The organism is Streptococcus constellatus subsp. constellatus (assembly GCF_023167545.1).
GTDB lineage: Bacteria > Bacillota > Bacilli > Lactobacillales > Streptococcaceae > Streptococcus > Streptococcus constellatus.
Map to the genome: position 1 here is coordinate 1,440,691 of NZ_AP014647.1, position 57,671 is coordinate 1,498,361.

Sequence of the window (57,671 nt, forward strand, 5' to 3'; positions counted from 1 at the left end):
TCATTCAAACATAAAATATCGGTATTCAAATATAGAATTTTGTCTAAATCCTTAGGGAGATATTCATGAGCCAACAAACGATAGTAAATTGTCTCTGGATACCGATCAGCGCTTGGGGCATCTTCAAAAGCTCTCAATCTCTGCATGCTTTTTTAACAATTGTTTCTGCAAGACAAACACATGCAGCAAAGCTGACGGTGTATTCTGATACACTGAATATAAGGTCGTTTTAAACGGCTCTATATAGTGATCATCAATTGAGAATAAAAGATTTATTTCCATCATTTATTCCCCATCTATCTATTCTTCTCGAAAAACGGGTTGTGGACCAAATGTTTGTGAAACAGGCATGAGCTCAATTCGGTTAATATTGACATGAGGAGGTTGCCCAACAATCCAAGCAACAGTATTGGCAATATCTACCGGCTGAATAGCATGAGCTCCTTCATACAATTTTTCAGATCGTTGCTTATCTCCCTTAAACCGAACAGTTGAAAATTCTGTGCCTTCACAAAGACCGGGTTCAATATTGGTTACACGAATATGATGTCCAGCCAAATCAGCACGTAAATTCAAAGAAAACTGTTTTACGAATGCTTTACTAGCTCCATACACATTAGCTCCCGGATAAGGGACTGTCCCAGCAGTTGAACCAAGGTTGATAATAAGCCCACTATCCCGCTCTACCATTTGTGGTATAATCTGGCGTGTTAGATAAACCAAACCAACAACATTAGTCTGAATCATTGTCAGCCAATCTTGCATATCTGCTTCATAAGCCTTATCTAAACCCAATGCCAAACCTGCATTGTTGACCAAAATATCAATCTTTTGCCAAGCCTCTGGCAAATTTTCTAAAGCCTGATCTATATTTTTCACATCCGATACATCCATTTGAAGCGGGTAAAAGTTTGCAAAGCCCAATTCCTGCTGAAGTTGCGCTAATTTTTCTGATCTTCTTGCTGCGCCAATCACTTGATGGCCTTCTGCCACCAAACGGCGACAAATAGCTTGTCCAAAACCAGCCGAAGCTCCTGTTACCAATGCAATCATCTTCTTCCTCCTATATGTATTTTCATTCTCATTTATAACCAAGGATTGTAAAATCGACCGTGATTCACGACAAAGAGTAATAGACTGAATAATAAAAATAAACCAGCCAGTACAATTACTTCAATATCCAACCTCTGAAAAGCCTGATAAGTGTACCATGTCCGCTTCTTATTTTTGCCAAAACGCCGCAATTCCATAGCTGTCGCAATCGTATCAATCCGTTCCAGCGAACTAAAAATCAAGGGAACAATAATTTGCAAATTGCCTTTGATTCGCTGACTGAACTTTGCTTTTTTTGACAATTCTAATCCACGCGCTTCTTGGGACATTCTAATCAAGTAAAACTCCTCTTGCAAATCCGGAATATATCGCAGCGTTAAGCTAACTGAATAAGCTATTTTATAGGGTATTCCGATTTGATTCATGCTAGAGGCAAACTGACTTGGGTGAGTTGTCATCAGAAAAATAACCGCCAAAGGAATAGTGCAGAGATATTTCAAAAATAAATTAAATAGATAAAATATTTCCTGAGCAGTTACAGTGTAACTACCTAGTCCACTTAGCCAAACTGTCTGTTCTCCATAAATCTCTACTCCATACTGAGGTGCAAACAGGTAGACCATGATGAGATTCAAAGCAGCAAAAAGACCAGCAAAGATCAAAATAAATGATACATCCTTAAAATGGATATGAGACACTTTGAATAAAAAGAGCGATCCAACCGCAATGACCAATAATAAACGTGTATCATAGCTAATCATTGCTGTAGTTGATACTAAAATGAAAAACAACAATTTACTAGCACCCGATAAGCGATGAAGAAAGGTCGTACCCGCATGGTAACCGATTAGTTTTTGTTGATTAAGCATGACTTTTTTCCCTTTCTCGCATGTAAAATTCAGTCAAAGCTAGCGGGTCTACTTCTAGTTTTTCAGCCAAAGAAAAAATTGATGTTTCTTTCAGATTTGCCGCCTGAATCAACTTCTTATCTGTCAGAACTTCTGCAGGGGCTTTATCTGCTAAGATATGTCCATCCAGCATGACAATCGCACGTTCAGAATAATCCAGCATTAATTGCATATCGTGTGTAATCATCACAATAGTGTGGCCTTTTTGATTCAACTCGTCCAAAAAATTCATGATTTCTGTATAATTATGTTGGTCTTGCCCAGCTGTTGGCTCATCTAAAAGAATAATCTCTGGATTTAACACTAAAATGGAAGCAATGGTCACACGCTTTTTTTGCCCAAAGGACAAAGCAGAAATAGGCCAATGTCGAAATTCATATAGACCACAAGTTTTTAGTACAGTTAAGACTCGCTTTTTTATTTCTTCTTCTGCAACGCCACGTAGCTTCAATCCCAAGGCAACTTCATCAAAAATCATGGTTGTTGAAATCATCTGATTTGGATTTTGTAACACATAACCAATCCGCTCTGCCCGCTCCTTGATAGAGTCATTTTTGATGTCTTTTCCCTGCCAAGTATAGCTTCCTTCCGTTTCAATGAATTGACAAAGCGCTTTTGCTAACGTGGATTTTCCTGCACCATTTTTTCCAACGATCGCAATCTTTTCCCCTCTAGAGATTGCTAGATGAATATCCTTTAAAACTTTTTTCTCCCCATAAGCAAATTGAACGTTTTTCAATTCTAGCAAGTAATCTTGCACCTGTGGTTGTTGAATAGGAACCAACTCTCCCAAAAACTGAATAGAAGATACGTCTATCTGATCTAAAGTTGCCAACTGTGTAGCATCTTTCACATGAAAGCCAAGCTGGCGCAGCGTTGTAAGATAAAGAGGTTCACGAATACCATTGGCAGCTAGTAAATCCGTATGCAACAAATCATCTGGACTACCATTAAACAAAATTCGGCCATCATTGATGAGCACAATTCGATCAATCGCTCGATAAAGCACATCTTCCAAACGATGTTCAATGATAATCGTCGTCGTTCCTGCTTCCGCATGAATTTGGTCAATCAGCTCAATTGTATCCTGCCCTGATTTAGGATCTAGGTTTGCCAAAGGCTCATCGAACAATAAAATCGGACTTTCATCAATCAACACCCCAGCTAAACTGACCCGCTGTTTCTGCCCACCAGACAAATCTTGAGGACGCTGATGTAAGAGCGACAGTAGCTCCAATTTCTCAGCCCACAAATGTACCCTATCTCTCATCGTTGGCAAATCCACCATGTCGTTTTCCAAAGCAAATGCTAAATCTTCTGCAACGCTCAACCCGATAAACTGACCGTCTGTATCCTGCAAAACTGTACTCACGAGATTTGACAGTTCATAGACGCTCCTATCAAAGACAGACTTTCCTTGAATCAATAAACTTCCTGTCATTTCTCCATGATAAATATTGGGGATAATTCCATTCAAGCACTGGCCAAGCGTCGATTTACCACAACCAGAAGGCCCCACAATCAGGACTTTTTCTCCCTCATAAATTGTCAAATCAACATTTTTTAATGTTGGTTCTGTCTGTACTTGATACTGAAAATTAAAATTTTCAAATTGAATAATTGGTTTTTCCATCACATTCTTCTTTATAAAGCAAGGGCAATTTGTATTGCCAAGTTAGCTACTTTGTCTTTTTCATCTAAATCTGCATGATTTGCAAGATTACGCATATCCCAAGCCTCTTCTGATAAATGATCCGCTGCATAAAAGAAATGGCAAATCGAGATTTTACGAAAATTTGCTAGAGCTGCAACTGCTGAACATTCCATATCTACACAAATGGCTCCTGCTTTTTTACGCTTATACAATTTTTCTGCAGTCTCTCGATAAATGCCATCTGTCGTCCAAACTTTTCCAACTGTATGAGAAATTCCCTTGTCAGTCAAAAATGATGTTAAAAAATCGTGCAGGCCAACATTCACCTCTATCTCATCAGAAGCTGGCAGATAATGGTAACTAGTTCCTTCATCACGAATAGCCATCTGAGGTACAATGATGGACGTTTCCCTAATAGCTTCATCTAAAACACCACATGTTCCAAATAAGACCAATTTTTTCATCCCGAAGGCAATCAAATCTTCCAGAATAGCGACACAAGCTGACGCACCAACCGGTGCATTAAATAGAGCAATCGGTGTACCTTTTACAACAATCCTGTAAATTGGAATCTCAATATTTGCCATAGAGGTAGAGGTCAACAGATCATGCTGAAAATCAGCCAACATGCGTTCAAAAGTTGCATGAGCAAAACAAGATACTACTGTCTCAGGAAAACCTGGCAATGCCTCAATCAAATCTTCTGGATTGATAATCGCTCTGCGATTGTTATCAAATTCCTCTAAAATCATCCACTGCTCCTCCCATATATACTCATTCTATTGTAGCACAAAAGAAATAAGATGAAAATCAATTGTGACCCCCTTGGAATTTCTACAAACCCTTTAAAATGAAAATGAACCTCCCCAGCAAAATGAGACTCATTTCCCAACATCGTTGATACAAAAGAATAACTATATCGACCCAGATGACCGAGTGAACTAATAGTTATTGACACTAGCAATTCAGTCGACAAGGTGAACTAAAATTCGTTCGCGCTGGCCGAGGGGCAGATGACGTAAATCGAATTTAAGTCATTGTATCTGAGGGGCAGACGGATTCCTCAAAACGCATTTCACATTTATTAAATAGAAAAAGAGGTTGGATAAAACCCAACCTCTCCTAACATATAGGGGCACTTTACTTCTATCTCATTCAGAATCTTCAATTTCCTTATCAATCTTATGTTGACGAGATTGATTGTATGTATTTACAAACCCATTAAATATTCCTAGCGCAACCAAATATGTGATAAAACTGCCAAATAGAAACAGAATGAAATCATTTGTCGGACGAGTTTTATAGTGCAATACACCAAAATGATAGTGATAATAACCACTCAAAACTGTCAAACAGAATGCTTGGAATAAAGTCATGAGTATTCCTAGCTTCTTCTTTTCAACAATTTTTTCTTTCCTCATCACAAAGAAGTAAATTCCACCGCTAATCAGAATAGCTAGCAATTCATCCACATAAGATTCTATTGAAAAGTTAAACAGGAAAAACTTGATAGCAATTCCAATGCCTAAAATGACAAGTAAAACTCGAAACGCATAGGCTTCAGCCTTGTATGTCCCTTGCCGAATACGCTCGTCTTTTTCGCCACTAAAATAATCCTTTATTTTGCTCATGACAATCCTCCTTTCAAGATTCATCTTCTAATCTTCTAGCTCCGATAAATATTTCTCAAATCGCGCCTTCTGCCATTTACCAATAATCTCTAGTAGCAGATTAATCACCAACATGATAGGGAGATACAGCAAAAATGTAATTGGGATAGTTAATAAAAGCTTGGCATGAAACGGATTGTTCTGATAAATAGCCTGATTGACTTGGAAATTTTGAACTAGGATCATGACAGTCACAAAAGCTGTCATGGCAATCACACCCCAAATAGTAAAGGTAAAACTATTAAAATAATTAGCACCTAACCGCCGACAACGCTCCAAAAAGTAAAGAAATGCAATAATACTCGAAAATAAGAATAACTGCGCATAGATTTCCCCTGAATGGACAAAGACACTTCCAATATAAAAGATAAAATTACTAATCATCAGCAAACTAAATGCTTCCGTCCCAGCCTTATTGATTAATTGCACTTCTCGCTCATCCAAAATCTGATGTTTAATGAATTTCATTTGCTCTCCTTTGCTATTCTTCTAATTCTTTTTCCAATTGTCTCTGGCGTTTGATATTCAACCAATCAACTCCTCTATCCAAAAGACAAGAAACCAAAGCAATCGTCACTAGAATAACTAAAAATTTTAAAATTGAGTGCTGATTCAAATATAGCTGTATTTTAGAGAACTTGCCAACAAAAGAAGCAGATAAAATAATGAATGTCACCGTAAATCCGTTTACTAAACGACTCTTCAATCCATTTTCTGAATCATACTGACGAATTGCCAAACCAAGCTTCCAAGAACGAATAAGCGCATAAAGCTCCATTCCTACTATTATCACAATTTCCGGTAGATACGCTGCAATTGATAGATGTAAAAATGTCATTTTAATAAAGATAGATGTCAACAACAAGATAACCGCTAAAAAAGCAATCTCATTACCTAATTTTTGTTCCATCTGTATCGTTCGCTCATCTTGAAAGACTCGTTTCTTTTCAATTTTCATTTTTATTTTTATTTTCCTCCCAAAATAATTGATCTAATGTTTTACCCAATCGTTTACAAATTGCAATGCATAAACCGAGGCTAGGATTATACTTACCTGCTTCAATCAGACCAATCGTTTGTCTTGTTACACCAATTGCATCGGCCAAATCTCCTTGGGTCAAATCATGCTCAACCCGAGCTATTTTTAATTTAAGGTTTTTCGTCATTCTCTTTATCCTCTTGACTAAAATCACTTTTTTTCTTTGCCGCATACAAGGTGAAACCCAAAATTATATTACTAAAACCTATAACTATGAACGTCCGATTTTTCTGAGTTAGTCCCACTAATAACAATGTTATTCCTAGCAACAGCCATATCATGTAAACCGCTCCGACTGTTTTTTTATCATTTTTCATAAATTTTAACTCTTTCTTTACTACTATTATACATTATATTTTATAAAATGCAATATATAAATAACATTTTGTACATTTTTTATGGCCTTAAAATAAAAAAGCTCAGATTATTCTTTCTGAGCCCTCAAATATAACTAATCCTTTTTCAAACTTCCCGATTTGGTTTGTGTACGAGCATAGGCCAGCAAAAGCACTGTTCCTGCAACAGCAACAGTTAAGCCATTAGAAATCGTTGCAACAACACCTTGTACCAAAACCTTATTGACAGGCTCATTGTAAATCAAAATATCCCCTAATGGGGCAATAACAACCCATACTATTGCATTAGCTAATACTTGAATCACATTAAAAGATATAATATCTTTTACCTCAAAAATCCCTTGCGTAGCACGAATCCGTTTTCGAAATAGCCCAACAATCAAACCAAACAAACCACTGGCAATGACCCATGACCACCAAGGATTCCCATATTGCAATGAATCCTTTAGTGCATGACCGACAAAGCCCGTCAAAAATCCAACGACAGGTCCGAAAATTACACTAAACAAGGCTTGCAAAGCATACTGCAATTGAATACTAGTATTTGGAACAGGTGTTGGAATACTAATCATTCCAATAACAACAAAGAGAGCTGCTCCAATCCCCGTTGCGACAACACTTCTTATTGAATTATTTTTCATAACAACCTCCTTTATTATTTTTCAATCCGTTTGATTTCAATACTCCATTGCGCTCCGACTCCTACATTATAGGCCTTTGCAAAAGAACCTTGATTGATAGCCAGACCAACACGATAAAGAGAATTGATATACAAAATTGGCTGACCAATCCGGACATCCGCAAAAGATTTCCCATAAGTCACCTGATTCTGATAGACCAGCATATCATTATTGTAAATCGTGACCTCAAACCGATCACCAAATTCAGGACTTAGAGTATAAAATTCCTCACGCCTAATAGAAGTCCACAGTGACCCAAAACGAACATCTAAAATATCAATAGCCCCACTAACAAAATCATTCCCAATTGTCGTTTCCACAACAGGAATTTCCATGATATCCTCAGTATCTAGTTCAGGTCCTACCTCCTCAAAAGTAATATGTCCACTAGCTAGTTTTGCCCCTGTATAAGCATAAACATCCCGACCATGAAACGTATAAGAATGCTCCGTATTTTTTCGTCGGTTTTCCACCTCCGAAATCTCACGAATCGCAACAATTCCCACATGTTTCTTGATAAAAGAAAGTGTCCCATTATTTGGCGTGACAATATACTGATTTTGTACAGTTTTGGCAACCACACTTTTGCGCTTAGAGCCAACACCCGGATCCACAACTGATACAAAAGTTGTTCCCTCCGGCCAATAATTCACCGTTTGAAACAAACGATAACTTCCCTCAAAAATATTGTAAGGCGTAATATCATGGGTCAAATGATGTATTTTTAAAGTTGGAGATTCTTCTAACGCCACACCGACCATCGCCGATACAGCCCCATCTACCAAACCGAAATCTGATTGTAGTACAAGTAAATTATTATACATCTTCTCTCCTTCATCACACTTCTATCATAACACAAATTAAATTTCTTATCCATATCTATTTTTTTATCACATCAATAAATACTATCTATAGTTATTCGCCCATCTTAGCAAATGACTAAATATAAAATAATTATTTTGACAAGAAATGCCATTCCAATTCAAAGTTGATACAAATCTCAAATATTAGAAGATAACATTACCAGCAAAACATAATAATTTCTAACCTAATATTTATAAAATTTCACACCTCTCCAGAATGTAACATATGATTCAAGAGGTTGATAATAAATAAGCCAGTAGCATTTACATATAAAAGAGAAAAGCAAAATACTTCTCCCGCTTTCAATACTACAATTTATATTAAGTCGAAAAAAGGAGAGAATAAACTTATTCTCTCCAGATGTTAAAAACTAACATTTATTTAAGCTAATATCGAATAAAATATCGGGAAGACAGGATTCGAACCTGCGACACCTTGGTCCCAAACCAAGTACTCTACCAAGCTGAGCTACTTCCCGTATAGGTAGAAAAACCGAAGCCCTCAGACTTCTTCCCTATGCACCCTAGAGGAGTCGAACCTCTAACCGCCTGATTCGTAGTCAGGTACTCTATCCAGTTGAGCTAAGGGTGCTCTAACTATTGAATATATATGTTCATTATACCAAAAATATTAAAAAAGTCAAACCTTTTTATGCACCCTAGAGGAGTCGAACCTCTAACCGCCTGATTCGTAGTCAGGTACTCTATCCAGTTGAGCTAAGGGTGCTCTTTCCTATGCCGAGGACCGGAATCGAACCGGTACGATTGCTTCCAATCGCAGGATTTTAAGTCCTGTGCGTCTGCCAGTTCCGCCACCCCGGCTCCCTCAAGCGAACGACGGGGTTCGAACCCGCGACCCCCACCTTGGCAAGGTGATGTTCTACCACTGAACTACGTTCGCATCCTTTTCTTCTTATGCCGGCTACATGACTTGAACACGCGACCCTCTGATTACAAATCAGATGCTCTACCAACTGAGCTAAGCCGGCTTATCTTCTATGCGGGTGAAGGGACTTGAACCCCCACGCCGTTAAGCGCCAGATCCTAAATCTGGTGCGTCTGCCAATTCCGCCACACCCGCCTGTGACTATGACCCGTACTGGGCTCGAACCAGTGACCCTTTGATTAAAAGTCAAATGCTCTACCAACTGAGCTAACGAGTCTCTCTAATGTATCTCTATACACCAAAACGGTCCCGACGGGAATCGAACCCGCGATCTTCGCCGTGACAGGGCGACGTGATAACCGCTACACTACGGGACCTATTCTTTCTAGAATTATGGGAGTTAACGGGATCGAACCGCTGACCCTCTGCTTGTAAGGCAGATGCTCTCCCAGCTGAGCTAAACTCCCTTGGAATGGAGTTTAGCTCAGCCAACGGTGAGAAACTTCGTTTCTCTTATCCACCGATTGAAATGTCGATTCCCTCTCCATTTCAACTAAGCTAAACTCCCCTTTGCTAAGCGACTACCTTATCTCACAGGGGGCAACCCCCAACTACTTCCGGCGTTCTAGGGCTTAACTGCTGTGTTCGGCATGGGTACAGGTGTATCTCCTAGGCTATCGTCACTTAACTATATGAATGGACTCGGTCAAAAGCTTCGCTTCCTCTATCTCCCAAGCCAAAACATCCACTGGATATTTCGTCCACTCAAAATTGAATAACGCTCTCAAATCGTTTCAAGCATAAACTAAACATTCTGTGTTCTCAATAAAATTGTACTCGGGTTAAATCCTTGGAAAAAAGATAAATGGTCTGGTGTTCATCGAACACTACTCCCATTCCCTATTTCTCAAGTGGATTTTACACCCTTAGTAACTAATCTAGGATAAGTCCTCGAGCTATTAGTATTAGTCCGCTCCATTGCTCACACAACTTCCACTCCTAACCTATCTACCTGATCTTCTCTCAGGGCTCTTACTGATATAAAATCATGGGAAATCTCATCTTGAGGTGGGTTTCACACTTAGATGCTTTCAGCGTTTATCCCTTCCCTACATAGCTACCCAGCGATGCTCTTGGCAGAACAACTGGTACACCAGCGGTAAGTCCACTCTGGTCCTCTCGTACTAGGAGCAGATCCTCTCAAATTTCCTTCGCCCGCGACGGATAGGGACCGAACTGTCTCACGACGTTCTGAACCCAGCTCGCGTGCCGCTTTAATGGGCGAACAGCCCAACCCTTGGGACCGACTACAGCCCCAGGATGCGACGAGCCGACATCGAGGTGCCAAACCTCCCCGTCGATGTGAACTCTTGGGGGAGATAAGCCTGTTATCCCCAGGGTAGCTTTTATCCGTTGAGCGATGGCCCTTCCATACGGTACCACCGGATCACTAAGCCCGACTTTCGTCCCTGCTCGAGTTGTAGCTCTCGCAGTCAAGCTCCCTTCTACCTTTACACTCTACGATTGATTTCCAACCAATCTGAGGGAACCTTTGGGCGCCTCCGTTACTCTTTAGGAGGCGACCGCCCCAGTCAAACTGCCCGTCAGACACTGTCTCCGTAGATGATCAACCTACCGGGTTAGAGTGGCCATAACACAAGGGTAGTATCCCAACATCGCCTCCATCGAAACTGGCGTCCCGATCTCATTGGCTCCTACCTATCCTGTACATGTGGTACAGACACTCAATATCAAACTGCAGTAAAGCTCCATGGGGTCTTTCCGTCCTGTCGCGGGTAACCTGCATCTTCACAGGTACTAAAATTTCACCGAGTCTCTCGTTGAGACAGTGCCCAAATCATTACGCCTTTCGTGCGGGTCGGAACTTACCCGACAAGGAATTTCGCTACCTTAGGACCGTTATAGTTACGGCCGCCGTTTACTGGGGCTTCAATTCATACCTTCGCGTTACCGCTAAGCACTCCTCTTAACCTTCCAGCACCGGGCAGGCGTCACCCCCTATACATCATCTTACGATTTAGCAGAGAGCTGTGTTTTTGATAAACAGTTGCTTGGGCCTATTCACTGCGGCTCAGTTAAACTGAGCACCCCTTCTCCCGAAGTTACGGGGTCATTTTGCCGAGTTCCTTAACGAGAGTTCTCTCGCTCACCTGAGGCTACTCGCCTCGACTACCTGTGTCGGTTTGCGGTACGGGTAGAATATAGATTAATGCTAGAAGCTTTTCTTGGCAGGGTGACATCACTCACTTCGCTACTAAACTTCGCTCCCCATCACAGCTCAACGTTACAGATATAAGCATTTGACTCATACCACGCCTCACTGCTTAGACGTGCTCTTCCATTCGCACGCTTGAGTTAGCCTTCTGCGTCCCTCCTTCACTCTATACTCTAGTACAGGAATCTCTACCTGTTGGCCATCGGATACACCTTTCGGTCTCTCCTTAGGTCCCGACTAACCCAGGGCGGACGAGCCTTCCCCTGGAAACCTTAGTCTTACGGTGGATGGGATTCTCACCCATCTTGCGCTACTCATACCGGCATTCTCACTTCTATGCGTTCCAGTGCTCCTCACGGTACACCTTCGCCACACATAGAACGCTCTCCTACCATACCTATAAAGGTATCCACAGCTTCGGTAAATTGTTTTAGCCCCGGTACATTTTCGGCGCAGGGTCACTCGACTAGTGAGCTATTACGCACTCTTTGAATGAATAGCTGCTTCTAAGCTAACATCCTAGTTGTCTGTGCAACCCCACATCCTTTTCCACTTAACAATTATTTGGGGACCTTAGCTGGTGGTCTGGGCTGTTTCCCTTTCGACTACGGATCTTAGCACTCGCAGTCTGACTGCCGACCATAATTCTTTGGCATTCGGAGTTTATCTGAGATTGGTAATCCGGGATGGACCCCTCACCCAAACAGTGCTCTACCTCCAAGAATCTTCATGTCGACGCTAGCCCTAAAGCTATTTCGGAGAGAACCAGCTATCTCCAAGTTCGTTTGGAATTTCTCCGCTACCCACAAGTCATCCAAGCACTTTTCAACGTGCCCTGGTTCGGTCCTCCAGTGCGTTTTACCGCACCTTCAACCTGCTCATGGGTAGGTCACATGGTTTCGGGTCTACATCATGATACTAAGTCGCCCTTTTCAGACTCGGTTTCCCTACGGCTCCGTCTCTTCAACTTAACCTCGCATCATAACGTAACTCGCCGGTTCATTCTACAAAAGGCACGCTCTCACCCATTAACGGGCTCGAACTTGTTGTAGGCACACGGTTTCAGGTTCTCTTTCACTCCCCTCCCGGGGTGCTTTTCACCTTTCCCTCACGGTACTGGTTCACTATCGGTCACTAGGGAGTATTTAGGGTTGGGAGATGGTCCTCCCAGATTCCGACGAGATTCCACGTGTCTCGCCGTACTCAGGATCCTGCTAGGTATAAAGACTATTTTAAATACGAGGCTCTTACTCTCTCTGGCAACCTTTCCCAAGGTCTTCTTCTATAATCTTTACGTCCACTTCGCAGTCCTACAACCCCGAAGAGTAAACTCTTCGGTTTGCCCTCCTGCCCTTTCGCTCGCCGCTACTTAGGCAATCGCTTTTGCTTTCTCTTCCTGCAGCTACTTAGATGTTTCAGTTCACTGCGTCTTCCTCCTCATATCCTTAACAGATATGGGTAACAGGTAGTACCTGTTGGGTTCCCCCATTCGGACATCCCTGGATCTACGCTTACTTACAGCTCCCCAAGGCATTTCGTCGTTTGTCACGTCCTTCTTCGGCTCCTAGTGCCAAGGCATCCACCGTGCGCCCTTACTAACTTAACCTTATTTTGACCTTTCAGTCATAAACTCATTAATATTCACAGCGTTTCGGTTTATTTTCTTGTTACTATTTGATATCGTTATTCAATTTTCAATGGGCTAATTAGGTTCGTGTTCAACTTCTTTACCCGTTGAACACCTATCCTATCTTATCTAGTTGAACAAGAATCTCATTTCTTTGCATCCTAGATAATGGAGCCTAGCGGGATCGAACCGCTGACCTCCTGCGTGCAAAGCAGGCGCTCTCCCAGCTGAGCTAAGGCCCCACAAGACCTCTCAAAACTAAACAAAACGAACTCAATGGCTTCCGATTTTTCCTTAGAAAGGAGGTGATCCAGCCGCACCTTCCGATACGGCTACCTTGTTACGACTTCACCCCAATCATCTATCCCACCTTAGGCGGCTGGCTCCTTACGGTTACCTCACCGACTTCGGGTGTTACAAACTCTCGTGGTGTGACGGGCGGTGTGTACAAGGCCCGGGAACGTATTCACCGCGGCGTGCTGATCCGCGATTACTAGCGATTCCGACTTCATGTAGGCGAGTTGCAGCCTACAATCCGAACTGAGACTGGCTTTCAGAGATTAGCTTGCCGTCACCGGCTTGCGACTCGTTGTACCAGCCATTGTAGCACGTGTGTAGCCCAGGTCATAAGGGGCATGATGATTTGACGTCATCCCCACCTTCCTCCGGTTTATTACCGGCAGTCTCGCTAGAGTGCCCAACTGAATGATGGCAACTAACAATAAGGGTTGCGCTCGTTGCGGGACTTAACCCAACATCTCACGACACGAGCTGACGACAACCATGCACCACCTGTCACCTCTGCCCCGAAGGGAAACTCTATCTCTAGAGTGGTCAGAGGGATGTCAAGACCTGGTAAGGTTCTTCGCGTTGCTTCGAATTAAACCACATGCTCCACCGCTTGTGCGGGCCCCCGTCAATTCCTTTGAGTTTCAACCTTGCGGTCGTACTCCCCAGGCGGAGTGCTTAATGCGTTAGCTGCGGCACTAAGTCCCGGAAAGGACCTAACACCTAGCACTCATCGTTTACGGCGTGGACTACCAGGGTATCTAATCCTGTTCGCTCCCCACGCTTTCGAGCCTCAGCGTCAGTTACAGACCAGAGAGCCGCTTTCGCCACCGGTGTTCCTCCATATATCTACGCATTTCACCGCTACACATGGAATTCCACTCTCCCCTTCTGCACTCAAGTTAAACAGTTTCCAAAGCCTACAATGGTTGAGCCACTGCCTTTCACTTCAGACTTATCTAACCGCCTGCGCTCGCTTTACGCCCAATAAATCCGGACAACGCTCGGGACCTACGTATTACCGCGGCTGCTGGCACGTAGTTAGCCGTCCCTTTCTGGTTAAGTACCGTCACTGTGTGAACTTTCCACTCTCACACACGTTCTTCCTTAACAACAGAGCTTTACGATCCGAAAACCTTCTTCACTCACGCGGCGTTGCTCGGTCAGGGTTCCCCCCATTGCCGAAGATTCCCTACTGCTGCCTCCCGTAGGAGTCTGGGCCGTGTCTCAGTCCCAGTGTGGCCGATCACCCTCTCAGGTCGGCTATGTATCGTTGCCTTGGTGAGCCGTTACCTCACCAACTAGCTAATACAACGCAGGTCCATCTGGTAGTGATGCTCTTGCACCTTTTAAACATCTACCATGCAGTAAATGTTCTTATGCGGTATTAGCTATCGTTTCCAATAGTTATCCCCCGCTACCAGGCAGGTTACCTACGCGTTACTCACCCGTTCGCAACTCACAGAATACGGTGTAGTAAACTACGGTGCATCCTGTGCGTTCTACTTGCATGTATTAGGCACGCCGCCAGCGTTCGTCCTGAGCCAGGATCAAACTCTCATATAAAGTTTGAGCTCTCACTCATTTCTGTCACTGACAGATTTATTTTTCTTTTGTTTGACGGACTGTCTCTCAACAGTCGCCTGCACATTGGTTCGTCTTGTTCAGTTTTCAAAGGTCTTTATCGCCCTCAAGCGACAACTATCTTAGTATATCACCTCCTCCTCTTCTTGTCAATACTTTTTTTCATCTTTTTTTATTTTCCTCTAGCTTTTTTCCCTGTGCCAAAATTCAAGTCTAAGTTTGCCCCTCTTATAAAACCAGTCTAGGAGATTTGTAATCTAATACTCTCTTTGGATAGTTATTCATCCAATTTTCAATAAATGCGACTTGTTGCTGAGTCGCATTTTTGTTTCCCTTAGGCAATTCCAATTGATTGAGCGTATCCAATACAAAGTCAGTATCTTGACAATCTGAAATGGTGTAAGCTACCATCTCACGATTGTAGAGATCCATGACGGAAGATAGGTAGACAAAGTAGAGGTAGGTAATGTCTGTGACTAGCTTCTCCAGTGGCTTTTCTACTTAGAAATCACGATCTAGCTTATTCTCTGTCACATAGTAAGGCTGACCTATATTTGCCACCTTCTTAGGACGTGCACGACAGAGCCAACTATTCTCCTTCATAATTCGATAGACTTTCTTGCGATTAACGATTAGTCCATGGATTTTCTTAAGTAGTCGTGTAATAGTACGATAGCCATAGATAAAATGATGTTCCATACAGAGTTGCTCGATTTTTTCTACAACCTCGTTTCTCTTCTCAAGTTTTTTGCCTCTTGCTTTCCAACGGTAGAAAGTTGAGCGTTTGACGCCGAAACAGGACCGAACCGCTGACCCTCTGCGATTGCCTGACCAAGCTCCGATACTTTTTTAAGAGTTGTACCTGTAGTCGTAGTTGTTCTACTTCAGATAGCTCCTCCAGACCTTTGCCGTAATGACCTTGTTAGACTTACCTGCCTTCTTCATTTCGATACAGGCTAACTTAGTTTCCACTGAATAGGTTTTTTTGAGCATAATAAAACACTCCTGTTTCTAGTTTCCTAGATTTCAGCAGAAGTGGTTTTCTTATGTCTCATTTTGAGGGTGTAGTGCCTATTATCATAGAATTTTTATATCATTTCTTCATATATTTATTGTTTATCTTTAACAATCATATTTAGTTGTCTATTTATGACTTAACTTTCTAGTCAAAAAATCACCAGCAAACTGGATAGTAAAGATAAGAATAATGATAATCACTGTTGCTAAAATAGTGACATCATTGTTATAACGATTGAAACCATAAGCAATAGCAACATTGCCAATCCCGCCGGCTCCGACAGCACCGGCCATGGCTGTTTCCCCAATCAGAGAAATGAGAGTCACAGTCGTCACACGAATCAAATCTGGCAGACCTTCGCGTAGATAGACACCTACTAGATCACTGAAAGTCGCTCCACTAGCTTGAGCAGCTTCAATCACACCAGCATCTAATTCGGCGAGAACAACCTGAACTTGACGAGCAAAGAAAGCAAATACAGCAAAAGAAAGTGGTACGATAGCTGCATTTGGTCCAATGCTAGTTCCTACAATCAAATGGGAAAACGGAGAAAGAACGGCTAACAAAATAATAAATGGAATTGCGCGAAAGATTGACGTGATTTTATCTAAAACCCAAAAAACTACTTTATTTTCCAAGACTCCTCCCGGAGCAGTCAAAACAAGAAAAAGCCCAGCAATTAACCCTAATAATCCACCAATAATAAAAGAAGTGACTGTCATATATAATGTCAAGTAAATAGCTGTTCCCCAGCCAGCTTGACCACTCCACCCCATTCGATAAACATTCGGCAAGTATGTTTGAATAAAGTTTTCCATCTATGCTTCTCCCTTCAATACCGTTAATTGAACCCCAGCTTCACAAATAGCTGTTTTAGCCGCTACTAGATTTTCCTTTTGACCAGATAAAACAACGACCAGTTCTCCGACAGGTGTTCCCCCTAAAATTTCAATATTTCCATAAAGTATGTTGGCAGTAACTTGATGATGTTTGTAAATCTCATTCAGCAAGGGTTCATCTGTAGAGGTTCCCGCATACTTCATTTGTACTAATAGGCTATTTGAGGCTAAATGTTTGACAATCTCTTGCTGTTCAATCTTGTCCATAGCTTCATCAATCCCTGTTGCAGTGGAGATAAAGTCTTTGGTTAAATCTTGCTGAGGATTAGAGAAAATATCCAAGACAGAACCTTCTTCAATCAATTGACCATCTTGCATAACAGCAACACAATTAGCGATATCTTTGATAATTTGCATCTCATGAGTAATCAAAACAATCGTTAATCCGAGCTTTTGATTCAAATCTTGTAACAATGTGAGGATTTGTTTAGTTGTTTTGGGATCTAGAGAAGAAGTTGATTCATCCGAAATCAAGATTTTGGGGTCATTTGCCAAGGCACGCGCGATTGCAACCCGTTGTTTTTGCCCTCCAGAAAGCTGAGAGGGATAATTTTCAGCGCGATCTGCTAAGCCAACGAGCTCCAACAACGTATGTACTTTCTCTTTCTTTTCTTCTTTTGATAAGCCAGAATGTTTCAACGCAAACGCAACATTTTCTTCCGCTGTTAATTGACTCATCAAATTAAAATGTTGGAAAATCATGCCAATATCTTGACGTTTGCGACGCAGTTGTTCTGCTGTCAGAGTTACTTTATTGTCAAAAAGAACATCCCCATCTACAATAATTTTCCCATTCGTTGGAACTTGCAGTAGGTTAATAACACGAACCAAGGTTGATTTCCCAGCTCCAGAATAGCCAACAATTCCATAAATATCTCTTTCTTGAATATGAAGTGTCACATCTTTAACTGCTTGAATCTGACGTTTCTTTTGTTGAAAAGTTACATCAATATGATCTAACTGAATCATTTCTTTACTCATAACTTGCAATCAGCTCCTCTACTAATTCAATATGGGTGTAATAATCTGAAATGCGTACATTCTCATCACCACCATGGTCACGACTATTTGCATTACCAAGTCCAAAAGCGACCATCGGCACTTCAAGTGCTTCAAAAACAGTGTGCATGGGACCGGTTCCTGCGGTTGTAGGCAAAACAGAAACACCTTCTGGATAAAATTTCTTAGCCAGTTCAATAACCTTTAAAATCGGTGGCGCGCTCATATCACTACGATAACTCATTTCGCCCAAAGTATAGACTAATTCTACCTTATCAAAACCATTTTTATCGAGTTGTTCTCGGATTAATTCTAATACTCTATGAGGTTCTAGTCCTGGAACTAAACGAACTTCTACTTTTGCTGAAGCCTCTGCAGGAAGGATAGTTTTCACCCCCTGCCCCTGATAACCAGAAGTAATCCCTTCAATGTTAATAGAAGGTTCAAAGAAGATTCGATTTAAAAAATCTTTTTTCTCCGCTTGTAATAAAGGTAATTTCAAACCGTAAATGGTTTCTACTTCTTCTGGACTGCGCTGAGCGTATCTCTCCACCAAAGCCAATTCTCGTTGATTGGGTGTCATTACTTGTTCATAAAGTCCCTCTACTTTAATGCGTCCATCCTTATTTCTCAAACTAGTAAGGGCATTAATCAAGTACCAAGAAGCTGAATCAATCACGCCACCAAAACTGGAGTGAATGTCCACTTCTGCACTTTTAACCTTGATATCAAACGTGACAATTCCCTTATTTCCACCAGAAATTTCAAGTTGACCTAAAGAATTTTTAATGCCTTGTTCCCAAACCAACAGGTCTGCTCCATGTAGAAGAAATTTGTGTTTCTCTAGATATTTCTCCAAATCAACCGAAGCTGATTCCTCCGCACCTTCCATGATAAAAATGACAGTAACAGGCAAGTCATCATGCGTTTGTAGGTATTTTTGAACAGCCGTCAAACGTGCAATAATATGCCCTTTGTCATCATCGACTCCACGACCATACATACTACCATCCCGAATAGATAGAGTGAACGGATCATCTGTCCAAATTTGATCACTATCTGCCGGAACTGTATCATAGTGGTTGTAAAAAATAATTGTCTTAGCTGTTGGATTCTGACTTTTAAATTTTGCTATCACAAATGGCGCTGTATAGCTTTCATCTAATTCCACCTCTGCACCGGCTTTGATAAAGATTTCTTTTAGATAAGCAGCAACTTCTTGTAGACCAACCTGTTGGGCAAAGATTGATTTTTTAGCAATCAACGCCCGTAAAACGGCAATATAGTCTTGTGCCACCATATCCTCGTCAAATCTTTTAATTTGTTCTTCTTCACTTGAAAATGTCATCTTTTTTCCTCATAGTTATGGCGACAAAACTCAGTCGGCAATTCCAACTGAGTTTTGTCAAACTGAAATACAGATAAATAGGGTGAATCTTACCAAACTGGTTGATCTAGACCATCTGATGTTTCGTCAACTACTTTTTTGACTTCATCTGTATGATAGGCTTTGATAATTTTCTTAATGGCATCTGCTTTTGGAGATTTTTCCCAATCTTTTTTAGCTGCAATGATATTAAACCATTGTTTTGAGTTTTTATCTTTTGGTTCAACAAACAGAGCTTTTTTAAAATCAATTTTTGCTTCAGTAACAAAAGTATTATTGACAACAGCTGCATCTACAGATGTCAATGAACGTGCTGTTTGACTGGCATCCAATTCTGTAATTTTCAATTTCTTTGGATTTTCTTTGATATTTGCCACAGTTGCCAATTCATTCCCAGATTTGTCTAATTTAATCAGACCTGCAGATTGCAATAGATTGAGTGCTCGACTTTCATTTGTTGCATCATTTGGAACTGCGATTTCTGCACCATTTGGAATTTGACTTACCTTCGTATATTTATTTTTCCCATTTTTTGTACCAGAATAGAGGCGAATTGGGGCAATATAAGTTTCAGCTGCTGCGACTAAGTTTTGCTTGTTTTCCTTATTCCAGTTGTTCAAAAAATAGTAGTGTTGGAAAGCATTGATATCCACTTCACCATCAGCAACTGCTTTATTCGGCTGAGAGTAATCCGTAAATTCTGTAAATTGCAACTTGATGTTATCTTTTTTCAACAACTCTTGAATCTTGTCCCAACGTTTTTCTTCCGAATCACTTTTTGTCATCACACCAATTTTAACTGTCTTGGCATCAGTATTTTTATTTCCCGAACCACAAGCTGCTAAACCAATTACTGCTGTCGCTGCTAGAGCTGTTATTCCAAACCATTTTTTCAATTTCATTTTCATTCTCCTTTAAAAATCTTATGAAAATAGTATCGCACATATTTATCTGATTGACAAATTGTTATTTCATAACAAGGGTTATAGTTTTAAGCTATAACTAAATTTATTAAAAAACCAGCTGACATTTAACATCTAACTGGTTTTAAGTTTCTTATTTCACATCTGCTTCTGCTGGCAAGTAACTACCACCAAAGAATTTTTGAGATAATTTTTCCAGAGTCCCATCTTTGTACAAGTCTTGAATGCGCTTATTGACAAATGTTTTCAATTCATTTTGCCCCTTTGCTAAAAGTGGATAAACATAAGGTTGTTGATTGCTTGGTAAATCAATCACTTTTAGGTTATCCAGTTTTTGATTTTTAATAACTGTTTCAACACCGATTTTATCAAAAATCTTATAATCAAACTTTCCATCATTTAAATGGTTCATAATTTGTTGAAAATCCGCTTTTGTATAGCTAATTTTTGTTGGATTGTTAGCATGGGCTTGATTGTATTTTTCTAATTGTGCGGCAGTCGTTGTCCCTTGCACTACTTCTGTTTTCTTACCACCAATATCATCCAATGATTGAATAGTTTTATCAGATTTTTTCACTACTAAGACATTTGGATTTTTAGCAGTCGGAGCTGCATACAAATACTTCCCTGCACGTTCTTTTGTATAGCTGATATTGTTCACTGCCATTTGGTAGCGATCGCTATCTAGACCAGCGAAAATACCAGACCACTCTGTCGTTTCAAATTTGACCTTATATTTATTAGAACCTTTAAAAATGGCACGAATAACTTCAATCTCATAGCCGGTTAGTTTCCCATTTTCTTCATAGTTAAATGGCTTTGGTGAAGCATTCGTTGCAACTTTGACTTCTGTTTTCCCAGATGAAGTAGCTGACTTTGAATTAGAGCACGCTGCTAACATTCCTGCTGTTAAAAGTCCAAGAGCTACTAAAGAAAAGTATTTCAATACTTTTTTCATATTCCTACATAACCTCTTTCATTAAGATAAATCCTATCATATCAAATATTTTTCTTCTTGACTATTATTTGATTTTTATCCAAGTGATAGATTTTCTTTATCAAGTAGAGCTAAACGAAATCAGATTTTTACCAAACATTGATACATTTTACGAATAGTGGAAACACTCAATTACTTTTCTAAACTAGCTGCGCGCATTAAAGCGATATCAATATTAGCACAAAAGTTGTCTGCACCAACTCTATCAATAAAGCTTGCTTTTCCATGACATGGTAAGGTTGTTCGTTGACATTTGCCAAGGATCTCTTCAAGAGCATCCAATCCTGAAATATCCATTGCAGACACACTGCGCATACGAAGAATTAAGACATTTTTACCTTGTTCAGACTAAAGAAATCCTTGATTTATCCAGCGATGATTCCAACGTCAATTCCAAGAGTAAAGCCAACAGTGATGGTCTTTGAAATAAATTTAATCAGATCATCAAAATACAACAAACCCATGCCGATGAGCATTAGACCAGCTAAGAAAGTGGCTACTGTCAGACCAGATAGACCGTACTGCGCAATAATTCCATAAATGATAACAACAAAATAGCTATTAGTTCACCAATCTGAACACGACTCCCACCTAAAAAAGGGAATGAAAAAACCAACTACAACAGCTGTATAAACATCTTGCTCTGGATTGACCCTCGAAGCAATCGCTAAAGAAATTGACAATGGTAAGGCAATAATTGCCACGATAATCTAGCTACAAGGTCTTTGACAAATTGTGCACCCGAATAATTCTTTACCATACTAAAAACTTAGGATTGATATGCTTAAAAGCGTCCATTTTCCCCTCCTCTTTTTCCCTGTTCCCAGACGCTTGCGAGAATCTTATTACCATTGTAATATAACCCCATGTAAAATCTCTAGATGACCTGAATATGAAAACTTACCAGAAAAGGCGATAGTTATTTCACCAACGCCTTTAACAATTATTCTCATTCGTTTTTATCCTTTAGTGAGGAGATTGAAAGACTGGCTAAACCAAGTCCAAGCATTGTCAGTGCAGCCTTAGTGTCCACTTTTCCTAAAGCAGATAAAACCACTACAACAATCCCCATGGCTATTCCAAGTCCTCTCAACACGGTGTCAACAATATCAGATTTTCTATTTTTCTTGTTTTCTTTCATCACTGTCTGTCCTTGCATAAGCTCATCTACCGATGTATCAAACAGGTCTGCTAATTTAGGAATGGTATTAATATCTGGATAGGATAAATCTCTTTCCCATTTTGAAACAGCCTTATCAGTGACCCCCATCTTTTCAGCCAGTTCTAATTGTGTCATCCCTTTTGCTTTCCTTAATGATGAAATCATCATACCTAGTGTTTGTTTTTTCATCAGATTTTTCCTCCCTCCATTTGCTAATTATATTGTAGCACCTTTTCTTACAAACTCAATCGACCAATAGTTTACTTCTCTCAACTTATAGTTTATCACTGGTTTGTCTGCTTTTTACGCTCCTTATTTGAATTTTTAGAATAAGCTGAGCTACAACAAGCAGTCTTGGAAACCAACCTCACTCTTCAACTACATATTATTAGCTAGCCACCTTTTCTACCAAACTTCATGTCTACTCTATCAAAGTAAAGAAGATACTAGCTCAACATATTTACGTTACGGTCTTATAACTAAATTTCTTAAAAAACACTGAGAGATTAGTAAGTAACAAAAAAAGAGACTGGGACAAAATTATCTCAGTCTCAATCTGTATTAGTAAAAAACTCTTGACGCAGTAGCTGTCGGACTCTTCATTTGCTTTTTAAGCTCAGAAGAGTATCTAAGCACCTCTTTCTTCACTATTAAAATCCTTCTACATTTGTATAAATTTTTTGGACATCTTCGTCATCTTCCAAAACAGCATACAACTTTTCAAATGTTTCTAAGTCTTCACCTGATAAGGTCACATCAGATTGCGGAATCATTTCCAATTCGGTGACTTGGAATTCTTCTACACCAGATTCACGGAGAGCAGTCAAGGCCTTGTGCAAATCTGTTGGTGCTGTATAAACTGTAATGCTTCCATCTTCTGCTTCTACATCATCTACGTCTACATCTGCTTCTAACAGTTGTTCAAAGACACTATCTGCATCGTCTCCTGCAAACACAATCACACCTTTATTATCAAACATATAAGAAACTGAGCCACTTGCTCCCATATTTCCACCGTTTTTACCAAAGGCAGAGCGAACATTGGCTGCCGTACGGTTGACATTTGAAGTTAGTGTATCAACGATGAGCATAGAACCATTTGGTCCAAACCCTTCATAACGCCCCTCTGTAAAGGTTTCGTCTGTGTTTCCTTTTGCCTTATCCAGTGCTTTGTCAATGACATGCTTTGGCACTTGTGCTTGTTTCGCACGTTCAATAACAAATTTCAAAGCTGAGTTCGATTCTGGATCTGGCTCTCCTTTTTTAGCTGCTACATAGATTTCAACACCAAATTTAGCATAAACTTTTGAGTTTGCACCATCTTTGGCAGTCTTTTTTGCCACAATATTGGCCCATTTACGTCCCATTGGATATTCTCCTTTAGATTTTCACTTTTTCAATCTTTCTTATTATATCACAAGTCAGGTTGAATTTCACTAGCAAATTATTGACAATGTCTAGCTCTATAAAATAATTTTCGCATCAATCTATCATTATCGGGATTCTTCCAAAATTCTGCTCCTCTAGTTGGGCGTTCCCTAGCTGATAAATACAATCAGCTCGCTGGGTTAAGGAATCCCATGGTTCTTGACCGATGCGACTGATGAAGTCTGTTTTCCCTTTCATCTTTTTAAGATGTTCTCGACCTGCTTGAGTAAAGCCCAAGATATGAATACCGCTAGGCAACTGATCATTTCTTGCACCGACCAAAATATAAGTCAGAATTCGTCTGATTCGTGCTTTCGTATATCGCTTGGTTGCGACTTGTTCGACCAACTCCTCTACGCTATAACTGCTTTTCACTGCTTCCTGCAAGCGCACCGCAAGTTCTTGATTAACCTGATAAAAACTCGTCAAATCGGGATGACTGATAATCTGGTAACGCAGCAAAGGATAGAGTGCTGACCAGGTCACTTTGGGAGACTGAATCAGCAGTTCATGAGCCGGGGTAAATTTCTCCAAAAAATCTGGACAATTAAGACGCTCTCTAAGAGCCGTAGCAGAGGCGTATTTTAAATTTTCTTCTTGTGAATGATAACCAGCTCCCTGACGCTTGATTGGGAGAAGCTCGATAGCCTTATTCGCGCAAGCTTTAGCATAGGACAGCCCTAAAATGTGGTTTGGCGTATCACCAGTGAAGTGCACACCAGCAAATTTTTTCCACATTTCCTGCGTTTTCTGTGGATATGACAAATCAGCTGGCAAACTTTGCAAGTAATCCACCATATTCTGTTGATTATCCCCATAAATCTGTGAAAAGTGCTGATAATCCAGATTTTCTTCCGTCCCAAAAGCCAACTTATCCATACCTAGACGTTCTAAAATGTCCACCGCACCTTGTGCAAAGTAATCCGCTGACTGAACAGCCACCAAAAATGGCAATTCAACCACCAAATCAGCGCCATTTCGCAGAGCCATTTCCGCGCGTGTCCACTTATCCACAATCGCAGGCTCACCACGTTGGACAAAATTACCCGACATAGCAACAACCTTCACACCATCAGCCTGCGACAGCAAATACTTATGCCCATTATGAAAAGGATTAAATTCAGCAATAATACCAGTAACAGTCATGGAGTGCTCCTAAATTTATACTAATAATCTATTCTTCTATATTCACTTAACATTTTTTGAAGTATACATATGTCCTCACATTCCTGCTTAAATGCACCATCAGTATAGCCATTTCCTAATTTTGGAACTGTAGGAACAATACTTTGAATTTCACTAGAGTAATGTTTTCTGCATTCTTTCCAATTTCTTTTAACAAATCGCTTAAAATTTAATCTTTCTTCTTTTGAGTTAAATACCAAAATGCTTTCAAAAAAATTATTTCTAGAGATTCTTGCATCATCAGTATATTCTTTACAATACAAGAATTCATTAAGCTTAAAAATTAATGAATCTTTTTCCATATATTTAAACATAACATCCCATCCCCTAATGGCATTGAAAGCTATACCATCGGTTTCTGGACATGGAGTATCATATCTTCCACCATCTAAAGATAAACCTACAAAATCTGCTAGTAAAGTTTGATGATAATATAATTGTATTTTTAAATAACTAGGAGTAGAATCTGATTGAAAAAAGTGATAATATTCATAACCATGTCGACTTTCATCAAAATCATAAATTAGTCTATATTCTGGGAAAATTTTATAATACATTTCCATAGTATTATCTGAAATATTCATCCAATTTTTTGAATCTTTTAAATAAATTTCAAATTTTTCATTTGGCGTTTGAACAAGACCAAATCTTTTTTTCCATAAATATTCAACCTTATCTATATCTGCAGACTTATCTTTTGGAGTATTACTGTCTTGGATTCTTGTATAAATGTGATTAGCTTTTAAACTTTGGAATTTTTCTTTCAGATAGAATGGTGTTTGTCTACTATTATGAATTATTATCACATCTAAAATAAACGATTTTATTAAAACTTGTTTTACAGTTACAATTGGTCGAATATCTCCTGCAAATTTTTTATCCTTCAAAAAATCAACAATTTTTTGAGTATTCCTCCGGTTTCGATCTGCAGCTACATCATATAAAGAAAAATTTTCATCATCTACACCAATAATAATATAAGCGTCATGATTAGCTAAATTATTTGCCATACATATAATATCATGTAAAAGATCAACAACTTTACTAGAATCATACCATTGACGCTTAAAATCCCAATATTCTCCCTCTTGATGAAGTTCAATCAGATTAATAATTTCAGATTCCAAATCACTATTTATATTACCTTTTTGAAAACAGCTCATTTTTGCACCACTTCCCATTAAAAATCAAACACACTTAAGTTCCCCTACTTCTCACACACAAAAAACCAACGTTTGCTTTCCTTTTTCGGTGCTTGGTCTTCAAAATCTGCATAAACCTTAACAGTTTTAAATCCAGCTTGTTCCAGTAAAATATCATAGGTCAGAATTTCGTAAGTGCGTTCTTCGTGGACTTCATCGTAGCGTGTGAAGCGCCCGTCTTCGTCTTGCAAGAAGAAGGTCAATTCGTGCACAACAGAATGCGGTGCCTCATCAGCATAGGTATCCCAAACCATGGCAAATTCTTCTGCATTTTCATGGTAAGAATAACCAGGAAAAACAGTATCTGTCTGATAGGTTGAGTGCACGTCAAAGATGAATACTCCGTCCTCATTCAAACAGTCGTAAACTTGTTTAAAGACATCACCAACCTCAACTTCATCAGCCATATAACAGATAGAATCTGAGTAACAAGTCACCAAATCGTAATTTCCTGCTTGCGACAAATCAAGCATGTTGCCCTGTCTGAATTCAATAGCTTCACCCGCTTCTTTGGCACGTTTACGAGCGATTTCAAGCATATCCTCACTCAAATCAAGTCCGGTCACATAAAAGCCAACTTTAGCAAAGCGTACGGATTGAATTCCTGTTCCACAAGCTAATTCTAGCAGTTTTTTCTTATTTTTTGGAAAATGGCGGAGCGAAAAGTTAGTCCATTTATCATAAAGGGAGTCATCCATGATAGCATCATAGACTGATGCAAACGTTTCATAAGTTGTCATCTTACCTAACAGTACCAAAAACAGGTACTTTCCTTTCTCCTCGTTGAAAAGGGCTGGGACAACGTCCTCAACCCTTCATTAATATTTTTAATTACAAGGTTTGTTTCTCAAGTAATGGTGTTACATCAATACCGACCGCTTCATACCAGAGTTTTTCAAGATTGTAGTGACTCCGCATTTCCTCGGAAAAGATATGAACGACCACACCACCTAAGTCTAGAAGCACCCAGCCTCCAGCAGCATCCCCTTCTACATGACTAGCTGACAGCCCTACTTCTGTGACTTTCTCACGGATATTTTCTGCAATAGCTTCTAGTTGACGACTATTCATAGAGCTAGCAATGACAAAATAATCAGTCATCGTCGTCAATCCCTGCAAATCTAGTACGGTGATATCTTCCGCTCGTTTTTCATCTGCTGCTTTTACAACAATTTCCAATAATTCTTTTTCTTTCATTTAATCCTCTTTCAAATAGTACACATGTGCATTATAGGTCTCCAAAGTTTGGGGATAGATCGGCAAGCCCTGATGAGCCAGATATTCCACTGTACGCGCTGTTTCATAAGCCACAGCTTGGTTGAGCGAAACGTGAGCAATCTCACGCGCCCGCTCCACTCCTGGAAAGTTCCGATTAGGCTCAATATAGTCTGCTACGTAGACCACCTTATCTAAATCGGACATTTGGGCAGAACCTACGGTATGAATCTCAATAGCTCGTAGAATTTCTGGATCACTCAATCCTAAATCTTCTTGAATTTTGTAAATGCCGACCATGCCATGCCAAACATTATTTCCCCAATCTTTCAGCTTTGGATCCAGATCATACTTATCAATCAACGCCAGAAATTCTTCGTCAGAAAGCTTTTTTGCATAATCATGAAGTAGCCCTGCTAAACCAGCTTTTTCCACATCTACACCAAAACGCTCTGCCAAGTCAATCGCTGCTTGTTCCACTCCCAGACAATGTTTAAAACGTTTTTCTGGTAACAGTTGCTGCATTTTGACTAAAAGCTGATTACGAGAAATTCCCACGTAGCTTTCATATCCCATTATTGTAAAGACCTTCTTTCTCGATATAGTTTAAAACTAGCTTAGGTAAGAGAAAATTTGGTGTTCGTCCTTGAGCCAGAAAGTCCCGAACCATATTAGAAGAAATATCCATGAGCGGCACATCTACCCAAATAACTGGGTAGGACGTTCCTGCTTTATACCTAGGGCGTTGAACACCGACAAATTGAACCAAATCAACCAATTCATCAATCCGATACCATTTAGGAAGATAATCTACCATGTCCGCTCCGATAATGAAATAATAATCTGTATCTGGATGTTTTTCTGTCAAGAGCTTCATCGTATCATAGGTATAACTAATACCTTTTCTCTCAAGTTCAATGGTTTCAATTCCTAAACCTTTGATGCCTTCAATTGCCAACTCCAACATTTTCAATCGGTGTTTCTCATCAATCGTTGTTTTCTTATCAACATGGGGCGGCTCATACTCAGGCATGAGCAAGACCTGATCTAAACATAGCTGCTGACGAACTTGATCAGCTACGACCAAATGAGCATTATGGACTGGATTGAAGTTTCCACCTAAAATCCCAACTTGCTTTCTTTTTTTTGCTTTTACTTCTGGTTCCAACTTCACCTTGGTGAAAGGAGTCAGTAATTCAATTGCCATAGGCTACTTCCTCTAAATTTCTTTTACCTTTACTGAAATTTTGCGTTTTTCCTTTTTGCTAGACTGCTTGTACAAAATCAAAATACGACCAATTTTTTGAACAGTGTCCACCCCGATTTCTTCTTCGAGAATTTCTGCTACTTCATGAATGTTCTCATCTGTATTTTGCAGAAGAGTCACTTTAATCAATTCTCTAGCATCTAGAGCTTGACGGACACTTGTTTTAATCTGGTCGTTGAGGCCGTTTTTGCCAATCTGAATAATGGGTTTGAGACTGTGAGCTTGACTATTTAAAAAAGCTCGTTGTTTGGATGTTAATGACATAGATTCCTCTTTTGTTTCTTATTTCGTTTGTCTTCTCTTTATTTTTCTAACAGCCATTTCTTCTTAGATAATGGCTTTGCGGGTCACCACTGCTACTTCCTCTGGCGCCCAAACTGCAATCTGTGCTGGTCCTATCACACGAATCCAGCCCAAACCTGAAAAGACTACATCTGTTTTGGTTTCAATTTTCAACTCATGCTTGACTAGCTGCGGAAAATCTGCCACTTCTTTTTTAGAGGGCGGTGTTAGCAAAGAACCAACATGCTTTTCATAAAATTCTCCCGCTCCCGCAAGTTTGGTGCGGTGCAATTGGAGTTCATTGTCAAAATAAGCAGTAAAACCTTGTTTGTTACCCGACACAAAATCAAAGCGTCCCAAGCCTCCTAAAAAGAGGGTTTGTTCAGGATTGAGTTGATAAGTTTTGGGCTTGATTTCCTTTTTCGGGCTGACATATTTGAGATTTTTAGCAGATAAATAATGAGCCATTTGGTGGCGGTGGATAATTCCAGGTGTGTCGTAGATATGACTACCATCAACCAGAGGAATCTCAATCTTATCCAAAGTAGTGCCAGGAAAACGGGAAGTGGTGATAATGTCCTTATCCCCAGTGATTTCCTGAATAATAGCATTGATTAGCGTTGACTTACCAACATTAGTTACACCGACCACATAGACATCTCGGCCTTTCCGATATTGCTCAATCTTTTCAATTAGTTCTTTAATAGCTTGCTTGTTTTGAGCTGAAGTCAGAACCACATCAACAGGACGCAGACCTTCCTCGTGAGCCCTCTCTGTCAACCATTGGGTCACTTTGCTAGTCTTAACAGACTTGGGAAGAATATCTTTTTTATTCCCAACTAACAGCACATCATTACCAGCCACAAAGCGTGGTAAACCTGGAATGACCGAACCATTAAAATCAAAAATATCTACTACATTGACTACGAGAGCATTACTGTCACCCACTTCGTGGAGAAGCCTAAGAAAATCATCGTCTGTCAGCTGCACATCAGTAATTTCGTTGTAGTGACGGAGACGAAAACAGCGCTGGCAGTACAGTTCGCCAATCTCCGTTCCCTTTTCCAAAGCAGACTGAGGAGTATAACCTAACTTGTCCTTATATTTTGTCTGAATCGGTGCTCCACACCCAATACAGAAAATGTCTTCCATGTTTAAATTCCTTTTTTGTATTCAATCATTCCATATTTTTTAGTGATTTTTTTCAAAACTCTCCGCTCACGCGCCCGATTAATCTGAGTTTTTATTGAATCATGCTCAACCAGCGGCTTGACTAAAATCGAACGAATTCCGGCTCTATGAGCAGCTCGAATATCCGTCATAAGCTGATCGCCCACCATGACCACTTCGTTTTTCTCAAAACGGAATTCTTTCAACGCACGATTAATCCCCCAAGTGAATGGTTTCATGGACCAACAAACATAATCAATTCCAAATTTTTCAACTGCTCGCTTCACTCGTTTTTTGGTATTATTAGATACCACAATAATTCGAATCCCTGCATCTCGCACATCGTGAAGCCACTGCTTCATTTCTGGTGTTCCATCTGGATTATTCCACGCAATGAGGGTATTATCTAGGTCTACCAAAACTGCTTTGATGCCGTGTTTTTTTAAGCTTTCAACTGTCAAATCGTAAACTGCCTCAATTGCAAAATCAGGCATGTAATTTTCAATCGCCACATTTCTCTCCAAACATTATACTTCTACCTATTTTAACATAAAAAAAAGGTTTTCGCACCCTAGATCTTTTCATCGATTTTATGTACAATTTGCCAAAAAATGTTTAAAAATGTTATAGTAAGAATAGAGAATTTAACACGGAGGAACTTATGGCAAATACGAGTAAGAAAATGACTGCCGTCTCCCCTCTTTTACAAAAATTTATCAACTGGGCTTCTATTGTTGGAGCAGTTGGAACAGTAATTTTCTGTATCTGGGCCTATTATACTGGCATTTTACAATCTAAAGAAACCCTGTCCGCCTTTATTAAGCAGGCTGGATTTTGGGGACCACCACTTTTTATTTTCCTGCAAATCCTACAGACAGTTGTTCCTATTATTCCTGGAGCTTTGACTTCGGTTGCTGGTGTTTTTATTTATGGTCATATCATTGGAACCATTTATAATTATGTCGGTATCGTCATCGGCTGTGCTATTATTTTTTACCTAGCGCGTACCTACGGTTCTGCTTTTGTCCAATCGGTCGTCAGCAAACACACCTACGACAAGTATATCGGTTGGCTGGACGAGGACAATCGTTTTGAACGTTTTTTCATCTTTATGATGATTTGGCCTATCAGCCCAGCTGACTTCCTCTGTATGCTGGCTGCTCTTACGAAAATGACTTTTAAAAAATATATGATTATTATTGTCTTGTGCAAACCCATCACACTTGTCATCTATACTTACGGTTTGACATACATTATCGACTTCTTTTGGCAATTATTTTCAAAATGAAAGACAGAGCAATGCGATTTGCTCTGCCTTTTATAAGATTCCTTTCCTTTTTTCTAATATCAAATCTTTTATAGAAATCAAGAAGACCGCCGATAAAATCATAAACATACCAGCAAAGTCTACAAGATAAAATTGCTCATGCATAATGAGAAAGGCAAAAAATACAGCCGATATGGGCTCAACAGCCGCTAACAGGCTAGATTTCACAGGTCCGACTAAACTGGTTCCTTTGAGAAACAGTGTATAGGCGAGGATTGTCCCCACTAAAATAATCCCAGCTAAAGCTAGATACACTTCCATTGACAATCGCCAATGAAAATGCAGGATACCACTGAATGGTATCAGAACAAGTCCTGCTAATGTCATCCCCACTCCAATCACTGGAATGCTGCCCCACCTTTTTATCAACTTAATCGGAATTAAAATATATAAAGCGTAAGTGAAGGCAGCAAATAATCCCCAGAAAAGCCCTGCTGGCGTTACAGATAAATGATTGAACTGACCGTGAGTGGCAATCAAAAAAGTACCTCCAATAGCTAATATCATAGACAACACTTCTGTTATAGTAGGTGCAACCCAATCTTTGAGGCAAGTATAAGCAAGGATTCCAACCGGACAGACATATTGCAGAACAGTAGCTGTGCCTGCATTACTTTCATAAATAGATTTTAAATAAGCAAATTGATTGAGCAAAAGTCCTAATAAAGCAAAAAGCACTAATGACATCATCGCTTCCTGATCTTTTAGCATTTCAAATAATTTTTTGCGATTGGTTAATACCATATACGATATCAACAGAACTCCCGCAATTAAAAGTCGAACATTCGTTAAAACTAAGACGGGAAATCCATGCGCCATTAAGTATTGCCCACTCGTACCTGACAATCCCCATGCAACTCCTGCTACTAATGTTAACATTGTTCCTTTGGCTGTCTTTGACATTCCACTTCTCCCTTTCATCGTATGATTATAACACAAAAAATCAGCCGAAATGACTGATTTTTTAGATTTTACAACTTCGCCAATTCCTCATTAAGCAGCTTTTGGGCTACTTGTGGATTGGCTTGACCTTTGGTAGCTTTCATGAGCTGACCAATCAGGGACTTGGCTGCATTTTTGTTGCCGCCCTTGTAGTCATTGAGAGCTTTTTCATTGTTGGCAAAGACTTCTTGAATGATTGGCAGAAGTTGTGCTGGATCAGAAATTTGCACCAAGCCAGCTTTTTCAACGTATTCCTTGGCTGACCCACCATTTTTCGCCAAATGAACAAAGACTTTTTTGGCAATTTTAGAGGAAATCGTACCGTCTGCCACCAAACTCAACATTTCAGTCAAATTGACTGGTGTCAAACCGATTTCTTCAATGGTTTCACCTTCCGCATTGAGGTACTGAGCGACCTCACCTTGGAGCCAGTTTGACACAGATTTTGCGTCTCCGCCTGCTGCTACTGCAGCTTCAAAGAAGTCTGAGAGATTTTTCGTTGCCGTTAATTGTTTGACATCATAGTCTGATAGTCCGAAGTCAGCTTTATACTTAGCCCGACGTTCTTTTGGAAAAGCTGGTAAATCTGAGCGCACCGCCTCAATCCAGCTGTCATCAATCTCAAAGATTGGCAGGTCTGGCTCTGGAAAATAACGATAATCTGCCGAACCTTCCTTGACTCTCATCAAAAGAGTCTCACCTGTCGCTTCGTCATAACGGCGAGTTTCTTGACGAATCTGTCCACCGCTACGCAAAATCTCAGCCTGGCGTTTTTCCTCAAAAGCCAAGCCCTTGCGGACAAAGTTAAAGGAATTAAGATTTTTTAGTTCTGTCTTGGTGCCAAATTCTTCTTGGCCATAAGGTCGGATAGAAATATTTGCATCCACCCGCATGGAGCCTTCCTCCATCTTGACATCGGAAATACCCGTGTATTGGATAATTTCTTTGAGCGCTGTTAAGTAAGCGTAAGCTTCTTCTGGACTGCGCATGTCAGCTTCTGAGACAATCTCGATCAAAGGCACTCCTTGACGGTTAAGGTCAACATAAGAATAACCGTCACTGCCATGGGTATTCTTGCCAGCATCCTCTTCCAAATGAGCCCGCTCAATGCGAATTTTTTTAGTCGTGCCGTCTTCTAGCTCGATTTCAATCCAGCCATTATAGCCAATGGGCTCATCAAATTGAGAAATTTGATAGGCTTTAGGATTATCTGGATAAAAATAATTCTTGCGGTCAAAGTGCATTTTTTGATGAATGTCCATATTGAGCGCCAGAGCAGCCTTGATACCGTAATCAATAACTCCCTTATTCATTACTGGCAAGACACCTGGAAAAGACCAGTCAATGATATTGGTGTTGGTATTTGGATCTTCCCCGAAATGAGCCGGTGCTGGTGAGAAAATTTTTGAATTTGTTTTTAATTCAACATGGACTTCCAATCCAATAATCGTTTCAAAGTTCATTTAATATCCTTTCTAAATATTTATAGCCTTAACAATTCTTTCTTTTTCAAAATAAATTCTTCATCTGTGATAATACCTTTATCTAATAACTTTTTGTATTTAAGTATCTCATCAGCAGGAGAAATAGTTGATACTGTATTTACTGGCATATGTGTTTCATTCACTTTTTCTAGTATAAAGTTTTTTGCATAATTAAAACTGTCTGCAACAACTTTAGATGCTATAGATATAGAATTAGGTTGTTTAGCGGCACTTTTGTCAGGATCATTAGACCAATAACTCTTTCTAGTATTTTGCATGCCTCCAGCCGAAATTTCAAAATATCCACTACCTAGAAAACCATAATTTACTTCTGCATTTGTAATATTTTTATATGGCATTGAAAATATACCGTTACCAAATGTATGTCCTGTCATATACCCTTACTTTACTATGTAAACATTTTTATCTGTACAAAAGAGAAATTCTTTAAACGTCCCCTTAAGTGCAACATAAAGTATCTCATTATCCCCTATAACTGAGTTAGCAATATTTATCAATAAATCAAGATAAGCTGGCTGATGATAAAGTTTAGACTGATAAATACGAACCATCTCTTATTCTCCAAAAATGACTGGCTTTTGCTTGTGGTAATCTGTCGTTGCTTCAAAAGCAGCTGCGACTTGGTAAATCGTTTCTTCATCAAAGTGGTTACCAATCAGCTGCAGACCAACAGGAAGACCGTCTGCAAAGCCAGCTGGGATCGAAATGCCCGGCAAGCCAGCCAGATTGACTGGAATGGTCAAAAGGTCGGCCAGATACATGGCTACCGGATCTTGGTTTTGACTGCCCAAGTCATAAGCTACCGTCGGTGCAGTTGGACCTAAGATCAAATCATATTTTTCAAAAACCTTGGCAAAATCTTGCATAATGAGCGTCCGAACTTGACCCGCCTTTTTGAAATAAGCATCATAATAACCAGACGATAAACTGAACGTTCCTAGCATAATTCGGCGCTTGACTTCCTCACCAAAACCTTGGCTGCGAGATTTGACATAGACATCCTCTAAGTTTTCAATCTCTTCTGCCCGATAGCCGTAGCGAATCCCGTCAAAACGTTGCAAGTTGGAACTGGCTTCAGAAGAAGCGATGATATAGTAGACTGCAACACCGTACTTGCTGTGCGGAAGGCTGACTTCTTCAACAATTGCTCCCAGACTTTCCAAATGCTTAGCAGCCGCTAAAATGCGTTCTTTGACTTTTTCATCAATCCCCTCACCCATGTATTCTTTGGGAAGAGCGATTTTCAATCCTTTAATCTCTCGACCAATCTTGCTAGTGAAATCAGGAACAGCTCGTTGAGAAGAAGTAGAGTCTTTTTTGTCATTGCCTGCAATCACTCCCAAAAGCTGAGCATTTTCTTTGACCGTCCGAGAAAATGGTCCAATCTGATCTAGCGAGCTACCAAAAGCAATGAGACCAAAACGAGAAACTCGTCCATAAGTTGGCTTGAGACCAACCACTCCGTTAAAGGAAGCTGGCTGACGGATCGAACCACCGGTATCAGAACCTAGAGACAGGCGAACTTGACCAGAAGCAACTGCCGTCGCTGAACCACCAGATGAACCACCTGGAACTTTTGTAGCGTCCCAAGCATTTTTCGTAGTCTTAAAATAAGAGTTTTCGCTAGAACCACCCATGGCAAATTCGTCCATATTGGTTTTACCAACGATAATCATGTCCTTGCTGTAGAGCTTCTCCACACTGGTCGCATCGAAAATCGGCTTGTAATTGTAGAGAATTTTTGAGGCAGCTGTCGTTAGAATCCCCTTAGTAGAAATATTGTCCTTAACAGCCAGTGGAATGCCGCTCATGAGATTATCCGCATCAATTCCCTTTGCATCTACTGCTGCTGCCTGTGCCACTGCTTCTTCTTCACTAATCGTAATAAAACTATCAACTGCACTTTCTCGACTTTTCATATCTTCCAGAGTAGCTTTCGTCAGCTCAACTGCTGAAAGTTCCTTTTTGACAAGGAGATCATGCAATTCTTCAATTGTTTTTTGGTTTAAAGTCATTAGGCATCTCCTCCGTCATCTAGGATGGCAGGAACCTTGATATAGCCCCGCTCTTTTTCAGGTACATTTTGGAAAAGTTCTTCTTGATTCCAACCTGCAACTGGTACATCTTCACGCATATAGTTGACATTTTCTGCCACGTTTGATGTAAAAGGCACACCAGTTGTATCAACTTCGTTTAACAACTCCACCATGTCCACAATTTTTGACAAAGTTGTCGCAAATTCTGCTGTTTCTTCAGGTGAAAAAGCTAGTTTTGACAAGTGAGCAACATGCGTTACTTCCTCTTGAGTAATTTTCATCTCTGTTTCCTTTCTCTTCTTTTATTTTTCAGCATAACTGAAAAATAATCGTCTTCTTATTTTATCACAAATAGGCTTAGTTCTTCAATTCCAAATGCAGGTCTTTCAGCTGTCTTTGGTCAACCAAACTTGGACTTTCCAGCATCGGATCAAAGCCAGTACCATTCTTCGGAAAGGCGATGACTTGGCGGATATTTTCTTCCCCAGCTAAAATCATAACCAAACGATCTAAGCCTAGAGCCAAGCCGCCGTGCGGTGGGAAGCCGTATTCCAAGGCTTCCAGGAAGAAACCAAAGTCCCGCTCATAGTCTTCTCGGCTCATGCCTAATAGCTCAAACATGGCCTCCTGAGCTTTCCGGTCGTGAATACGAAGGCTTCCTCCACCAATTTCATAGCCATTCAAGACAATGTCGTAGGCATGGCTGCGAAATTGACCTGGCTCTTGCCCATCTTCAAAAATCCCCTGTGTGAAAGGATGGTGCATGGCTTGATAGCGGTTTTGGTCCTCATTCCACTCCAGCAGGGGCCAGTCCACAACCCAGAGAAAGTTCAGCAAGCTCTGGTCAATCAAATCAAGATGTTTTGCCACTTCTAAACGCAAGTACCCTAGAGCTTCTTGAGCTTGTCTTTTCTTGGCAATAACTAGCAAAAGTAAATCACCGTCTTGTGCTTTAAATCGCTCTATGAAGGCAGCTACTTCTGTTTCAAAAGTCGAAGCCAAATCCCCTTGAAGCCCACCAGCTTCCACCTTAACGCTTGCAAACCTACTAGCTCCAAATCCTTTCATTTCCTGATAGAAATGACTAAGCTGCTTTTTAGTGAATTCATTCGCAGCATTAGGAACACAGATACCCATCACTTCCTCTTGGTTATCCAAGGCTTTCTTGATGAGAAGCGATTCATTTGCTTGGCACAAATCCGTCAAACTATTCAGCTCTAAACCAAAGCGCGTATCTGGCTTATCAGAGCCGAAGCGGCTCATAGCCTCTTCATAGCTAATAGTTGAAAAAGCTTCTGTTAGCTCTAAACCATGAGTTTTCTTAACAACAGCTTTGAGCATGCCTTCAACAAGTCTGCGAATGTCTTCCTCACTAACAAAACTCATTTCCATATCAACCTGAGTAAACTCAGGCTGACGATCTCCTCGTAGGTCCTCATCCCGAAAGCAGCGAACAACTTGATAGTAACGCTCCAGACCAGCTCCCATTAAGAGTTGCTTCAGCATTTGCGGACTTTGAGGCAAGGCATAAAATTGATTTTTAAAAACTCGGCTGGGAACCAAAAAATCTCTAGCTCCTTCCGGTGTAGACTTTGTCAAGTAAGGAGTCTCCACTTCCATAAAATCCTTACCGTTTAAATAGTCACGAATTGTGCTGGTTACTTGATGACGAAGTTTGAGGTTCTCTGTCATCTTACTCCGACGCAAATCTAGATAGCGATATTTCTGTCGCAAGTCTTCTCCTGTATGGGCGTGCTGATCGAGTTCAAAGGGAAGAGACTTACTATTTGCAAGGATTTGAATAGCCTCCGCTCGTAGCTCCACCTGTCCAGACTTGATAGCTTTGTTGACAAAGCGACTTTCTCGTTTGACAACCTCTCCCGTAACAGAGATAACATCTTCCTTATGTAGATGATCAATTCCCGCAAAAGCTGGGCTATCGCCTGCGACAAAAACTTGAAGTAGTCCTTCTCGGTCTCTTAGCTCTATAAAAGCTAATTTCCCATGATTTCGGATATTGGCAACCCATCCGGTCGCTGTCATTTTCTGACCAACCTGTTCTAAACCGTAGTTTCCGATAAAAACTTCTTTCATGTTCTCTACCTCTTTCTAAATTCATGTTCAGTTTAATCACCAATTTACCACAAATTACATATAGAAATCTACGCCCATAGATCTAATGCTATAAAGCATTAAGCAATTTGGGGTTACAGATTTTGTCCAAAGGACAAAACTGCATCCACTCCTCTATGTGCTAAGAATTATAAGGAACATAGACTTTACTGCGTAAATCTATGTCCATAGCTCTAGACTCTAAAGCATTAAGAACGATGGAAAAACGGCTTTCGCCTGTAAAACAGACGAAAGCCGTGGTACCACTGTTATTCGTTGCATTGCAACCTCTGGCTCGTAACGTGAGCAGCCGTTTGTGCTTTGATTCACACAAATCATTCGCAACAATATAATAGTTTTAAACAATATTATCTTTTGTCATAAATAGCATAGAAAAAACCATTTTATCATTGACAGTATGTTCTTCGGATTTTGCTTTCTTGGTGCTGCTCTCAGCTTTCAGCACTTTCTGTGCAAGTCAGCAAGCCTACTCTACTGCTTTTTTACTTTTAAATTGTTATCTATTATAGTCGAACCTAAAACATTTTGCAAGTGATTGAGAGCAAATTTATGATTTTCTTCAGAAAGAGAAGCTACCGCAGGTTCTACCACCTCAATTTGATACCCTAAATTGTAGGCATCGATTGCCGTATGTAGGACGCAAATATCCGTCAAGACTCCTGTCAGAATCACCGTGTCTACTTTTCTTTCTCGCAGACGTATATCCAAATCTGTGCCAGAAAAGGCAGAATAATGGCGCTTATCCATCCAAAAGACTCGAGAGTCCGCTTGATAGGTTTCATAAAAGTCAGCCAATGGTCCATAAAGATTGCGTCCACTAGTTCCTTTGATATTGTGTGGTGGAAAGAGTTTACTTTCTGGGTGGAAAGTATCTCCTTCGTCATGCGCATCAATTGCAAAAAAGATATAATCTCCTCGCTCAAAAGCTGCCTCGGTCACTTGGGCAATAGCTTCAGAAATTGCCTGAGCTGGAGCTCCAGCTGTCAACTTGCCATCATCTGCCACAAAATCCACCGTATAATCAATCGAAATCAATGCTTTTGTCATCAGTAGTCTCTCCTTTTAATCTCTTCAAAGACATCGGGAATAAGGACTTTAAGGTAGGTTCCTTTCATTCCTAAAGAACGACTCTCAATAATGCCTGCACTCTCTAGTTTACGCAAAGCATTGACAATCACTGAGCGAGTAATCCCAATACGATCTGCAATGACCGATGCTGTCAACTGTCCTTCATTACCATTTAGTTCACCTAAAATAGCTGAAACAGCTCGTAATTCTGAATAAGATAGCGTATTTACAGCCATGGTTACGGCTGTTCGACGTCGAATATTTTTTTCATCTTCTTCTCGTTGGAAGTTGAGTAGCTGAATCCCAACTACTGTACTTGCAATTTCAACTAAGATCAAGTCATCATCATCAAATTCTTTATCATTTCGCCAAACAATCAATGTTCCTAAGCGAATCCCTGATACATGAATAGGCGAAATCGTCGTCAAGCCATCTGGAAATTCATCTTTGGTTTCGACTGGAAAAATAGATAAAGCATGATTGACAGGAAGATTAGCTTCTGTATCATACATCAAATTCGCTGTGCGAACATACTCTTCTGGGAAGATTTTTGTTTGATAAAATGCTTCCACCCGGTCATTATTCGTCTTGTAGCGCATAAAATACCCCAAAAGACGCCCCTTGCTGTTTACAATACAAGCATTGCAATCCATAATCTCAGCTAACTGCTGAGTAATAGCATTGTAAGGCAATTCTTCCTGTAAGCGCTCATCTGAACGGCGCAAAATAGATGTAATTTTTCGTGTTTTTGCTAATAAGTTTGCCATAATTTACCTCGCATATAATCTTATTGATTATACCATAAAACGCTTTATTCTTCAACAATTATCTGAAAATTGTTTATTGAAACACAATTAAGTCTCATTAACTTTTTCAAAACTCCTCAATCCGCATTTCCAATACCAAAAAGGCAACCTTTCGGCTGCCTGTATGATTATCTTCGATATTGCCTTAAGAAACGCGTCATCTTTTCTTGGATCTGTGCTAATTCATCTACACGTGGCAGATAAACGATACGGAAATGATCTGGGTCTTTCCAATTAAATCCGCGTCCGTGCACCAGCAAAATCTTTTCTTGCTTTAAGAAATCCAGCACGAATTGTTCGTCATCATCCACTTGATACATTTCTCTATCAATTTTTGGAAAAATATACAGTCCTGCTTTAGGTTTGGTCGCAGACAAACCTGGAATTTCATTGATAGCCTTGTAAATAAAATTCCGTTGCTCATAAATGCGACCACCAGGAAGCAACAATTCGTCTACTGACTGATAACCTCCAAGAGATGTTTGGACCACATGCTGAGATAAGACGTTTGAGCACAAACGCATATTTGACAGCATATTCAGTCCTTCAATATAATCTTTCACATGAGATTTTGGACCTGAAAGCACCATCCAGCCTACGCGAAAACCTGCGATACGGTGCGATTTAGACAAACCGTTCATGCTGACGCAGAAAAGATCCGGTGCCAGACTAGCAATCGCTGTATGTTTCTCACCATCCATCACTAAACGGTCATAAATCTCATCCGCAAAAATAATCAAGTTATTTTGTCGTGCAATTTCAACAAGATATTCTAGGACTTCCTTAGGATACAAGGCACCGGTCGGATTGTTTGGATTGATAACGACAATAGCCTTTGTATTAGAAGTAATCTTTGATTTGATATCTTCTATATCTGGATACCAATCCGCCTGCTCATCACAAAGATAATGAACCGCATTGCCTCCTGCTAAGCTAACAGCAGCTGTCCAGAGCGGATAATCAGGCATTGGCACTAGAACTTCGTCCCCATTATCCAGCAAGCCCTGCATTGACATAACAATCAGCTCGCTAACCCCATTACCAAGATAAACGTCCTCAATATCGACATTTGGAATATTCTTCAACTGACAATACTGCATAATGGCTTTCCGAGCAGAAAAAATTCCTTTCGAGTCTGAATAGCCCTCGCTATCCCGTGCATTCATAATCAAATCATGAATCACTTCATCTGGTGCCGTAAAACCAAATTCGGCAGGATTTCCTGTATTCAAACGGAGGATCTTCTCACCATTTGCACGCATTCGCATGGCTTCTTCTAGGACTGGACCACGAATATCATAAGCTACATGTTCTAACTTTGTCGATTTATTAAATTCTTTCATCGAACTTTTCCTCATTTCAAAAGAGTCAATTTATTATAACGCAATTTTTCTAAAAAATCTAAAAAAGTTCTTGTAAAGTCTGCCTGAAAATGCTTTACTTTTTTCATGTAAAGGGTTACAATATTAGTAAAGAAAGAATGGAGGTATCCCTATGCTACAAAGATATCAAAACATTATGGTCGCTGTTGATGGTTCTCACGAAGCTGAGCTTGCTTTTGAAAAAGGGGTAAATGTGGCACTAAGAAATAATTCACGTCTCACAATCGCTCACGTTATTGATACACGTGCATTGCAAAGTGTTTCCACATTCGATGCCGAAGTTTATGAAGAATTACAGGCAGATGCTAAAAAATTAATGGATGAGTATGCCCAAAAAGCAAAAGAAACTGGCGTCACAGACGTTGTCACAATTGTTGAAATGGGTAACCCTAAAACCTTACTTGCAACAGATATTCCAGATGAACAAAAAGTCGATCTCATCATGGTCGGTGCTACTGGGCTCAATGCCTTTGAACGTTTATTGGTCGGTTCCTCATCTGAATACATCTTGCGTCATGCAAAAGTTGACTTACTTGTTGTTCGTGATAAGGAAAAAACATTATAATCCAAAGATAAAGAGAGATTGGCATAACCAGTCTCTCCTCTTTTTTATTCTTCATTTTTTTCACAATTCCGTTGATAAGCTTGAATTTGACGTTCAAGTTCTTTTTTGATAGCAGGCTCCGGTGCATAATTTTTTTCCCAATCATCTGGTTTTAAAATTTTATGAGTAACTGGGTCAAAGTGCGCTTTACCATCTGGGAAGAGTTTCCCCATATTCGCTTGGTGTACAATTTCAAATAAGCGCTCAGGATCTACTCCCATTAAAACAAAACTACCATAAGTAAAATATAGCATATCAATCAGTGCATCTACTTGTCCAACGAGAGACATCTCTGCATTACTCTTCTGTTTAACCTTATCGGAAGCTTTATCTATCGCTTTATGCAAAGATTGAACAGACTGATTGAAAATTTCTTCTGACGGACTGGCTGCACGTAAAAATTCCACTAGCTCTTCTACCTTGAAGCCTGCACGATGACGAGCACCCTCTGTTGTCCACAGGATGGGCTCTTCCTGCGTGCATTCATCCATTATCCCATGAAATTCTTTAACCTTATTAAAGTGGTGGTCGCTACTGATAAAGACTTTTTCACTCGCCAAAATACCAAAATGCTCCAAAGCCTTATGAATTCCGTCCTGACTATTACTGCTAGTAGTGTGTTTCGCAACTTCTTTCACGCGACTAGTTCCATTTCCCATAGCGATGGACATCCCAACCCCCGCTAACATTTCAACATCATTATCAGAATCACCAAAAGCCATGACTTGATTGATATCAAAGCCATATTCCTTTCCAACCAGCTTAATCCCCTCTAGCTTGGACATACCCTTATTGATAATGTCAGCTGCAAAAGGACTGCTGCGAGTAAATTTTAAATTTGGAAAATCGGCTTCTATAGATTGTGTTTCTCTCGGGGTTGCCAACATTAACACTTGATAAATCGGCTCTTGAATAGATTTAAATAAATCATTCTGTTGTTGAGGAAGCGCCTTGCTGATTACATGATTGAAACTTTTATTAACCAAGTGTGTCATCTTTTTCGGAACAAAATGACTGGTCCATTGAGAAAATTTGCTCATGCCAAAACTCATGATTTTTGAGCCAACCACTCCTGATTCTGTTCCAAATGAAATTTCTATTTTATGCTGGTGAGCATACTGAATCAAGTGACGCAAGCTGGTTTTATCAATTGGCTTAGCAGAAATGACTTTATCTTTTGAAAAAATATATTGTCCATTATAGCTCACTGCAAAATCTAAATCCAACTGTTCCATAAAGGATTGGACAAAAAAGGGGCCTCTTCCTGTTGCTAAACCAACTAAAATACCTTGCTGTTTTAAACTATGGATCGCTTGTTCTGTGGATTTCAAGACCGTCCGACTATTATTTACTAATGTCCCGTCAATATCAAAAAAGACTGCTTTGATTTCCATTCATTTCTCATCTCTTTCTTTTATGATACAATAATTATAGCATAGATTCAGGAGAAGCTCACTTATGACCAAAAGAATTCTAGTTTTACATACTGGCGGTACCATTTCCATGCAAGCTGACACTGCTGGAAAAGTTGTCACAACTGAATACAATCCCATGAACCATGTCGCAGTTCCTCTAGAAGGCATTCAAGTGACTGCTCTTGATATATTCAATATTCCTAGTCCTCACATGACACCGCAGCACATGCTACAATTGTACAAAAAATCAGGGCAGATGGAAAGCAATTTGACGGTGTTGTGATTACTCACGGAACGGACACTCTAGAAGAAACGGCATATTTTTTGGATACGATGGAACTTCCAAATATTCCTGTTGTTTTGACTGGTGCCATGCGAAGCTCTAATGAACTCGGGAGTGACGGAGTTTACAATTACTTGTCTGCACTTCGTGTTGCAAGTGATGAAAAGGCACGCGGAAAGGGCGTTCTAGTAGTTATGAATGATGAAATCCATTCTGCTAAATACGTAACAAAAACACATACAACAAATGTCAATACCTTTCAAACGCCAACTCATGGTCCACTTGGATTGATTATGAAAAAAGAAATTCTCTATTTTAAAACTGCCGAACCACGCGTGCATTTTCATTTGAATAAGATTACTGGCTTGATTCCTATTATCCCCACCTATGCTGGAATGACAACCGAATTGCTGGATATGTTAGATTTGAAGAGAATAGACGGTCTCGTCATTGAAGCCTTCGGAGCTGGGAATCTACCACAAGAAGTGGCACAAAAGCTCAGCCGTATGACTGCTTCTGGTCTTCCAATTGCATTGGTGTCTCGTTGCTTCAACGGTATTGCAGAGCCAGTTTATGCTTATGAAGGAGGTGGCGTGATGCTTCGTGAAGCAGGAATTATGTTTGTTAAAGAATTAAATGCTCCTAAAGCTCGGATCAAACTTCTCATCGCCCTTAACGCTGGACTTCAAGGGCAGACATTAAAAAACTACATAGAAGGCTAGATTCTTATATAAATAAAAAGCCTCGATTAATTCGAAGCTTCTTAGGAGATTTATGAAAAAAAGTTTTTTAACTCGCTTGTTTTTTTAGTTACCTACCATATATTTCTAATTCCTTTCCTGTTTTTTTGAATGTTTTGTTATAATTTACTTTAATGTTTACTGTCATTGGACTTACCTCTTTCTTTTTGATGAATTTAGTATAGCCTGAAAAACTTAAAACAGGCTTATAGATTTCTTTCAAAAAACTTAATTCTAAAATTTAGTTTGTAGTCTCTCCTACAAAGCTGCTCAACTGTCTCCTGGACTATTGAGGTAATGAATGAAGAAAACAAAGTTTTTGTCAACAGCACTTTTTCAAGCTTGAAAAGCAAACGAAAAGTGACTTACTTTCAAGTTTTATCTGCAGCGACGCAGTATGTTGCGTAATTAGTTACTTCGTCGTTGCTTTATTACACAGTATGCTTTGAGGCTGGATTTTGTTCCAGCCTCTTTTTCGTTTCATCTTCTAATCCAAGTAGTCCTGCTTGTCCAAATGAAGAGCTACGATATGCCAGTCTGCATGCGTTCGCCAATCAGAAATGGACACAATTTGACTAGCGACTTTTCTGGCTTCTTCTAAAATCGGATAATCCTCTACAATATCCGCCACTTGAAACTCTGGAATCCCTGATTGACGCGTGCCGAAGATTTCACCAGAGCCACGCATTTTCAAATCTTCCTCAGCCAAGACGAAACCGTTAGTCGTTTCCGTCATGATTTTCATGCGTTTCTTGCCGGATTCTGTCTTAGGATTAGCCACGAGAACCGCATAAGATTGCTTGTCTCCACGTCCTACCCGACCACGTAACTGGTGAAGCTGACTGAGCCCAAATCGATCCGCATCCATGATTAGCATGACCGTAGCATTGGGGACATTGACACCGACTTCAATAACAGTCGTGGAAACCAGAATGTCAATTTTTCCTTTCTTAAAATCCTGCATAATAGTATCTTTTTCTTCGCTCTTCATTTTACCATGTAGCAGAGCTACTTGTGCTTTGTCACCGAAATAAGCCTTTAATTCCTCTTCCAAAGCAATAGCATTTTTCAGATCCAGCGCTTCCGACTCCTCAATCAAAGGAGAGATGACATAGACCTGAGCACCTCGTTGCAGCTCTTTCTCCAACCAATTGAGAACCACATTCAGCTGCTCGTGCTTGACCCAGCGAGTGATAATCGGCTTACGCCCCGCTGGCATTTGATCAATAACCGACACATCCATATCGCCAAAGGCAGTGATCGCAAGTGTCCTCGGAATCGGTGTTGCAGTCATCATGAGCACATCAGGATTATTTCCTTTTGCTCGCAAAATTCGTCTCTGTCCCACTCCAAAGCGGTGCTGTTCATCAATAATCACCAGACCAAGCTGATGATATGTCACACTTTCTTGAATCAAAGCATGAGTACCGACAATCATATCTACCTGACCAGCCTCAATCGCTTCTAGTGCTTGTCTGCGTTCTGTCGGCTTCATTCCTCCTGTCAACAGAATTATCCGTAGTTCAGGAAAAAGTTGGCTCAAGCTATCAAAATGCTGCTCTGCCAAAATTTCAGTCGGTACCATAAGAGCAGACTGAAAACCAGCCGTATAGGTAGCATACATGGCTAAACCTGCAACCACCGTCTTTCCACTACCCACATCTCCCTGCAAAAGCCGGTTCATGTGGGTTGGTGCTTTCATATCTTGTAGAATTTCATCAAGACTCCGCTTCTGGGCAGCTGTCAATTCAAAAGGTAGCAGTGTCAGCTTTTTTTCTAATAAATCATCTCGCCAAGGAATAGCTAACCCTTGACTCGCATTCTTGCTTTCACTCTTTAGGACTTGTAACTGCATTTGAAAGTAAAAAAGCTCTTCAAACTTGACCCGACGCAAGGCTTGTTTGTATTCTGTTAAGTCTTTTGGAAAATGCATTGCTCGTACGGCCTGACTGCGTTCCACTAACTGATAGCGCTCCAGCAGAATTTGAGGCAGATTTTCTTCCAACAGAAGTTCTAAGCCTTGGTCAAAAGCTGTCTTAATGACTTTCACCAAACTAGCTTGACTAATCCCTTGTGCCACTCGATAGACAGGCTGTAAGTCATCCTCCACTTGTGCTAAAATTTTCATACCTGTCAGACTCGCTTTTGCTTTATCCCATTTCCCGAAAATAGAAATGGTTGAACCAACCTCCACTTTGTCTGCCAGATAGGGTTGGTTAAAAAAATTGACTGCAAGCACCACTTCGCCTTGTTTTATAGTAAAACGTAGACGATTACGTTTATAGCCATAATACTGCACATTGGCTGGCGTAACGACAAGTCCTGAGATAACCGCCTTTTCACCATCTTCCAGTTCTAACACATTCTTACTTTTAAAATCTTCATAGCGAAATGGAAAATAGAGTAGTAAATCCTGTAGGTTTTCAATTCCCAGCCTAGTAAACTTTTCAGCAGATTTCGGTCCTACACCCGGCAGAACCGTTAAAGGTTGGTGTAAATTCATAATTCCTCTTTCAGTTCTGTTTCTTAAGAATTTATAAAAGCAGGCTAAAACAGACACCCTCCAATAGCTCTTTGGATTGTTTCCGACTACTTTTAGATTTCAACTCATTCTTTGTAAACTCTAGGGACGCGGTCGCTGATCAAACAAACCACCTCGTAATTGATGGTTTCCCGTTTTTCTGCCACATCTGTTGCAGAAATAGCTTCTTTACCACTTTCACCGATAAGGACAACTGACGTTCCAATAGGATAAAACTGAGGTAAACGAACAGTAATCTGATCCATAGATACGCGTCCAACAATGGGACAAGGATTCCCGTCAACTAAAACATTAAAGCCTTGCATATCTCGCGTCCAGCCATCAGCATAGCCCAGTGGAATCGTTCCAATGAACTGTGGGCTATCACTAGTGTAAGTAGCTCCGTACCCTACATCTGCCCCTACTTCTAATTGCTTGACATGAACCAATTCTGAAACCAATGAAAGAGCTGGTTTGATGTCATAAGGCAGCTCCAAAACAGTTCCACTTGGATTAAGCCCATAAATGACATCGCCCAAACGGACTGCATTCATAATCGTCTCACTATGCCACAGAGTCGTTGCCGAATTACTAGCGTGAACAATCGGTGGAATAGTTTCTAATTGCCCTAAAATTTCTTTAAAACGTGCTAACTGTGCCTCAAATTTTTGCGTATCTGCTTCATCAGCTGTCGCAAAATGGGTGAAAATTCCTTTGACCTGAGCACCTGCCTTTTCCAAACGATGAATCGCTTCTTGAGCGTCTTGGCTATTTCGAAAACCAATCCGCCCCATTCCAGAATCAATTTTTATATGAACAACCAGTCCAGTTAGGTCTATGTCTGACTTCAAAAGCAAATCAATCCATTCTAAACTAGCCACCGTATAAGTAATCTTGTATTTAATTGCCAACGGAACAGACTGGATAGTTGATACTCCCAGAACCAGAATTTTTTTTGAAATACCAGCTTCTCTCAGCTCTACCGCTTCATCAATATTGGAAACACAAAAGCCATCCACAATTGACTCAATAGATTGCGTAACAGCAACTGCACCGTGGCCATAAGCATCTGCCTTGACAACAGCCCATTTTTCTACATTGTCTGGAATATGCGCTGCAATTTGTTTAATATTAAATTGAATAGCAGCCAAATCCACAATAGCCTTAGTAGGCCGATGATTACTCGTTTTCATGATGTTCCTCCAAAATAACACTAGCTGTAACGACATTATCTGTGTGGCTGAGTGACACCCAGACCTTGCCAGAAAAAGGTGATTTGCTAAAAATAGGCGCTCCCTTTTCATCGTTTAAAATTTCTAAATCCTGAAAAGTGACACAGCCGATACCAGTCCCCCACGCTTTAGAAAACGCCTCTTTAGCAGACCAACGCCCCGCCAAATATTCCATTTTTCGCTTACCAGTCAGCTTTTCAAATCGGTCAAATTCTGCGGCTGTCAAAACTTTCCTAGCAAAGCGAGCATTTTTTTCATAAACTTTTTGAATAGAAGAAATTTCCTCTATATCAATACCATGTCCTTTAATCATCTTTTTAAAAAGAGTTGAGACTAGTCTCAACTCCATCCTTTTTATTTTTCATTTTTAGATAGGGTAGTGTAAATTTCCTTGACTAATCTGACTGTATTATCCCAACCCAAACAAGGGTCTGTGATGGATTTTCCGAACACCTCAGGCTCATTTTGACGGCCATCTTCTAAGTAAGACTCGATCATAAAGCCGCGTACAACTTTTTTGATTTTCTCATTCCAATCACGGTTGATTAAAGTTTGACGGACAATTCGTACCTGTTCTAAATACTGTTTTCCAGAATTATCATGGTTGGTATCAATAATGATAAAAGGATTTTCTAAGCCCATTTTTTCATATTGAGCAATCGTATCTAGTAAATTATCATAGTAATAATTTGGAATGTTCTTTCCGTATTCATCAAGACCACCGCGCAAAATAGCATGCGCTAAGGAATTACCTGAAGTTTCTACTTCCTTACCGGCAAACAAGAAACTTTGTTTGTTTTGGGCTGCATAAATCCCATTAAACATAACATTAAGATTTCCAGAAGTGGGGTTTTTTAAACCAGTCGCAACGTCAGCTCCACTAGCTACAAAACGGTGTTGCTGATCTTCCACAGAACGCGCTCCAACAGCCATGTAAGAAATCAAATCATCTACCAAAGGAAGATTTTCCGGATACAACATTTCATCAGCAGTCGTCATTCCTGTTTCTGTAATCACACGATAGTGCAAATTGCGTACTGCTTTAATGCCGTTGATTAAACTTGGGGCTGCTTTCGCATTTGGTTGATGAATCAAGCCCTTATAGCCGTCACCATTGGTACGAGGTTTTGCCGTATACACACGCATCACCATAAAAATACGGTCTTTTACCTCTTCTTGAAGGGCAGATAAACGTTTTGCATATTCTAGAACAGCCGCTTCATTGTCAGAAGAACACGGACCAATGACTAGCAGAATGCGGTCATCTTCTCCGCGAATAATTGCGTTTAGTTCCCGATCTCGTGCTTCTTTTTTGGCTAAAGCATCTCCTTTTAATTTCGATAGATTGCGAACCTTTGCTACGTCAATTGGCTGACTAGTTGCTTTAAATGTCATAATCTCCCTCTCTTTACACTACTTATCTGTGGCGTCCGTGACAATTTTTGAATTTCTTCCCTGAACCACATGGACATAAGTCATTGCGCTTCACTTTTGTCAAATTGATATCACTAGGTAAGCCAGATTTTTGTGCTGCAATATTACGTGTTGCCGTTGTACTGATATGGTGTTCCGTCCGTGGACGCTCTTGCTCATGAATTTGAGCTTTCATCATCAGCCGTGTAACATCAAACTCAATCGAACCAATCATATCATTAAACATGCGGAAACTTTCTGCTTGATATTCAACAACCGGATTGTTTTGTGCATAACCTCGGAGTCCAACGGCATTACGTAATTGATCTAAAGCATCAATATGGTCAGTCCATTTATTGTCCACTACACGCAGAATCAAAACTTTTTGGAATTCTCTGACTGATTCTTCATCTCGCAATTTTGCGACCTGATTGTCATATACTTCCAGTGCTCGTTGATACAAGTTTTCCTTTATTTCATCATCTGATAAGTCGATTAAGTCTGATATGTTGATAGAATCTTCGGGCACCAGATTATATTTAGCAAAATTCACAATAGCTTCGATTTTTTCTTGCTGTTCGGCACGACTATTGCCATCTACAAAACGATTAATAGTCCGCTTCATCATAGCGTGAATTTCCGGTGCTAAATCACGATCAGCCGTAATGACATCATAACGTTGTGCATAGATAATCTCACGTTGCTCACGCATGACATCATCATATTGAAGGACTTGTTTACGTGTATCGTAATTGTTCCCTTCAACACGCTTTTGGGCTCCTTCCACTTGACGAGTAAACATTTTGGATTTGATAACCGACTCTTCTTCACTCATTTTGAAGCGTTCCATAACTGCTTTAATCCGCTCTGAACCAAAACGACGCATGAGCTCATCTTCAAGTGACAGATAAAATTGCGATTCCCCTGGATCTCCCTGACGTCCGGAACGACCACGAAGCTGATTATCGATACGACGACTTTCATGACGTTCTGTACCAATGACACAAAGTCCACCTAACTCGCGAACGCCTTCACCAAGTTTAATATCCGTACCACGACCAGCCATATTGGTTGCAATCGTTACAGCACCTCGCTGACCAGCATTCATAATGATTTGTGCTTCTTTATAGTGATTTTTCGCATTCAATACTTCATGAGGAACTCCAGCTTCGACTAATTTTTTAGAAATATAATCACTCGTTTCAACAGCGACCGTCCCCACAAGCACAGGTTGCCCTTTTTCATGACGAGCTTTCACATCTTGGACAACTGCTTTAAATTTTGATTCAATACTTGGATAAAGAAGGTCTGGGTGATCAATACGAGCCACCGGACGGTTTGTAGGAATCGGAATCACTCGAATATTATAAGTTTCGCGGAATTCTTCTTCTTCTGTCTTGGCCGTTCCCGTCATTCCTGACAATTTCTTATACATACGGAACAGATTTTGGTAAGTGATAGAAGCTGAGGTCTTCGTTTCATCTTGAATTGGTACACCTTCTTTAGCTTCAATTGCTTGGTGGAGTCCATCAGAATAGCGGCGACCTTCCATTGTCCGACCTGTAAATTGGTCAACAATCAAAATTTCCTGTTCTTCACTAACCACATAGTCAATGTCCAACAGCATAATATAATTTGCACGAAGAGCATTGTCAACAAAGTGAGTCAGTGCTACATTTTCAATGTCATACAGGTTTTCTAGTTTGAAATAACTTTCTGCCTTATCAATCCCCGAATCAGAAAGTCCAATAGTCTTAGACTGAACATCAATAATATAATCATCTTTGTTTAATGATTTTACAAAGCTATCCGCCATATGATAAAGCTGATTTGTATCAGACGAAGTTGGTCCGGACACAATTAAAGGGGTACGAGCTTCATCAATCAAAATGGAGTCCACTTCATCAACCAAAGCGTAGTTAAGTGGGCGTTGCACCATATTTTCAGCACGCACTACCATATTGTCGCGCAAATAATCAAACCCAATCTCTGCATTCGTTGAATAGGTAATATCGCAAGCATAAGCTTCTTTCTTTTCTGCTGATGACTTTGCGGCAAGGTTAATACCAACAGAAAGTCCCAACCAAGAGTACAATTCACCCATTTCAGTTGCGTCACGTTCTGTCAGGTACTCATTTACTGTGACAACGTGTACACCTTCACCAGACAAAGCATTCAGATAAACCGGCATGGTCGCAGTCAAAGTCTTTCCTTCCCCTGTGCGCATTTCTGGTACATCTCCATGGTGTAAGACAATCCCGCCCATAATCTGTACGGGGTAAGGGAAGAGACCCAACACACGTTTTGCGCCTTCACGAACAACTGCAAAGGCCTCATAAAGCAAATCATCTAATGACTCGCCATTTTGATACCGTTGCTTGAATTCATCTGTCTTTGCTTTCAAAGCTTCATCTGACAAAGCAGCCATTTCGTCTTCATAAGCCATGACTCTCTTTGCCATCTTTTCTAGTCTTCTTAACTCACCTTTATCGTTTTCGATAATTGTTCTTAAAATATTCGCCATTTTCTTCCTTACTTGTCATAATTTTTATTTAAAACGTTCTTTTCATTATAGCATTTTTTGCTACATCTTTCAAGAAAATTAAAAGATAAAAACGGCAGTTCCATTTGACACCGCCGTTTTATATTCTTATTCTTTTAAGTGATAAGAATAGCTAGCTACAACAACATTTTCATGCCATCTGAGAAAATATTTCAATTTCAGACTCATTTGATTATGTAGCATATTTTGCCAGCTATGATTTGGAATGAACTGTGGCACTAATACCGTCACGGTATAACCTTTCTTCTGTGCATTACGAGCGACTTTTGTCACATACTGTACTGTTGGTCTGATGATATTACGGTAACTTGTTTCTACATTGACAAATTGGATATCTGAAAAATGGTGTTTAAATTCACTTGCTACTTCTTCATCTTTTTCTTGTGTTTCTTTAGTAGATACGTGCATAGCAATCACTTCATCACCAATACTACAAGCATAATTCATCGCACCGGCACTAACACGCGTAACATTCCCAACAAGGACCAAAACCAGATTGCCTGCATAGTTCACTCGTTCGACTTCTTTATTCAAGCGCAGTTGCTTAGCGACTTTGTTATAATGATTTTTGATTGTTAAGAAAATCCAAAGCAAAATAATAATAATTGGGAAGAATGGCCAGATATCTCGCAAACGGAAAAGCAACAAAATCGCCACAATCGTGTAACAAATCGCTGCACCCAGAATATTTGTTACAGAATATTTTAAGAAATGTTTTCCATGCTGTTTGCGCCAATGTAGGACCATTCCTGTTTGAGAAAGCGCAAAAGGTACAAATACACCAATCGTATAAAGTGGAATGAGCCGCTCAGTATTCCCGTTGAAAATCAACAACAGAAAAATTGCACCAATGGCCAAGGTCAAAATCCCATTTGAGTAGCCAAGACGAGCACCTTTCTCCATATACATATGTGGCATATATTTATTTTTTGCCATATTGTAAGATAGCATAGGAAAGGCCGAAAAGCCTGTATTAGCCGCTACAGCAAGAATGAGAGCTGTTGACAATTGGAAAACATAAAAAAGAAGCTGTCCAATAGGTGAATTTCCTAAAATAGCCTGTGCCATTTGAGCAAGCGTCGTAACACCCTTTATCGGAACAATTCCAATCCAATAATTTAAAAAGGTAATGCCAGCAAACATAAATCCAAGAATCGCTGCCATAATTGCCAAAGTTTTTGCCGCATTTTCAGCTTTTGGTGTTTTGAAAAATGGGACAGAATTTGAAATAGCTTCCACACCTGTCAAAGAGGCTGAACCGCTCGTAAAAGCACGTAACAGAAGCACTAAGCTAACACCTGAGATGGATTTTCCGATAGGAGCCGTTGCATGATAGGATAAATTTCCCAGCAATAATTGCAATAAGCCAAAGCCAATCAAGAAAACAGTACTTGCGATAAACAAATACACTGGAATCATAAGAGAAACTGCAGATTCCCGCAAACCACGTAGATTCATCAACATTAAAACCAGCACTAAAATAATAGAAATATGCAAATTATAAGGATGCAAAGCAGGAATTGCTGACGTAATCGCATCTGCCCCAGACGAAACGGATACCGCTACTGTCAACATATAATCAACCAGCAAACTACCACCTGAAATCAGACCAGCTTTTGGTGAAAGATTTTCCGTTGTAACCATATAAGCCCCACCACCTTGTGGATAGGCATGAATCACCTGACGATATGAAATAGTCAAACTAGCCAATAAAATCAGCACCACAATACCAATTGGTAACGACCACCAAATCGCACCAGCAGATACAGATACCAACACTAAAACAACTTGTTCAGGACCATAAGCAATCGAAGACAGAGCATCACTTGATAACATAGCTAGAGCTTGCAACTTTGTTAATAGGTTTTCTTCTTCTCCCTCATTGCTTGATTTCAAAGGTCGACCAATAAAAATATTTTTCAACTTGGAAAACATATTTTTCTCCTAAATTTTTCAATATCAGCCATTATAACGATTTTCTGAAATAGTATCAATGTTTTCTGAAAATGACATCATTTTTTAATATAACTGATAATTTCTGCATAAATAAGAGAATAAAATAGACTACTATAATTCCTTTGAAATCATCTGTAAAAATGAGTAAACTAATGAACCACTACATCATGATGCTTTAGACTTATACTTTTAAAGAGGTTGCGGACTTTTTCCCAACCTCTGATTTTCTATATAAAAGTTATTAAGGATGACTGACAATCATTTCAAGATCTTGTCCCTCAAAAGTCCAAGCCTCCAGGTCGCTTGGTAAAATGAAATGGTCTCCTTTTGCAATCGGATAAGCTTTCTCATCTACTGTCAACATCCCTTGTCCTGCCAACACACTCACCAATAAATAAGGAGCTGTTTTCTCAATCGCAACTTTCCCTGACACTTCCCATTTGTAAACGGCAAAGAAATCACTGGCAACCAAAAGGGTTGATTGCAAATCATCTGCTTTCACAGTAACTGGTCGACTATTGGCCGGCGCACCGATATTGAGTACATCAATGGATTTTTCTAGATGAAGCTCGCGCAAATTGCCTTGAGCGTCTTTTCGGTCGAAATCATAAACACGATAGGTAGTATCACTGGACTGTTGCGTTTCTAAAATCAAGATACCTGAGCCAATGGCGTGCATGGTGCCACTTGGAACATAGAAGAAGTCCCCAGCCTTGACTGGCACCTTGGTTAAGAGCTTCTCCCATTCTTTCTTTTCAATCTGCTGGCGCAACTCTTCTCGTGACTGAGCACTGTGTCCATAGATGATTTCTGCTCCTTCATCTGCCGCAATCACATACCAGCACTCGGTCTTTCCTAATTCTCCTTCGTGCTCCATAGCATAATGGTCATCTGGATGAACTTGAACACTAAGCCAATCATTGGCATCCAAAATTTTGGTTAAAAGTGGAAAAACAGGCTCGTTGCTATTGCCAAACAATTCACGGTGCTCAGCATAGACTTTATCCAATCCTTGTCCTGCAAATCGACCGTTTTTTATAGTAGATACTCCGTGTGGATGAGCTGAAATCGCCCAGTATTCGCCTACTTTATCACTGGGAATTTCATAGCTGAATTCATCTCGTAGCTTCGTTCCACCCCAGATTTTTTCCTGCATAACAGATTGTAAAAATAATGGTTCTGACATCATTTCCTCCTTTAATATTGTACAAACAACTTAAATATTTTTAACATCTAAAAGCGAATACCCTCTCGTGTCAAAGCGATTGCGGCTTCTCGAGTACTCAATCGGACGTCCAGTTTCCAGATAAACGACTTGTTCAACCTGCAAAAGTGGATCATCATTTTGACAGTCCAGATACATTTTATCATATTCATCTGGCTTTTCAGCTGTGATACGGCGATAACTTCCAGCAAATTTTAAGTTTAATTCATCCCATAAATAAGCATAGATAGACTGAAGTAAAATACTCTCATCCAATCCTGGCACCAAATCACACGGCATATAAGTGTGTTCCAACACATAGGGCTTCTCATCAAGCAGACGCAAACGTATGATTTTATAAACTGGCGTCGTCACTTCCACTTGCAAGCGCTCTGCAATCTCGGCTTCTGGGAATTCAACTGCAAACTGAATAATCTGGCTCGTTAATTTTCGGTCATCATTTTTGAAATCTTGACTCAAGCCATTGTAATTATTCAAGCGAAATTTTGAATCTTCTTTATCCCAAAAAGAGGAATTTAACACTCTCGTTCCATTTCCTTGTTTGGAAAAAATCAATCCCTCAATGGTTAGAATCTCAACAGCTTTTTTTATAGTCATTCGGCTAACACCGAACTCTTTTGATAATTCAGACTGAATAGGCAACATGGAGTCTACTGGGTAGACTCCATTTGCGATTCTATCTCGAAGTATATTGGCTATTTCTTCGTATTTAGGCATATGATAGCTCCTGCAAATCTGTCATTCATCTCATTATAATACAGAATCAGGTTGTTTGTCCAGCATACGAAGGAATGGATACCAGATAAATCCAACAATCACCATATCCACTAACTGAAGGACACCACCTAAAATGGAATTGGTTGCTAGCATTCCGCTAAAGAATACGGGCACCGTCCAAGGAACTGCCACTCCTGTTGGAGCTGGAACAATTCCTACTGCCATCACAATATAGTTAAACGCAGTCACAACAATCGGTGCTAAAACCCATGGAATCAGAATAGTCGCATTCAAAACGATTGGCAAGCCAAAGATAACTGGTTCATTGACATTGAATAGCCCCGCGCCAAGAGCAAGTCGTCCAACGTCCTTATACATTTTCTTTTTCAGAATAAAAGCCATAATGATAACTACAGCTAGCGTCATCCCAGAACCACCTAAACCAACAGTAAATGTTTCCATAAATGATTTGGAAATAATGTGTGGCAAATGCTTGCCAGCCTGATAAGCCTCTAAGTTATCCAACATCAATGTATTCCAAATTGGATCCATGACAGAATTAACAAGAATTTGTCCATGAAGTCCACAGAACCATAAAAATTGAACAAAGAAGATTGCCACTAAAGTTGCCCAGATACTACTTCCCAAGCCAACCAGCGGCGTTTGAATAACCTTATAAATAATATCATGAAGATTTGCATCGAAAAATCCTGTCAAACCAGCATTGACAAACAAGAATATGGAAAGAGTCAATACGGCAGGAATCAAAGCCGCAAACGACTTGGCTACTGCAGGCGGAACGCTGTCTGGCATTTTAATCTGCCAACCTTTTTTCGTTGCCCAGCAGTAGATTTCCGCTGCCAAAAATGCAACCAGCATTCCAAGGAACATCCCTTTTGCCCCTAAACGGTCTAAACTCAAGACGCCTGAAATTTTTTCACCTTTTTCTGACATGGTATAAAAAGGTGTCAAAAGAAGAAAACTAGAAAAAGAAACTGCTCCTCCAAAAATTCCTTCCACATCATAAGATTTTGATAAATAATAGCCAATACCAAACGTTACAAAGATTGTCATAATTGACATTGTTGCATTTTGTCCACTGCCAAATAGATTAGACAAAGTGGCTTTCGTTGCATCATTGAAAAACGGCAAATTGTTAAATACGACTACAATTGAGCCAAACATCGTTAATGGAAAGGAGAGCATAAAGGCATCCCGCAAAACAGTCAAATAACGATTAGAAGCGAGTTTGTTTGCCAATGGCAACAACTTATCACCGATTTGATCTAGAAACTTGTTCATCAATCTTCCCTCTTTTTCTTTTTTGATACTCTAACTATACTATACTTTTTTATAAAATATCTATACTTTTTATATAAAAGATTGACTTTTTTGAAAAAAGTATAGTATTATATTGTAGACTGTTTTTAAAAAGGAGAAAATATATGACATTTTTAACATTTCCAAAAGGCTTCTTTTGGGGAACTGCTTCCAGTGGACCGCAAACAGAAGGTCGATTTGACGGCGATGGAAAAGGTGATAACATTTGGGATTATTGGTACGCAAAAGAACCTGAAAAATTTTTCAATCATATTGGGCCAGATAAAGCTTCCTATAATTATCAATATTACAAAGAAGATATGCAACTAATGAAAGCAACTGGACACAATTCTTTCCGCACTTCTATCCAATGGAGTCGTCTAATCCCGGAAGGCGTTGGTGCTGTTAATCCAAAAGCCGTAGATTTTTACAATTCATTCATTGATGAACTGATTACAAATGGGATTGAACCATTTATTAACTTATACCATTTTGACATGCCAAT

Annotated in this window: 53 protein-coding genes, 11 tRNA genes, 3 rRNA genes and 4 pseudogenes (2 of these 71 only partly in view); 5 read left to right on the forward strand and 66 right to left on the reverse strand. The window is 40.0% G+C overall.

Annotation, left to right across the window (positions count from 1 at the left end):
* The 46 genes and pseudogenes from SCSC_RS07035 to SCSC_RS07260 form a co-directional block, all read right to left on the reverse strand.
* A pseudogene (locus tag SCSC_RS07035) lies at positions 1 to 285 on the reverse strand (glycosyltransferase family 8 protein) (it extends 487 nt beyond the left edge of the window).
* 15 nt (positions 286 to 300) lie between these two features.
* Positions 301 to 1,053: an SDR family oxidoreductase gene (locus SCSC_RS07040; RefSeq protein ID WP_006270188.1), complete on the reverse strand. Its 753-nt coding sequence runs from the start codon at positions 1,051 to 1,053 to the stop codon at positions 301 to 303.
* 32 nt (positions 1,054 to 1,085) lie between these two features.
* Positions 1,086 to 1,922, reverse strand: a complete 837-nt coding sequence (locus SCSC_RS07045) for an energy-coupling factor transporter transmembrane component T family protein (protein ID WP_006270185.1) — start codon at positions 1,920 to 1,922, stop codon at positions 1,086 to 1,088.
* Positions 1,915 to 3,594: an ABC transporter ATP-binding protein gene (locus SCSC_RS07050; protein ID WP_006270189.1), complete on the reverse strand. Its 1,680-nt coding sequence runs from the start codon at positions 3,592 to 3,594 to the stop codon at positions 1,915 to 1,917. Before SCSC_RS07050 ends, SCSC_RS07045 begins: the two co-directional genes overlap by 8 nt.
* An 11-nt stretch (positions 3,595 to 3,605) precedes the next feature.
* On the reverse strand, positions 3,606 to 4,367 hold the full coding sequence (locus SCSC_RS07055; protein WP_006270187.1) for a nucleoside phosphorylase: 762 nt from the start codon (positions 4,365 to 4,367) through the stop codon (positions 3,606 to 3,608).
* A gap of 399 nt (positions 4,368 to 4,766) precedes the next feature.
* Positions 4,767 to 5,246, reverse strand: coding sequence for a DUF6773 family protein (locus SCSC_RS07060; protein ID WP_006270192.1), 480 nt, complete (start codon positions 5,244 to 5,246; stop codon positions 4,767 to 4,769).
* A gap of 27 nt (positions 5,247 to 5,273) precedes the next feature.
* Positions 5,274 to 5,753, reverse strand: coding sequence for a DUF6773 family protein (locus SCSC_RS07065; RefSeq protein WP_006270193.1), 480 nt, complete (start codon positions 5,751 to 5,753; stop codon positions 5,274 to 5,276).
* 13 nt (positions 5,754 to 5,766) lie between these two features.
* Positions 5,767 to 6,243: a DUF6773 family protein gene (locus tag SCSC_RS07070; protein WP_006270196.1), complete on the reverse strand. Its 477-nt coding sequence runs from the start codon at positions 6,241 to 6,243 to the stop codon at positions 5,767 to 5,769.
* Positions 6,233 to 6,451 (reverse strand): helix-turn-helix transcriptional regulator, encoded by a 219-nt coding sequence (locus tag SCSC_RS07075; RefSeq protein WP_006270186.1) that lies wholly within the window; start codon positions 6,449 to 6,451, stop codon positions 6,233 to 6,235. Before SCSC_RS07075 ends, SCSC_RS07070 begins: the two co-directional genes overlap by 11 nt.
* Entirely contained in the window at positions 6,435 to 6,641 is a 207-nt protein-coding gene (locus SCSC_RS07080) for a hypothetical protein (RefSeq protein ID WP_006270197.1), read from the reverse strand. Before SCSC_RS07080 ends, SCSC_RS07075 begins: the two co-directional genes overlap by 17 nt.
* A 134-nt stretch (positions 6,642 to 6,775) precedes the next feature.
* Positions 6,776 to 7,321 carry an ECF-type riboflavin transporter substrate-binding protein gene (locus SCSC_RS07085; protein WP_006270195.1) on the reverse strand — a complete coding sequence of 182 codons (546 nt, stop codon included), beginning with the start codon at positions 7,319 to 7,321 and terminating at the stop codon, positions 6,776 to 6,778.
* A 14-nt stretch (positions 7,322 to 7,335) separates the two neighbouring features.
* Entirely contained in the window at positions 7,336 to 8,184 is an 849-nt protein-coding gene (locus SCSC_RS07090) for an SAM hydrolase/SAM-dependent halogenase family protein (RefSeq protein ID WP_006270191.1), read from the reverse strand.
* A gap of 444 nt (positions 8,185 to 8,628) precedes the next feature.
* Positions 8,629 to 8,702, reverse strand: a tRNA-Pro gene (locus SCSC_RS07095).
* 39 nt (positions 8,703 to 8,741) lie between these two features.
* A tRNA-Arg gene (locus SCSC_RS07100) sits at positions 8,742 to 8,815 on the reverse strand.
* A 61-nt stretch (positions 8,816 to 8,876) separates the two neighbouring features.
* Positions 8,877 to 8,950, reverse strand: a tRNA-Arg gene (locus tag SCSC_RS07105).
* Positions 8,951 to 8,959: 9 nt separating this feature from the next.
* Positions 8,960 to 9,045: transfer RNA gene (locus tag SCSC_RS07110), tRNA-Leu, on the reverse strand.
* Between the two features lie 7 nt (positions 9,046 to 9,052).
* Positions 9,053 to 9,124: transfer RNA gene (locus SCSC_RS07115), tRNA-Gly, on the reverse strand.
* A 15-nt stretch (positions 9,125 to 9,139) separates the two neighbouring features.
* A tRNA-Thr gene (locus tag SCSC_RS07120) sits at positions 9,140 to 9,212 on the reverse strand.
* Positions 9,213 to 9,222: 10 nt separating this feature from the next.
* A tRNA-Leu gene (locus SCSC_RS07125) sits at positions 9,223 to 9,304 on the reverse strand.
* Positions 9,305 to 9,313: 9 nt separating this feature from the next.
* A tRNA-Lys gene (locus SCSC_RS07130) sits at positions 9,314 to 9,386 on the reverse strand.
* A gap of 27 nt (positions 9,387 to 9,413) precedes the next feature.
* Positions 9,414 to 9,486 (reverse strand) — tRNA-Asp (locus SCSC_RS07135).
* A gap of 17 nt (positions 9,487 to 9,503) precedes the next feature.
* Positions 9,504 to 9,576, reverse strand: a tRNA-Val gene (locus tag SCSC_RS07140).
* A 105-nt stretch (positions 9,577 to 9,681) separates the two neighbouring features.
* Positions 9,682 to 9,797 (reverse strand): 5S ribosomal RNA (gene rrf / locus SCSC_RS07145).
* 251 nt (positions 9,798 to 10,048) lie between these two features.
* Positions 10,049 to 12,951, reverse strand: a 23S ribosomal RNA gene (locus SCSC_RS07150).
* A gap of 190 nt (positions 12,952 to 13,141) precedes the next feature.
* Positions 13,142 to 13,214, reverse strand: a tRNA-Ala gene (locus tag SCSC_RS07155).
* Between the two features lie 56 nt (positions 13,215 to 13,270).
* Positions 13,271 to 14,826 (reverse strand): 16S ribosomal RNA (locus SCSC_RS07160).
* Together the 16S, 23S and 5S rRNA genes with 11 tRNA genes alongside form the textbook arrangement of a ribosomal RNA operon.
* Before the next feature lie 246 nt (positions 14,827 to 15,072).
* Positions 15,073 to 15,186, reverse strand: a pseudogene (locus SCSC_RS07165) (IS30 family transposase); the annotation flags it as partial.
* Positions 15,187 to 15,345: 159 nt separating this feature from the next.
* The gene (locus tag SCSC_RS09440) at positions 15,346 to 15,687 is read right to left on the reverse strand and encodes an IS3 family transposase (RefSeq protein WP_037567728.1); all 342 of its coding nucleotides are present in this window, start codon (positions 15,685 to 15,687) and stop codon (positions 15,346 to 15,348) included.
* 300 nt (positions 15,688 to 15,987) lie between these two features.
* Positions 15,988 to 16,680 (reverse strand): methionine ABC transporter permease, encoded by a 693-nt coding sequence (locus SCSC_RS07175; protein ID WP_006270229.1) that lies wholly within the window; start codon positions 16,678 to 16,680, stop codon positions 15,988 to 15,990.
* On the reverse strand, positions 16,681 to 17,742 hold the full coding sequence (locus SCSC_RS07180; protein ID WP_006270278.1) for a methionine ABC transporter ATP-binding protein: 1,062 nt from the start codon (positions 17,740 to 17,742) through the stop codon (positions 16,681 to 16,683).
* Positions 17,735 to 19,108, reverse strand: coding sequence for a M20/M25/M40 family metallo-hydrolase (locus SCSC_RS07185; protein ID WP_006270269.1), 1,374 nt, complete (start codon positions 19,106 to 19,108; stop codon positions 17,735 to 17,737). Before SCSC_RS07185 ends, SCSC_RS07180 begins: the two co-directional genes overlap by 8 nt.
* An 89-nt stretch (positions 19,109 to 19,197) precedes the next feature.
* Entirely contained in the window at positions 19,198 to 20,049 is an 852-nt protein-coding gene (locus tag SCSC_RS07190; protein WP_006270215.1) for a MetQ/NlpA family ABC transporter substrate-binding protein, read from the reverse strand.
* A 154-nt stretch (positions 20,050 to 20,203) separates the two neighbouring features.
* Positions 20,204 to 21,028 (reverse strand): amino acid ABC transporter substrate-binding protein, encoded by an 825-nt coding sequence (locus SCSC_RS07195; protein WP_006270307.1) that lies wholly within the window; start codon positions 21,026 to 21,028, stop codon positions 20,204 to 20,206.
* Between the two features lie 171 nt (positions 21,029 to 21,199).
* A complete protein-coding gene (locus SCSC_RS07200) occupies positions 21,200 to 21,364 on the reverse strand; it encodes a hypothetical protein (RefSeq protein WP_170237880.1) in 165 nt (54 codons plus the stop codon).
* Between the two features lie 68 nt (positions 21,365 to 21,432).
* Positions 21,433 to 21,771 (reverse strand): annotated as a pseudogene (locus tag SCSC_RS07205) (SulP family inorganic anion transporter).
* A gap of 245 nt (positions 21,772 to 22,016) precedes the next feature.
* Positions 22,017 to 22,418: a helix-turn-helix domain-containing protein gene (locus SCSC_RS07210; protein WP_006270306.1), complete on the reverse strand. Its 402-nt coding sequence runs from the start codon at positions 22,416 to 22,418 to the stop codon at positions 22,017 to 22,019.
* Positions 22,419 to 22,879: 461 nt separating this feature from the next.
* Positions 22,880 to 23,596 (reverse strand): YebC/PmpR family DNA-binding transcriptional regulator, encoded by a 717-nt coding sequence (locus SCSC_RS07215; protein WP_003026093.1) that lies wholly within the window; start codon positions 23,594 to 23,596, stop codon positions 22,880 to 22,882.
* A gap of 115 nt (positions 23,597 to 23,711) precedes the next feature.
* Positions 23,712 to 24,803: a nucleotidyltransferase gene (locus SCSC_RS07220; protein WP_006270266.1), complete on the reverse strand. Its 1,092-nt coding sequence runs from the start codon at positions 24,801 to 24,803 to the stop codon at positions 23,712 to 23,714.
* Positions 24,804 to 24,823: 20 nt separating this feature from the next.
* Positions 24,824 to 26,023 (reverse strand): ATP-binding protein, encoded by a 1,200-nt coding sequence (locus SCSC_RS07225; RefSeq protein ID WP_006270260.1) that lies wholly within the window; start codon positions 26,021 to 26,023, stop codon positions 24,824 to 24,826.
* A gap of 26 nt (positions 26,024 to 26,049) precedes the next feature.
* Positions 26,050 to 26,784: a class I SAM-dependent DNA methyltransferase gene (locus tag SCSC_RS07230; RefSeq protein WP_037565933.1), complete on the reverse strand. Its 735-nt coding sequence runs from the start codon at positions 26,782 to 26,784 to the stop codon at positions 26,050 to 26,052.
* Between the two features lie 91 nt (positions 26,785 to 26,875).
* Positions 26,876 to 27,241, reverse strand: a complete 366-nt coding sequence (gene rsfS, locus SCSC_RS07235) for a ribosome silencing factor (RefSeq protein WP_003070487.1) — start codon at positions 27,239 to 27,241, stop codon at positions 26,876 to 26,878.
* Positions 27,242 to 27,835: a bis(5'-nucleosyl)-tetraphosphatase (symmetrical) YqeK gene (yqeK, locus tag SCSC_RS07240; protein ID WP_006270303.1), complete on the reverse strand. Its 594-nt coding sequence runs from the start codon at positions 27,833 to 27,835 to the stop codon at positions 27,242 to 27,244.
* Positions 27,825 to 28,466 carry a nicotinate-nucleotide adenylyltransferase gene (locus SCSC_RS07245; RefSeq protein ID WP_006270255.1) on the reverse strand — a complete coding sequence of 214 codons (642 nt, stop codon included), beginning with the start codon at positions 28,464 to 28,466 and terminating at the stop codon, positions 27,825 to 27,827. The genes yqeK and SCSC_RS07245 overlap by 11 nt, the downstream gene beginning before the upstream one ends.
* A 12-nt stretch (positions 28,467 to 28,478) precedes the next feature.
* Positions 28,479 to 28,790, reverse strand: a complete 312-nt coding sequence (gene yhbY / locus SCSC_RS07250; RefSeq protein ID WP_006270302.1) for a ribosome assembly RNA-binding protein YhbY — start codon at positions 28,788 to 28,790, stop codon at positions 28,479 to 28,481.
* 63 nt (positions 28,791 to 28,853) lie between these two features.
* Positions 28,854 to 29,960 carry a ribosome biogenesis GTPase YqeH gene (gene yqeH / locus SCSC_RS07255; protein ID WP_006270304.1) on the reverse strand — a complete coding sequence of 369 codons (1,107 nt, stop codon included), beginning with the start codon at positions 29,958 to 29,960 and terminating at the stop codon, positions 28,854 to 28,856.
* Positions 29,961 to 29,962: 2 nt separating this feature from the next.
* Entirely contained in the window at positions 29,963 to 30,490 is a 528-nt protein-coding gene (locus tag SCSC_RS07260; RefSeq protein ID WP_006270212.1) for a YqeG family HAD IIIA-type phosphatase, read from the reverse strand.
* 149 nt (positions 30,491 to 30,639) lie between these two features.
* Between SCSC_RS07260 and SCSC_RS07265 the strand changes: the two genes are divergently transcribed.
* Entirely contained in the window at positions 30,640 to 31,266 is a 627-nt protein-coding gene (locus SCSC_RS07265) for a TVP38/TMEM64 family protein (RefSeq protein WP_006270264.1), read from the forward strand.
* Positions 31,267 to 31,296: 30 nt separating this feature from the next.
* Here SCSC_RS07265 and SCSC_RS07270 read toward each other — a convergent pair whose 3' ends face one another.
* The 10 genes from SCSC_RS07270 to SCSC_RS07315 all read right to left on the reverse strand — a co-directional run bounded on the left by SCSC_RS07270 (position 31,297) and on the right by SCSC_RS07315 (position 41,138).
* Positions 31,297 to 32,208, reverse strand: coding sequence for a DMT family transporter (locus SCSC_RS07270; protein WP_006270219.1), 912 nt, complete (start codon positions 32,206 to 32,208; stop codon positions 31,297 to 31,299).
* A gap of 68 nt (positions 32,209 to 32,276) precedes the next feature.
* The gene (gene gatB / locus SCSC_RS07275; protein WP_006270289.1) at positions 32,277 to 33,710 is read right to left on the reverse strand and encodes an Asp-tRNA(Asn)/Glu-tRNA(Gln) amidotransferase subunit GatB; all 1,434 of its coding nucleotides are present in this window, start codon (positions 33,708 to 33,710) and stop codon (positions 32,277 to 32,279) included.
* Between the two features lie 20 nt (positions 33,711 to 33,730).
* The gene (locus SCSC_RS07280) at positions 33,731 to 34,126 is read right to left on the reverse strand and encodes an SHOCT domain-containing protein (RefSeq protein ID WP_022524642.1); all 396 of its coding nucleotides are present in this window, start codon (positions 34,124 to 34,126) and stop codon (positions 33,731 to 33,733) included.
* 6 nt (positions 34,127 to 34,132) lie between these two features.
* The gene (locus tag SCSC_RS07285) at positions 34,133 to 34,303 is read right to left on the reverse strand and encodes a hypothetical protein (RefSeq protein WP_006270305.1); all 171 of its coding nucleotides are present in this window, start codon (positions 34,301 to 34,303) and stop codon (positions 34,133 to 34,135) included.
* Between the two features lie 3 nt (positions 34,304 to 34,306).
* Positions 34,307 to 35,767 (reverse strand): Asp-tRNA(Asn)/Glu-tRNA(Gln) amidotransferase subunit GatA, encoded by a 1,461-nt coding sequence (gene gatA, locus SCSC_RS07290; RefSeq protein WP_006270265.1) that lies wholly within the window; start codon positions 35,765 to 35,767, stop codon positions 34,307 to 34,309.
* Complete coding sequence (gatC, locus tag SCSC_RS07295) at positions 35,767 to 36,069, reverse strand: Asp-tRNA(Asn)/Glu-tRNA(Gln) amidotransferase subunit GatC (protein WP_006270292.1); 303 nt, start codon at positions 36,067 to 36,069, stop codon at positions 35,767 to 35,769. Before gatC ends, gatA begins: the two co-directional genes overlap by 1 nt.
* A 76-nt stretch (positions 36,070 to 36,145) precedes the next feature.
* Positions 36,146 to 37,882, reverse strand: coding sequence for an aspartate--tRNA ligase (gene aspS / locus SCSC_RS07300; RefSeq protein ID WP_006270235.1), 1,737 nt, complete (start codon positions 37,880 to 37,882; stop codon positions 36,146 to 36,148).
* A 510-nt stretch (positions 37,883 to 38,392) separates the two neighbouring features.
* The gene (locus tag SCSC_RS07305; RefSeq protein ID WP_003031209.1) at positions 38,393 to 38,968 is read right to left on the reverse strand and encodes a cysteine hydrolase family protein; all 576 of its coding nucleotides are present in this window, start codon (positions 38,966 to 38,968) and stop codon (positions 38,393 to 38,395) included.
* Positions 38,968 to 39,756 carry a GTP-sensing pleiotropic transcriptional regulator CodY gene (codY, locus tag SCSC_RS07310; protein WP_003070508.1) on the reverse strand — a complete coding sequence of 263 codons (789 nt, stop codon included), beginning with the start codon at positions 39,754 to 39,756 and terminating at the stop codon, positions 38,968 to 38,970. Before codY ends, SCSC_RS07305 begins: the two co-directional genes overlap by 1 nt.
* A gap of 167 nt (positions 39,757 to 39,923) precedes the next feature.
* Positions 39,924 to 41,138 carry a pyridoxal phosphate-dependent aminotransferase gene (locus SCSC_RS07315; protein WP_003070510.1) on the reverse strand — a complete coding sequence of 405 codons (1,215 nt, stop codon included), beginning with the start codon at positions 41,136 to 41,138 and terminating at the stop codon, positions 39,924 to 39,926.
* A gap of 151 nt (positions 41,139 to 41,289) precedes the next feature.
* Here SCSC_RS07315 and SCSC_RS07320 point away from each other — a divergent pair, with 151 nt between their 5' ends.
* Entirely contained in the window at positions 41,290 to 41,742 is a 453-nt protein-coding gene (locus tag SCSC_RS07320) for a universal stress protein (protein WP_003070511.1), read from the forward strand.
* Between the two features lie 44 nt (positions 41,743 to 41,786).
* On the opposite strand, the gene SCSC_RS07325 is transcribed toward SCSC_RS07320, so the two are convergent.
* Positions 41,787 to 43,175: a Cof-type HAD-IIB family hydrolase gene (locus tag SCSC_RS07325; protein WP_006270280.1), complete on the reverse strand. Its 1,389-nt coding sequence runs from the start codon at positions 43,173 to 43,175 to the stop codon at positions 41,787 to 41,789.
* Positions 43,176 to 43,284: 109 nt separating this feature from the next.
* Here SCSC_RS07325 and SCSC_RS07330 point away from each other — a divergent pair.
* Together SCSC_RS07330 and SCSC_RS07335 are read left to right on the forward strand one after the other, a co-directional pair.
* Positions 43,285 to 43,742: pseudogene (locus tag SCSC_RS07330) on the forward strand (asparaginase); the annotation flags it as partial.
* A 153-nt stretch (positions 43,743 to 43,895) separates the two neighbouring features.
* A complete protein-coding gene (locus SCSC_RS07335; protein WP_232565282.1) occupies positions 43,896 to 44,201 on the forward strand; it encodes an L-asparaginase family protein in 306 nt (101 codons plus the stop codon).
* Between the two features lie 505 nt (positions 44,202 to 44,706).
* Here the strand turns inward: SCSC_RS07335 and recG are convergent.
* The 9 genes from recG to celB form a co-directional block, all read right to left on the reverse strand.
* The gene (recG, locus tag SCSC_RS07340) at positions 44,707 to 46,722 is read right to left on the reverse strand and encodes an ATP-dependent DNA helicase RecG (RefSeq protein WP_006270203.1); all 2,016 of its coding nucleotides are present in this window, start codon (positions 46,720 to 46,722) and stop codon (positions 44,707 to 44,709) included.
* Between the two features lie 104 nt (positions 46,723 to 46,826).
* Positions 46,827 to 47,933: an alanine racemase gene (gene alr, locus SCSC_RS07345; RefSeq protein WP_006270284.1), complete on the reverse strand. Its 1,107-nt coding sequence runs from the start codon at positions 47,931 to 47,933 to the stop codon at positions 46,827 to 46,829.
* On the reverse strand, positions 47,920 to 48,285 hold the full coding sequence (gene acpS, locus SCSC_RS07350) for a holo-ACP synthase (RefSeq protein ID WP_037565938.1): 366 nt from the start codon (positions 48,283 to 48,285) through the stop codon (positions 47,920 to 47,922). Before acpS ends, alr begins: the two co-directional genes overlap by 14 nt.
* A gap of 41 nt (positions 48,286 to 48,326) precedes the next feature.
* Positions 48,327 to 49,367 carry a 3-deoxy-7-phosphoheptulonate synthase gene (locus SCSC_RS07355; RefSeq protein WP_006270207.1) on the reverse strand — a complete coding sequence of 347 codons (1,041 nt, stop codon included), beginning with the start codon at positions 49,365 to 49,367 and terminating at the stop codon, positions 48,327 to 48,329.
* 22 nt (positions 49,368 to 49,389) lie between these two features.
* A complete protein-coding gene (gene secA, locus SCSC_RS07360; RefSeq protein WP_006270257.1) occupies positions 49,390 to 51,909 on the reverse strand; it encodes a preprotein translocase subunit SecA in 2,520 nt (839 codons plus the stop codon).
* Positions 51,910 to 52,035: 126 nt separating this feature from the next.
* Positions 52,036 to 53,883 (reverse strand): APC family permease, encoded by a 1,848-nt coding sequence (locus SCSC_RS07365; protein ID WP_006270239.1) that lies wholly within the window; start codon positions 53,881 to 53,883, stop codon positions 52,036 to 52,038.
* Positions 53,884 to 54,145: 262 nt separating this feature from the next.
* The gene (manA, locus tag SCSC_RS07370) at positions 54,146 to 55,090 is read right to left on the reverse strand and encodes a mannose-6-phosphate isomerase, class I (RefSeq protein ID WP_003070530.1); all 945 of its coding nucleotides are present in this window, start codon (positions 55,088 to 55,090) and stop codon (positions 54,146 to 54,148) included.
* Between the two features lie 30 nt (positions 55,091 to 55,120).
* Positions 55,121 to 55,846 (reverse strand): GntR family transcriptional regulator, encoded by a 726-nt coding sequence (locus SCSC_RS07375; RefSeq protein ID WP_006270247.1) that lies wholly within the window; start codon positions 55,844 to 55,846, stop codon positions 55,121 to 55,123.
* Positions 55,847 to 55,879: 33 nt separating this feature from the next.
* The gene (gene celB, locus SCSC_RS07380; protein ID WP_006270312.1) at positions 55,880 to 57,148 is read right to left on the reverse strand and encodes a PTS cellobiose transporter subunit IIC; all 1,269 of its coding nucleotides are present in this window, start codon (positions 57,146 to 57,148) and stop codon (positions 55,880 to 55,882) included.
* Between the two features lie 143 nt (positions 57,149 to 57,291).
* On the opposite strand from celB, the gene SCSC_RS07385 reads away from it, so the two are divergent.
* Positions 57,292 to 57,671, forward strand: partial view of a glycoside hydrolase family 1 protein gene (locus tag SCSC_RS07385; RefSeq protein ID WP_006270205.1) — the beginning only. The gene runs 1,018 nt beyond the window's last position; only the first 380 of its 1,398 coding nucleotides appear in the window; the start codon lies at positions 57,292 to 57,294; the stop codon falls past the right edge of the window.

Coding starts and splice junctions, on each gene's coding strand:
- SCSC_RS07075 (WP_006270186.1), bottom strand. CDS start 6,451: ATGACGAAAAACCTTAAATTAAAAATAGCTCGGGTTGAGCATGATTTG.
- SCSC_RS07045 (WP_006270185.1), bottom strand. CDS start 1,922: ATGCTTAATCAACAAAAACTAATCGGTTACCATGCGGGTACGACCTTT.
- rsfS (WP_003070487.1), bottom strand. CDS start 27,241: ATGAAAGAAAAAGAATTATTGGAAATTGTTGTAAAAGCAGCAGATGAA.
- SCSC_RS07220 (WP_006270266.1), bottom strand. CDS start 24,803: ATGACTGTTACTGGTATTATTGCTGAATTTAATCCTTTTCATAATGGG.
- SCSC_RS07215 (WP_003026093.1), bottom strand. CDS start 23,596: ATGGGACGTAAATGGGCCAATATTGTGGCAAAAAAGACTGCCAAAGAT.
- SCSC_RS07320 (WP_003070511.1), top strand. CDS start 41,290: ATGCTACAAAGATATCAAAACATTATGGTCGCTGTTGATGGTTCTCAC.
- SCSC_RS07375 (WP_006270247.1), bottom strand. CDS start 55,846: ATGCCTAAATACGAAGAAATAGCCAATATACTTCGAGATAGAATCGCA.
- SCSC_RS07040 (WP_006270188.1), bottom strand. CDS start 1,053: ATGATTGCATTGGTAACAGGAGCTTCGGCTGGTTTTGGACAAGCTATT.
- SCSC_RS07085 (WP_006270195.1), bottom strand. CDS start 7,321: ATGAAAAATAATTCAATAAGAAGTGTTGTCGCAACGGGGATTGGAGCA.
- recG (WP_006270203.1), bottom strand. CDS start 46,722: ATGAATTTACACCAACCTTTAACGGTTCTGCCGGGTGTAGGACCGAAA.
- SCSC_RS07195 (WP_006270307.1), bottom strand. CDS start 21,028: ATGAAAAAAGTATTGAAATACTTTTCTTTAGTAGCTCTTGGACTTTTA.
- SCSC_RS07270 (WP_006270219.1), bottom strand. CDS start 32,208: ATGTCAAAGACAGCCAAAGGAACAATGTTAACATTAGTAGCAGGAGTT.
- SCSC_RS07190 (WP_006270215.1), bottom strand. CDS start 20,049: ATGAAATTGAAAAAATGGTTTGGAATAACAGCTCTAGCAGCGACAGCA.
- SCSC_RS07355 (WP_006270207.1), bottom strand. CDS start 49,367: ATGACATTTAAAGCAACTAGTCAGCCAATTGACGTAGCAAAGGTTCGC.
- yqeH (WP_006270304.1), bottom strand. CDS start 29,960: ATGGAAGACATTTTCTGTATTGGGTGTGGAGCACCGATTCAGACAAAA.
- alr (WP_006270284.1), bottom strand. CDS start 47,933: ATGAAAACGAGTAATCATCGGCCTACTAAGGCTATTGTGGATTTGGCT.
- aspS (WP_006270235.1), bottom strand. CDS start 37,882: ATGAAAGAAGTTTTTATCGGAAACTACGGTTTAGAACAGGTTGGTCAG.
- SCSC_RS07325 (WP_006270280.1), bottom strand. CDS start 43,175: ATGGAAATCAAAGCAGTCTTTTTTGATATTGACGGGACATTAGTAAAT.
- SCSC_RS07225 (WP_006270260.1), bottom strand. CDS start 26,023: ATGGGAAGTGGTGCAAAAATGAGCTGTTTTCAAAAAGGTAATATAAAT.
- SCSC_RS07265 (WP_006270264.1), top strand. CDS start 30,640: ATGGCAAATACGAGTAAGAAAATGACTGCCGTCTCCCCTCTTTTACAA.
- SCSC_RS07070 (WP_006270196.1), bottom strand. CDS start 6,243: ATGAAAATTGAAAAGAAACGAGTCTTTCAAGATGAGCGAACGATACAG.
- SCSC_RS07305 (WP_003031209.1), bottom strand. CDS start 38,968: ATGACAAAAGCATTGATTTCGATTGATTATACGGTGGATTTTGTGGCA.
- SCSC_RS07175 (WP_006270229.1), bottom strand. CDS start 16,680: ATGGAAAACTTTATTCAAACATACTTGCCGAATGTTTATCGAATGGGG.
- SCSC_RS07090 (WP_006270191.1), bottom strand. CDS start 8,184: ATGTATAATAATTTACTTGTACTACAATCAGATTTCGGTTTGGTAGAT.
- SCSC_RS07050 (WP_006270189.1), bottom strand. CDS start 3,594: ATGGAAAAACCAATTATTCAATTTGAAAATTTTAATTTTCAGTATCAA.
- SCSC_RS07245 (WP_006270255.1), bottom strand. CDS start 28,466: ATGGCAATTGAATTACTGACTCCTTTCACCAAGGTGAAGTTGGAACCA.
- celB (WP_006270312.1), bottom strand. CDS start 57,148: ATGAACAAGTTTCTAGATCAAATCGGTGATAAGTTGTTGCCATTGGCA.
- SCSC_RS07200 (WP_170237880.1), bottom strand. CDS start 21,364: ATGGATATTTCAGGATTGGATGCTCTTGAAGAGATCCTTGGCAAATGT.
- SCSC_RS07060 (WP_006270192.1), bottom strand. CDS start 5,246: ATGAGCAAAATAAAGGATTATTTTAGTGGCGAAAAAGACGAGCGTATT.
- SCSC_RS07065 (WP_006270193.1), bottom strand. CDS start 5,753: ATGAAATTCATTAAACATCAGATTTTGGATGAGCGAGAAGTGCAATTA.
- manA (WP_003070530.1), bottom strand. CDS start 55,090: ATGTCAGAACCATTATTTTTACAATCTGTTATGCAGGAAAAAATCTGG.
- SCSC_RS07285 (WP_006270305.1), bottom strand. CDS start 34,303: ATGGTTCGTATTTATCAGTCTAAACTTTATCATCAGCCAGCTTATCTT.
- SCSC_RS07315 (WP_003070510.1), bottom strand. CDS start 41,138: ATGAAAGAATTTAATAAATCGACAAAGTTAGAACATGTAGCTTATGAT.
- gatC (WP_006270292.1), bottom strand. CDS start 36,069: ATGAAAATTACTCAAGAGGAAGTAACGCATGTTGCTCACTTGTCAAAA.
- SCSC_RS07055 (WP_006270187.1), bottom strand. CDS start 4,367: ATGATTTTAGAGGAATTTGATAACAATCGCAGAGCGATTATCAATCCA.
- gatA (WP_006270265.1), bottom strand. CDS start 35,767: ATGACTTTAAACCAAAAAACAATTGAAGAATTGCATGATCTCCTTGTC.
- SCSC_RS07280 (WP_022524642.1), bottom strand. CDS start 34,126: ATGACAGGACATACATTTGGTAACGGTATATTTTCAATGCCATATAAA.
- yqeK (WP_006270303.1), bottom strand. CDS start 27,835: ATGGGATATGAAAGCTACGTGGGAATTTCTCGTAATCAGCTTTTAGTC.
- SCSC_RS07230 (WP_037565933.1), bottom strand. CDS start 26,784: ATGACAACTTATGAAACGTTTGCATCAGTCTATGATGCTATCATGGAT.
- SCSC_RS07335 (WP_232565282.1), top strand. CDS start 43,896: ATGTTAGATTTGAAGAGAATAGACGGTCTCGTCATTGAAGCCTTCGGA.
- secA (WP_006270257.1), bottom strand. CDS start 51,909: ATGGCGAATATTTTAAGAACAATTATCGAAAACGATAAAGGTGAGTTA.
- acpS (WP_037565938.1), bottom strand. CDS start 48,285: ATGATTAAAGGACATGGTATTGATATAGAGGAAATTTCTTCTATTCAA.
- SCSC_RS07180 (WP_006270278.1), bottom strand. CDS start 17,742: ATGAGTAAAGAAATGATTCAGTTAGATCATATTGATGTAACTTTTCAA.
- SCSC_RS07080 (WP_006270197.1), bottom strand. CDS start 6,641: ATGAAAAATGATAAAAAAACAGTCGGAGCGGTTTACATGATATGGCTG.
- SCSC_RS07365 (WP_006270239.1), bottom strand. CDS start 53,883: ATGTTTTCCAAGTTGAAAAATATTTTTATTGGTCGACCTTTGAAATCA.
- gatB (WP_006270289.1), bottom strand. CDS start 33,710: ATGAACTTTGAAACGATTATTGGATTGGAAGTCCATGTTGAATTAAAA.
- SCSC_RS07210 (WP_006270306.1), bottom strand. CDS start 22,418: ATGAAAAAACAAACACTAGGTATGATGATTTCATCATTAAGGAAAGCA.
- codY (WP_003070508.1), bottom strand. CDS start 39,756: ATGGCAAACTTATTAGCAAAAACACGAAAAATTACATCTATTTTGCGC.
- yhbY (WP_006270302.1), bottom strand. CDS start 28,790: ATGTCATTAACATCCAAACAACGAGCTTTTTTAAATAGTCAAGCTCAC.
- SCSC_RS07185 (WP_006270269.1), bottom strand. CDS start 19,108: ATGACATTTTCAAGTGAAGAAGAACAAATTAAAAGATTTGACGAGGAT.